This is a genomic window from Okeania hirsuta (assembly GCF_003838195.1).
Classification (GTDB): Bacteria; Cyanobacteriota; Cyanobacteriia; order Cyanobacteriales; family Microcoleaceae; genus Okeania; species Okeania hirsuta.
Map to the genome: position 1 here is coordinate 1 of NZ_RCBY01000031.1, position 49,772 is coordinate 49,772.

The window sequence follows — 49,772 nt, forward strand, 5'->3', positions numbered from 1 at the left end:
AATACCATTTTGATAAATGTTTGCTACAAATAACTAGGGGATTTTTTAGGAGTCAACCCACCCCTCGCCCCTCCCCCTCCCAGGAGGGGAAGTCAGGAGTCAGGAGTCGTATGGGAATGGCTTCAATACCACTTTTTAGGTTGGAAATCATCTTTTTTGTCAAAGGGATGTCTCCTGAAAATTATTTTTATCCCTCTTACTATTCGTAACATTCTTTTTTCAAAATGGTATAAAACCTTCTCCTGGTATGGCATAAACCCAGTTCAACGTTAGCGAAGCTTTGGATAATTAGTTGTAGTTGCCAGCAATAAGGAACTTTTTCAGCCAGGATTAATTGCAACTAGATTTATACTTGAGCCAGAATTAACTGCAACTGAGCCAGCAATAAATTTTTTGAGCCAGAATTAACTGCTTTAACTTTTAACTTTTGACTTCTGACTTGCGCGTAGCGCTATATTAGGCCCCTTTTTACGGTATTATAGAAAGAATGACCACAATTATTTACTCGAAATTATTAAGATATGACAGTATCTGCCCCTACTCGTACCGTTCGGATCGGTTCCCGCAAAAGTCAACTCGCTTTAGTTCAAACTTATTGGGTACAAGAAGAACTCCAGAAAAATTTCCCAGATATCACATTTGAAGTCCACACCATGTCTACTCAGGGGGACAAAATTCTGGATGTGGCCTTAGCAAAAATTGGGGACAAAGGACTTTTTACCAAGGAACTAGAGTTGGGAATGCTGCAAAACGAAACTGACTTAGCAGTTCATTCTCTCAAAGACTTACCTACAAATCTTCCAGAAGGTCTAGTTTTAGGTTGTGTTACCGAACGGGAAAACCCAGCAGATGCTCTAGTCGTCCATGAAAAGTTTAAAGATAAACAACTTGAAGCTTTGCCAGAAGGTGCTGTTATTGGTACATCTTCCTTGAGACGTTTGGCACAACTCCGCCACCATTACCCCTATTTTGAATTTAAGGATGTTCGTGGTAATCTCAATACTAGATTAGCAAAATTAGATGCTGGAGAGTATGATGCCCTAGTTTTAGCTTTTGCTGGTTTGCATAGATTGGGTATGGGCGATCGCATTCATCAGGTTATACCGCCAGAAGTTTCTCTTCATGCAGTTGGGCAAGGTGCTTTAGGAATAGAATGTCGTGACGGAGATAATGATATTCTTGATATATTGAAGAGTCTGGAACATACTTCCACGGCTCAAAGATGTTATGCCGAACGTGCTTTTTTGAGAGAGTTGGAAGGTGGGTGTCAAGTTCCGATTGGTGTCAATACTAAAATAGAAGAGGAACAACTGACTTTAACTGGCATTGTTGCTAGTTTAGATGGTCAGAAATTAGTTAAGGATATTGTTACTGGTGCTGCCTCTGATGCAGAACAAATAGGTATTGAATTAGCTCAAAAATTGAGAAAACAAGGTGCCCAAGAAATCTTAGATAAAATTTTGGCAGAAATTGACCGTAGTTAGTTTTGATATACTCCCGACGTTGCGCTTACGCGACAACGCGGGATTCTTCAGTCTTAAATGTTTTGTTGATGACGTGATCGTGTAGCCCAACAAAAGTTATCTGGCCACAGTATAACATAGTTTTACGGCACTGGTCAAATTTACTAACTAAATACAGACATATCATAGTTATTAAAAACTATATATAGCGTACTTGCGTAAGTTCTGATATATGAACCGTGGCAGCATAATATATTTAAAATTTGTCATGGCGGGTTTTATATCATGTCCATTGGTATTGTTTGTGTAAACCCAAGAGTGAATATCTACAGGAAATTTAGGTTTTTTTCTTGCTCAATAGTCTTCCTCCCTCTTTTCTCTTCCCTCTTCCTTCTTCCTTAGCTTCGCTATACAATACTGATGCTACCGGACATGATATTAAATATAAATAGCTAGGTATAACAATTTTTGCCCAACCTTGAAACCCGCCCCGACACTTTTTCATATTTGTAGAATTACTCGTGCCAAGTTGAAATAAATCAAAACACCGAGAACATCTACAGCAGTAGTAATAAACGGTGCTGACATTAAGGCGGGGTCTAACCCAAATGAACGAAACAGGAATGGCAAAGACGAACCAGCAACAGAAGCCAAAATTGAGATTGCCAGCAAACTTACACCCACTGTCACTGACACTTCTAAATTACCATTGACAATAAACAGGAAAGCCCAAACTGTTGCTAACAAACCGAGAACACTCCCAAGTATTGCGCCAGCAGCAGCTTCACGCAGAATCACTTTAAATGGCCCTATTTTCCAAATTTCATCGGTATTCATACCTCTAATCACAACAGTGGAAGATTGCGCTCCCACATTCCCTCCAGTACCAGTCAACAATGGAATAAATGCTGCTAAGGCAACTACTTTTTTCAGAATATCTTCTTGCGCTGTAATAATTCCACCCGTCACACTATTTGTCAGCAGTAACACAAATAACCAGACCACTCTTCTGCGAGCAGCAGTAAATAGATTTACCTGGAAATAGTTATCACCTTCAGACTGTACGCCACCTAGAGCATAAATATCTTCGGTAGTTTCCTGTTCCAAAATATCGAGAACATCATCAATGGTAATGATACCCACGAGTCGTTGTTCGCTATCTACTACTGGTATTGCCAAAAAGTCGTAACGCTGAATAATACGAGCAACTTCTTCTTGGTCAGTACCAGTTTGCACGCAGACAAAATCACGGCTCATAATTTCGCTGATGGTTTGGTTGAGTTGAGAAGTGACTAAATCTCGCAATGACAGAATACCTGTGAGATGACGGTTAGTGTCAGTCACATATAGAGAATAAACTGTTTCAGTAACGTGAGCTAATGAGCGAATACGTTCTAAACTTTGAGAAACTGTATATTCTTCTTTTAGGGAGATGTATTCCGGAGTCATTATCCGTCCTGCTGTTCCAGAGTTGTAACCCAGAAGCTGCGCTGTAGCTTGGCGTTCAGCAGGGCTAAGTTGACCTAATAAACGCCTGACAACGGTTGCGGGCAATTCTTCAAATAGTTTAGCACGGTCATCAGGTGACATTTTATCAACGATATCTATAACTTCTTGGCGTTTGAACTTTTCGCACAGAGACTGTTGTACGCTGGAGTCTAGTTGTTCATAAACTTCGATCGCTTCACGTTTAGAAAGCAAGCGAAATGCGATGACTTGCATTGTTTCTGGTAAACCTTCGATCGCTTCGGCAATATCAGCTGGTTGTACAGGAACTAACATCGCTTTAGCTCCAGATAAGTTATCTTGTTCTAACAGAGCTTGAAGTTGTGATCGAACTAACTCCCGTAATTCTTGACGAGAAATAGTAGCTATGGAAGGGGATGAATAGTTATTATCTTCAGTCAAAGCTAACCCTCCTAATATATAGATTGCTGAATCTAGTTTAGAGGCTAAATGAACTTTTTGCTCGTTACCAGGTAATCATATTATGTCCGGTAGCATCGGTATTGTATAGCAAAGGTAAGGAAGAAGCAAGAAGCAAGAGGCAAGATGGCTTAATTTCTTCTTCCTGTTTTTTTATAGAACCCATTTGGTATCTATGCACGCGGTATGTGATTTTAGCTACTGGAGTTAGGAAGACCGAGTCAGAAGTTAGGAGATTCAGTTAGAGAAGAGGGGAAAAAGGTAGAAAAATTGGTAGTCCTGGTCGCGTAATGGTATACAAGAACAAGGAATGCCTGGCATGGGGGCAAGATGCTCCCACTGTTCTGGTAACAAAAATAATGACAATGCACGACCCATGAAAATGCACAACTACCGAAAAATTCTCCCATCTCCCCTACTCCCCTACTCCCTATCTTTAACTATAACTATATAAATAGATAGCGATCAAATGGGTTCTATAACCCACTACATTTATCAGCAATGGAGATGTTGCTCCTGCTAATTTGGTTAAAATATCTGTAATTTGACTAATGGAAAGTTTAACGCGAATATATTCATTGACTGTTTTTTCCCACTCTGAATCATTGGCGGGTAAAATCATGCTGTATGAAATACAGGTAAGTGGTCGATTTGGTTCTATTGAATATTGAGTTTCCTTTAATCCTTTCCGGAAAGCTTCTCCTACTAATAAAATACCATCACTAGCAAAAGCATCAATAGTACCTGCAACAGCATCTTTCACAGCAGTTTCTCTTCCCGACGCTCCTTGATAAACCTTTTGGTCTGCTAGTTGGTATCGACTATCAATGAATTATTTTGTCAGAGAATCATTGAGAACTCCAATTAAAATTCCTTCCATAAATCCATCAGGATTAACTGTTAGTCTTCTGTCTGGCTTCATCATTAAATATTTACCAGTGGTGAAGAAACGTTTGGAATAAATGACTCCTGTTGGTGGATTTTTTCTAATAGTATTAGGACCACATTCTAGATGAACTCGCTTATTAGCTACGCTGCGGTGACGACCTTTTTCTGATTCTTCATCAAGAAGAATTTCTAATTTTTCTATACTAATATTTCTGTTTAATTTTTCTTCTAAAATTTTTTTAAACCCATTCATTAATTCTATGCAAATTCCTTCCCATTTACTACCATAAACATAACCAAAAGGAGCCGCATCTTTTCTCATTCCGACTTTCAGTACACCAGTTTGTTTAATTTCTTGTAATACTTCTTGCGACTGAGCAACCCCAGGATTAATTAAAGAAAATATAATACTAAATATGATAATAATTAGTTTGTTATTCATATTTTACCTCACATTAAAATCATTAATATCTTTATCGATCTAAATATTGTACAGTTTGATCACAGATTATGAGAAATTCAATAATTATACAAGGAAAGTAATAAATGTCAAGTTATTTATAAATAATCACGAATGTGGAAGAATAAACAAGTAATATCAAGGTTAATCGCTATTAATCAACAATTAATATTATTATCAATAGATCGAAAAAATCACAATGGATAAATAACAGTTATTTATCAGCTATAAAATTAATAATTATAATTGAAAACTTTAACAATCGCTCATCTATATACGTCAGAAATTAGCAGTTGGTAGTCCATGGCTTAGTTTCTCAATAAAAAACTAGATAATAAGAGTTTTTATCATCAGCTTTCAGACATTTTTTGAATAGTTATTGTTTGAAAAAAATCAGTACCAATACTCAGATAATAGGCTAGTTTATGTTCCTCGTAAAGGTTAATATTATGTAAATAGATAATCAGAAAAATAATATCTCTCACCTCAGAGATATTTTCTTACTCAAGACTTCAAATAATTTCCGATTGATGAGATTTGATCTTGCCGAATAATATCAAATCCGGTTGAATACTTATTATATAGTTGGCAGAGATAAAGAGTGTGGGGAGGTGGGGAGGTTGAAGTATGGATAGAACTATAAATATATACTGTATAACCGGATTCTATATAATGAAGGTTTAAAGTCGGTTTTTTAAAGAAGAAAAAAATACTAAATACTTGGTGATCGCCTGACAACAGAGGAGTCTGGTGCTGGTGTTGTCTTTCAGTTAAATCTTGGTATTCAGGGAGTACCAGAATTTATGTCTAATATCAAATCCGCTCGGGTTTGGTCTAAAAAAATGTTTCATAACAGCGCCATTGCCAAATCTTTTTTTATCTTCACATCTCTCCACACTATGAATCTAATTACACCAATGCTTCCGGATTTGATATAAGGTGCAGAAGGTGCAGGTTGAAAGATGAGTTTGGGGCGAGCACTCCCCACACTCTTACATCAGTCATATTTTAATAACCGGAGTCTTGCGGTAAATTCGGTTGTTGTGATGCTTGCACTGCTAACTTATCACATCGCTCATTTTCTATATTGCCAGAATGACCGCGCACCCAAAAAAATTCCACTTGATGTTGGTTACATAAATCTAATAATTTTTCCCATAGATCGGGATTCATTGCTTTATCTTTTTTATTCCGTTTCCAATCATTAGCTCGCCAGCGTTTTGCCCAACCTTTAGTAATGGCATCAACTATATATTTAGAGTCAGTATAAAGAGTAACATCACAGGCAGATTCTAGGGTTTGAAGTCCTAGTATTGCTGCCATTAATTCCATGCGGTTATTAGTAGTTAACTTATAACCACCAGATAGTTCTTGGCGCTGTTTATCAGTAATAATAACTATACCATACCCACCAGGACCAGGATTGCCACTACAAGCACCATCAGTATAGATAGTAACTTCTGGGATTTTTTCTGTCATTTTGATTCCTTTTTACCAAGTAATTTCTTATAGATAATCATAGAGTGGAATGGTAGTCATGCACAGTAATAAGTAATATAAGTGTGACTAAAATACAAGTACAGGAAATGTCTCTTTGACAAAGCGGTCGTTAGCGCAGCTTCCCGTAGGGTGGGATGGCTAGGAAACCTGCGCCATCTCCAATCGACCAAGAGAGCGGTGCGACCCCGCGACGACACCAGTAGTACCTGGTAGCGCACCAAGAGAAAAAGATAATTTATGACCTAAAAATTGGTATTGAAGCAATTCATTCTGACTCGGTCCTCCTGACTTCCCCTCCTGGGTCCCCTCCTGGGAGGGGTTAGGGGTGGGTTGACTCCTAAAAAATACCCTAGCTATTTGTAGCAAACATTTATCAATTTGCTATAATAGGTTTAAATTTTACTGGAAAAATTTGAGTAATTTCCCACCAACTTTTTTTAATTTTGTGAAAAAGTTGCCAAGGTTATTGAATATTGAAAATGATTGGGTTGAATGGAAAGGAAAATATAAAAAAATCTGGTGAAATTGATTTGGCTAAATCTTTAGGTGAAAATTTTCAGTTTGATTCTTGGTTCTTACCTGGATTCATTAACTTGAGAAACTCAGTCTAATTTATTAGATTCTTTATTATTATTAATCCTATTCCAGGTATTTTAAATACTATTATGTCACTTATCATTATAGGTATTATCAGAATAGTTTTTAAAATATTTATTATATTAAGGTTTTCGGTCATTTTAGTTTGTCTATTTTCTAAAGCTTCTAGGGATTTGTTGCATGAATAGGTGATAGAATAGAGTTCAGTTCACTTCCCCTATGGCCATCTTTAAGCCCAGCAGTCAATTCAGTTATCAGTTAGCCTCTTTATAGAGGAGCTACGGTATCAGTTATATCAAATCCGTTTAATTGGACATAAAAAAAATCTTCAATCGCCATAACTACGTTTATCTTTGTAATTCTTTCTCCTCCTGAGGAGGTCCGACTGACTCCTGAGGACTCCTAACTTAACCATTCTATGGCTGTTTAACCGGATTTGATATTAGCTTCCTCCGGAAGAACTGCAGACTTCAGTTATCAGTGACTATCCCGTGAAATCAGTAGCTTTAAATCAGGAATATTTTAATTTTCATCCCCTTAAAAAGAGAGAATTGTTAATTATTTTTCTTGATCATTAACTCTACTAAAACTTAATGAGAGTAACTTATATCATGTCCGTTCAATTAGTGATAAAAAACTTCCTTCTTCTTATTCTTCTCTCGTGACTCCTGATTCCTAACTCTTGATTCCTCCGTCGTTATTGATAAGTATTCAACTAGACATGATATAACTCCTGACTCTTCCCTGATTATTGATAAGTATTCAATCGGACATGATATTACTAAAAATTTACATCCACATGGGAAAAGGATTTAATTGTTCTTCCGTTAAAGACTCTTTCAAATATCCCATTTTTACAGGAACATCATACAATCTTCCTAACCCTAATCGCTTCCACATATGACGCATCCCTGGAACAATCACCTTAACTACCCTCAACCCAATATCACTACGAGTCTGGTCTAATACTAACAGTTCCATGTCATTTTTCTCAACAATTTGCTGACACAATTTAACATCTTTTAATAGATCGTCACTAGCTAATTGAAAATAATCGTTACTTTTTTTCGACATAATTTGATTATTAGGAACTAGATAAGGTTGATTGATTAAAGTTGCAGTTTGCCACCATTTAAGTGCTAATATATCAGCAGAAGGGGGATAATTCGTTGTTCCATCATCCCTAAAAGATAGTACATTAGGTAATATTTGATTCGCCTCAGTTAACGCCCGACTAATAGCTATTTCTGGGTCGAAATGTGCCCCATATCCTAATATAATATCTTCTACTTCTCTATCATTTCTAGAACTAATAGCAGCAAAACAAGGAATATTCAAATCGCTCGTAATATCTAACACCCATAAATCCCGATTCAGACTTTGATAATATTGTTTTAACTGCTGAAAATAAGGTTGTTTAAAACTGTCTAAATATACTTGAGGTTTTGATAAACGATTGTACCACCATAAAGCCACACAATCCCGTTCTACTAACTCCATAAACCCTTGTAAAATTGCTTCCTCTATCGTATTTCCTGCCGTACAACCATTAGAATCAGCCCAACAATCTAAGAAATCAGAAGAATCAGATTCAGGATATCCATAGTAACAGTAAGAAGTAGGTAAATATTTAAACTCTTGAGCAGTTAAAGACCATACAGGAGTCCAATCAATTACTCTAGTTTCATCAAAGGGTTCTGGTACTTTTTGAAACCACCCTTTACACTCAACATTCCACTCTTTTCGATTTTGGTATTGTTCCTCACTAAAAATCATGCATTGATTCGGATGAATAGCTTTTTCTACCAATTTTTCATAACTCCCTTGTTCTCTAATTTCATCTCCTTGAAACACCCCCGAATAACGTTCGATCGCCTCACAAAAACCGCTAGCTCTTGCTTGACTATCAGTTCTCCCTTTCCCGGCACTTCTGCCACCCATATTTTGACGTAAGCTATCTAAATTGTCGAAAATATTCCTAAAATGATGTTTGGCAACATAAGTATGAACTAATCCTTGACTGGTAATTTTTGCCAATTCTCGCACAACACCCGTAATCGGACTAATATGATGTTGATACTTTCTCAAAGTTTCTTCAGGAGAACAAAAACGATGCCCTCCATCAGAAGTGAAGGCTTTTTTTCGATGTCCTAAAACTACAGGTAAAGGTTGTTTATTAAATACTTTTCCGCAACTAAAACATTGAGGGCGTTTAACTAAAATGTGGTTTTGAGTTTGTAGAGTTAGATGGTCATAAGTAATCAGATTTCCTGCTAATCTAGGATTGCCTTTTTGGATAATCCATTTAAAAATTTCTGTTGCAGCTATGGTTAAAGTTGTTTGGATTGTTGCCTGAGAAAAACCCAGGGGGGAAGTTAAAAGTTTTGCTTCCTCTTTCTTTCTATTAATGAACTCTTCAATCGGTCGATTATCTCGCCAACGCTGTGCAAAACAATCCCAACATCCTGTTTGATCGGGTTGAAATAAAGGTCCGATCCAACCAATTGTTCCTAATGGTTTGATTAACATCCAAGGAGTTTGAGAAGCTAAAGCCTGTTTGTTAAATTCATCTAAGTTAGGATGGAGATAATCGTCAGTCAAAATAATCGTTAAATCTCCTGAATCAGCCACTTGAATCTGAAAAGATTTTAACAGGGAAATAAAATCTTTATCTGTTACCGAACCTAATGTTTTGACAGTAACTTTAATCGATTGTAATTGATTATAAGCTTGAGACTGAGAAATCTGAATATGATGACAAAAAATAGCTAAATTAGACGGTAATAATTCATTATTTTCTAATAGATACCCTTGTTTGTTTAATTGAAACAGAGCTTGTTGAATTTTAATACTGAAATTCAGAATATCTTGGAAAAAATTAGGATTTTCTGGTGTTAATTCTTGGTATTGTATAATTTCTAATTGCAGAATATCAATAATTTCATCAACATTACGTTTACCATCAATTAACTGAACTAAACGATAATAAAGTGGGTCTTGTAAACAGACAGATTCTCTTTCAGATATGAAAAATACCGTATCTGGTTCGAGAGTTTCAATTAAGTAAGCAGGATTAAAACTAGGTTGATTGAGCATATTTTTCAAATTTTCTTGCCAAAATAATTTGATTCTACAAAGGGAATGATGGAGGGTTGATTGAATAATTTTTGATTAATTACTCAAGAATGGGAGGACGATATACAAGTTCATGGATGTTTAGTTCATATAGAAATTATTGGGGATAAACTATGGATACATCGGGGTGGTTTGGAAGATGGTATTGCTAAGGATATAATAAATCGTCGATCTATAACACTGATTTAATAGAGGGTTAGATATATTCGTGCAACAAAGCTATTTCATAAATTTCTTGTTAAATAATATAGTAGAGAAAATCCCCCGAAAAATATTACAGGAATTGCTATCATCACAATCACTAAACCTAAAGGTACTCCAAAAGATATGACATAGACGACAATTGCAGTATAAGGGATTAATAAACCTATTCCGGCAAGAGTTAATTTTTTTGGAGTCCATTTAATATCTTTTTTTAGAGGCTTTTCGAGCATTTTTGCATCTTTACCTTTTAAGATTTTTCTTGCCATAAACTACTCCTTATATTAAAAATGACGATACTGTTCAATGTAATTTATTTTGATTTTAACTATTGTACAAAACTGAAGCAAGTTAAATTTTATTCCCAATCAAAATTCATTCCTAAATATTCCTCTAACCTCTGATTATGAGGTTGAAAATATTCACTCAACCTCTGGCGCATCTCATTACTTATTGATGAATAAGACCCAGGGTTTAACTTTCTATATTCTGAAAGTTGATGTTCTGGCAGTCCTAAAAATTCAAAAACTTGTTTCATTGTTTCTACAGGTTTTTCATAAAGGTCTTCTCCTTTTAAAATAAGTAGTTGTTCTCTGGGAAATATTGCTAACCATTTATTGATAAATTCTATATAAATACCACGCCCTATATAGTTACCTGGTTGCTGCCAATAATTTTTGCCTCCCTCTGGTTTTTCGGGATTTTTTCTGAGTATTTCTAACTCGGAATTTATGGCTGTTTCAAAGGTGCGGTCTTCCCAATTTAGTCTAATCCAATGATGGTATTGAGAGAAGGCTCTATCTATAGGATTTCTCAATATTACTAATAGTTTTACTTCTGGAAATACATTGTATATTCGCTCGGCAGCTTGATGATTTTCTAAATAGTTAGGGGTTGCTTCTCCGGTGATAAAATTTTCTGATTTAGGAATTGGAGGAAAGTGGGCAAGATACCAATTAATTCCTTTGTTGAAGTCTCGATACCAGAAATGAGTCTCTTTTTTTATTGCTGGTATAACATGGGGGTTTTGAGCTATGTAATTTTCTAGTGAAGTTGTACCACTTTTTTGAGCACCAATAATAATAAAGTTAGGACCTCTGGCATTTTGTAAATTCCAATGATTTTTAACAAAGGAAGGATTAAGTTGACGGGTTTTGTTGTAGGAGGCGGTTTGATAATTTTTGATTGCTGCATCTAAGTTTCCTGTTGCTGTGAGAATTTCTCCGAGGTTAATGTAAGACCAAATACTGTCTTGATTTTCTTGAGTAATTTTTTGAAATAATTCTAATACTTGCTGGAGCTTTCGTTGTTTAATAATAAAATTTAATAAGTTTGAATAGAAGAAAAACCAGGGATATTCAGGTTTGAGTTGAATGGCATTTATGTAAGTTGTTATGGCTTTGTCGAATCTCTGAAGTTTGAAGAATATGTTGCCTAGTTGATAGTGATGACGGAAATTTTTGGGATTTTTGTTGACGGTATTTTGGCAGTTAGTAAGTTCCTGGTCTAGTTGATTTTTTTTGTTTTCTAGTTGAGCCAGTTTGTTAGTAATTTCTGGATGATTTTGCTGGACTTGCAAACCCAGGTTATAAATTATTATTGCTGCATTAAATAAATTTTTCTGTCCTAGTAAGTTTCCTAATTTTAAGTAAAATTCTGGTGCTTCTGGCTGAATTGATAATTCTTTAATGGGGCTAGATTTTTGTGGTTGAGGGTTTTGAATAATCTGGGAATAATAGTTAATAGTTTCTGGTAAATTTGATTGAGATTGTTGTTCGAGGGCATATCCTAATTTTTCATGGATATTTGATAAATCTTGATTAATTTTAAAGGCATAAAGAAAAGCTACTACTGCTTCATTCCACCTTTGTAACTTGATTAATGTTTCTCCTAAACTGTAGTAAGACCAGAGAAAATCTGGATTTAATTGAATAGCTTGATGGTAAGCAAGGATGGCTGGCTCTAATTCTTCTTTTTCTTGAAAAATATTTGCTAATTTATGATGAACCACCCAAATTTCAGGCTGTAATTCTATGGCTTTTTGATAAGCAGTAATTGCTGCATCTAAATTTTTTTGATTGACTAAAGCATCTCCAAGACAATGATAAGTAACAGCAGTTTCAGGGTTTAGTTGAAGTGCTTGTTCATAAGAGGAAATTGCTTTTTCCCACTGCTGAATATTGGCGAAAGCTTTGCCTAAGCTGTGATGAGACCAGGAAAATTTGGGATTAACTTGAATAGCTTTTTGGTAGTTTAATATAGCTTCTTGCCAATTTTCTTCACCACTATAAATTTCTCCTAAATTATGATGTGCTTGGGATAGATTTGGATTTAATTTAAGTGCTTGTTCATAACAAGCGATCGCTTCTTTCTTTAGCTGGTATTTTAATAGAGTTTTTGCCAATTTCAGATATTCTAAATCTGTTGCCCATTCTGGTTTTAAATTCAGTGCTTTATACCAACAAGAGGCAGCTAATTCTGGCTTATCTATTTGATGCCATATTTGTGCTAGGGCACGATAAGCATCGGCAAAATTTGGTTGTAGTTTAGTGGCTATTTCGTAGCAAGTAATAGCTTTATGCAACTGTTGTTGTTTGACATAAATTTTACCTAAATTTGCATGAAGTTCAGCTAGGTTTGGTTGTTTTTCCAAAGCTTTGTTATACCAATCAATAGCTGAATCTAAGGCATCTATTTTTTCCATTATTTGCCCTATTGTATTACTAGCAGGTGCAAAATATGGAACTAATTCTAAAGCTTTTAAGCAAGTAGCATAAGCTTTTTCAAAATTTCCTTGAGTTAGATAATGTTCTGCTTCTTCGTTAAATTTTAATGCTGCTGCTTCTGGGTTTTCCATTCAGTTAATGTTAGCCATACTTACTTCATTAATGATTATATCATTAGACATCTTCAGAAAAGAAAGAGTAGGGAGTAGGGAGTAGGGGTAAATAATTGATAAATAAGAGTGCGATAATTGATTTTATTTTTTATTATTGGAAATCTCTATTAGTATTATTAACCTTAGAGCGCAGTGAGTTAAATAATTTTTGCAAGTTTCATTAAGTCTAATAGTTTCTGCAAATTAACAAGAATATCTTTATGGAATGGTTGACCAGAAAAGTATTTATCAAATTCATCACCTAATAAGTAGTAATATTCCAAGCCACATACATTGCTAACTATCCAATAGTATTTAACTATATATTCAGGAGCAAAAAATTCTATAACTTTAGTGCCAGAACTACAAAATACAAGGTTAGTTAATCCTGCACCATGAGGTGCTACTACAACTTTAACACTAGCCAACAGTGCTGCCTGCTCTGCAACAGACATTGATTCTAAAGTAATACTTTCAAAACCAAATTTATCTAAAAAACTGATTACTTCTTCCTCATTAACTACTCGTCGTCGTGATGATTCTTTCCGACTAATATATATCCTTTCTGTTTGATAATATCTTGTTTTTTTAGCTTCCTCTGACAAAAATGAATTTCTTAAAAAATCACATCCCCACTTAGGGATTCTCAGATATTTTCCATCGGAATAAGAGAAAGAAGGAACTAATAATCTTTCAGCTTGTATATAGGGATAAATTTCGCTTTCTATAATTTTGTCTTGGGATATACCCAAAGATTCTATAGTTTCTCTTTGAAATTTTTTCTGGCATTGATTAACTACGAATTTATCTATTTTCAAGCTACTAAGAAGTAGTAAATGAATTCGAGTTACTATATCAAACATCCAATGAAAATAATTATTTTTACCCCATTTTATTGATAATAAAGCAACTGTTCCTTCTATATTATAGATAGATGGTAGTTCTGATGAATAGATAATTAATTCAGCATTTCTTGTAGAAACTTCTGATACTAGCTTATTTTCAGAGGTTATTACTGCGGTAACTCCCGTGTTAATATAACCTTTTCCTCCAGGTACTACTGTGACAAATGCTGATTGTGAATATACTTTTCTACTTCTAAAAATGTGATGAGTTTGTTTTTCAATTGTTTGAGAAGCTAGCATATTTACTTCAGTAGCTGAAAATATTTCTATCTTACTTATCTTCTGCTCATATTTAGCTTCTAAATCAAGTGCTTTATGAGTGCATTCTTTTGTTAATTCATGCTTACCTAAGCTTTGCCATATTTTAGCTAAATTTCGATAAAATCCGGCAAAATGTGGTTGAAGACTAATAGCTTTATCATAATATTTTATCGCTTTTTCCCATTGCTGTTGCCTAGCAAAGATACTACCCATATTTGCATGAGCTTCTGCTAAATTTGGATTATATTTAATCGCTTTTCTGTAAAAATTTTTAGCTAATTCCAACTTCCCCATTCTTTGCAATATATTGCCCTGAGTTTTATAAACTTCCCCACAATTTGGCAAAATTTCTAAAGCTTGGGAACAAGTATCATAAGCTAGATCTAACTTTCCTTGAGATAAATATATTTCAGCTTTTTGCTTTAAATTAAATACGGATATTTTTTGATTATTTACATTCGACATATCTTCAGTAACTCCTAAAAACAAATAGTTAATGACTAACGACAAACCAGCAATTATCTTTTGATTTTGGGTTTAATACCCCGCCTTCTATCAGATATTTACAATTACTTGAGGTGTGAGTTCCCATCCACTTTTGACTTTTTCCGAGCTTCAGTCCTTACTTGTTCAACATTTACATCCGACATATTTTCAGTAACTCCTAAAAACAAATAGTTAATGACTAACGACAAACCAACAATTATCTTTTTGTTTTGAGTTGAATATCTCGCCTCCTATAGAATATTTACAATTACTTGGGGTGTGAGTTCTCATCCACTTTTGACTTTTTCAGTCCTTCAGTCCTTACTTGTTCAATATTTACATCCGACATATTTTTAATAACTCCTAAAAACAAATAGTTAATGACTAACAACAAACCAGCAATTATCTTTTGATTTTGAGTTGAATATCTCGCCTCCTATAGAATATTTACAATTACTTGGGGTGTGAGTTCTCATCCACTTTTGACTTTTTCAGTCCTTCAGTCCTTACTTGTTCAATATTTACATCCGACATATTTTTAATAACTCCTAAAAACAAATAGTTAATGACTAACAACAAACCAGCAATTATCTTTTGATTTTGAGTTGAATATCTCGCCTCCTATAGAATATTTACAATTACTTGGGGTGTGAGTTCCCATCCACAGTATTTTGGCATTACAAGTAGTGGCGAGAATCAAAGATAAATGGGTTCTATAGAAAATATACTTCCTGTTTTCTCTTCTGAAAAGCTTTATCTGTAAGCTTTTTAAGGTTTAATAATTGGTTAAAAAAAACTTTTATATAAGTTAAATTTATAAAATTTTGTCAAATATATTTGGAATTTAAACTAATTTTTCCCAAAAAAGTTTAAATGAGCTATTTAGGGGGAAAAATGGGGATAATTTGAGTGCGATCGCGCTTTCCTTGGCCATTGATTAAAAGTTTTGATATGTAAGAAATATAGGGTGGTTGCTTGTGAAAAAATTTTCGTGTATTTTTGAGGTAAGTAATTCGCTCTGCGTAGGTGCTTATTAAGATGAAAAAGAGAATTAGTGAGTGGAAGTGCGTTCGCGTAGCGGAACGGAGTTCTATCGCATAGCGGAACGTAGTTTTATCAACTTTGGATATATTTTTTGACTACATCAATTTTTACCCAGGCAAAGATACCAAATGGGTTCTATAGGATATTTACCAATGGATAATTGATAATTAATAATTGATAATTAATCCCCAAAGGTTTAAAACCTCTCATGAGCAAGGAGACAAAAGCGGTCGAGGGATGGCGAGGTCTCCTCGCCATATCCAATTGACCAAGAGAAGAAATCAGATTTTCTGATATTCAATTCCGTAACAGTTTTAACCATAGGTAATTATCCATTATTCATTATCCATTATCAATTAATGAAAATTGGTTGGGGTGTGAGTCCTCATCCACTTTTTCCTTTTTCCAACTTCGGTCTTTCCTCATTCCTTATTCAATAATTACCAATTAAACTTCATTCCTAAATATTCCTCTAATCTCTGATTATGAGGTTGGAAATATTCAGATAATTGTTGACGGAGCAAATCGGAAATTGGTGCATAAGAACCAGAATTCAACTTTTTATATTTTGGCAGTTTATGTTCTGGCAAACCTAAAAAATCAAAAACTTGCTTCATGGTATCATTTGCCCCTTGATAAAGGTCTTCTCCTCTCAAAATTAAAAATTGTTCTCTGGGAAATACTTCTATCCATTTCTGCATAAATTCTATATAAACACCTCTCCCTATATAATTTCCCGGAAGTTGCCAATATTTTTTATCTCCTTGAGGTTGTTTCGGAGTAGTTTTGAGTATTTCTAATTCTTGATTAATAGCTACTTCAAAGGAGCGGTCTTCCCAGTTTAATCTTTGCCAATGATGGTATTGAGAAAAGGCTCTATCTACAGGATTTCTTAAAATGACTAATAGTTTAAGACCGGGTAGTAAACTATAGATTCTTTCTGCCACTTTATAATTGACTAAATAGTTAGGAGTAGCTTCTCCAGTAATAAAATTTTGTGACTTAGGAATGGAAGGAAAATGAGCCAAATACCAATCAATTCCTCGATGAAATTCTCCTGACCAAAAATGTGTTTCTTTCTTAATAGCTGGTAAAACTTGAGGATGTTGATTAATGTAATTTGCTAAAGAGGTTGTACCACTTTTTTGAGAACCGATAATAATGAAATTAGGACTTGATACGTTATGAAAATTCCAATGTTTTTCTACAAAAGTAGGATGGATTTTTTTTGTTTGGTTGTAACAGGCTTTTTTATAACTTCTAATGGCTGCTTCAATATTTCCGATTTTTGTGAAAATTTCCCCTAAATTGAGATGACAAAAAAAACTATTTTGCTCAATTTTGGTGGCATTTTGATATAAATTTAATACTTCCTCAAGCCTATTTTCTAATAAATTATTCCATAAGACTGAATGATGAGAAAACCAAGAATGTTCTGGTCTAAGTCTCACAGCTTCTAAGTGAGCGTTAATAGCTTCTTTTTTTTGATAATTGTGCAGAAAAGCATCAGCTAAGTTATAGTATGCACCAGAAAATTTTGGGTTGATAATAGTTGATTTACGGTAAGCAAAAATTGCTTCATCCCATCGTTGTTGCTTAATATATATATTACCTAAACTGTAGTAAGCAAAAAAAAATTAGGGTTGATTTCTAGAGATTTTTGGTAACAGGCGATCGCTTGCTCTAGCTCTCCTTTTTCTTGAAAGACATCTCCTAATTTTTTGTGGAATAAATGATTTTCTGGTTTGAGTTTGATCGCACTAAGATAGGCGGAGTGAGCTAAATCATATTCTTTTTTTTCTTGGAAAACTTTCCCTAGTAAGTAGTAAAGTCTAGGATTTTTAGGAGCTAATTTTATTCCTTGGTTTAAAGTTATTAAGGCATCTTCTAACTCGCCCTTTTGACTCAGAATTTCTCCTAAATGTTGATATGCTGCGGATAAATTTGGGTTGATTTTAATAGCATGACGGTAACAGTTAATTGCTGCCTCTATTTTATCTAACTCTAAAAGTTTATTTCCTAAATTTAGATGTTCTGTGGCTGTCAATGATTCTGGTTCTAGAATAACTGCTTGATAATTACATTCTGTGACTAATTTTTCTTGACCAATGCTATGCCAGACTTTAGCTAAATTTCGATAAACTCCTGCTAAATTTGGTTGAATTTTGAGGGCTTTTTCGTAAGCTGAAATTGCTGGTTCCCATTGCTGTTGTTTGGCATACATACTACCCAGGTTTGCATGAGCTTCAGCAAAATTAGGTAGTATTTGAATAGCCTTATTGTAGTAATTTTTGGCTGCTTCTATGTCACCTTGTGCTTGAAAAATATCTCCCATAGTTTTACAAGCTGGTGCAAATTCTGGTTGGCTATTTAATGCTTTAACACAAGCTGCATAAGCCTCATTTAACTTTCCTTCGGCCAAATGAGATGCTGCTATTTGATTAAAATTAATTGTTAGTTTTTTTGTCTTTTCATTATTAGACATACAGCAGTTTTCCAGTTGATAAGGTATAAAGTTTTATGCTTTAGGGAATAGGTAATAGGGAATAGGGAATAGGGAATAGGGAATAGGGAATAGGGAATAGGGAATAGAGAATAGGGAATAGGGAATAGGCAACAGGCAACAGGCAACAGGCAACAGGCAACAGGGAATGAATAAAAATTATAGATTAGTCTCAAACTGTACCTCACACTTCCTAAAATTTGCTGTATTTCAATAAGTTATATCAGGTCTCATTAAATTAGACATAATAAAAATACTTTTCTTGATTGTTTTGAGAATGTCTGAAATTTCCCACCATTCCCTACCGCTTACCCCCTACTCCCTTTTCAATAATACCAATTACTATGTATTAATGCTTCACTTAGATACCACTTCAATTATTAAATAATTAACGTGAACCAAATCACTTTTTTAATTATTAGCACGCTGGTTAGCATTAATTAGGGCTTGCTGATTAACTATCAAAGCATTGACATATAAAAGTTTCAGCCTTCTTAGGTTGAAAAAAGTGCCAGCTTTTCGGCCAAGAAAGCTCAAAAAGTTAGCATTTTGTGCAGACAAGGACAGAAAAATTAAGGGACAATTCTTCCAACTACATCCTCTGTAATTCCTATTTCTCCTGACTCGGTCCTCCTGACTCAGTCCTCCTGACTCGGTCCCTCACCCATAAGACTTTTTCAGCAAACCCTAATTATTATTATATTTACCGAATAATTAAGGTTTAAAGCCTCTCCTTTAAAGGAGAAACAAGCGGTCGTTAGCGCAGCTTTCCGAAGGGTGGGATGGTGAGGAGACCTCGCCATATCCAATCGACCAAGAGAAGCAAAAATTTTTCTTTAAGTCAATCCTCTTCTTTTCAAGGAAAGGAGAGGTAATTGTTAATAATTAATAATTAATTATTAATTATTAATTGTTGAATACTCCCCTACTACCCTACTTCAGATGGTAATTGATATTGATATCTACATTTTTCTGCTGCAGAGCGATCGCCTAACTGTTCAAAAATATAGGCTATTTTTTCGTAAGCTTTATGGTAGTCTGGTTTAATTTGTATTGCTTTTTTCAAACATTCAATAGCATCAGACCAATTTTCTTGTTGGATATATGTTTTTCCTAATGATGTATATAACCAGCAAGAATTAGGATTAAGTTCAATAGCTGTTTGATAATTAATGATTGCCTCATCTAGTTGTCCTAGTTGTTGTAAAGCATCTGCTAATTTACGATAAAATAAATAGTTATCTACTTTTAATTCTATAGCTCGACGATAAGCTGGAATTGCTAACTGCAATTTTTTTTGTTTACTTAGCGCTTCGCCCATTTTATAGTGAAGTCTAGCTAAATTAGGATTAAGCTTGAGACCATTTTGATAAATGACAAGTGCTTGATTTATTTTTCCTTGCTTGAGCAATATTTCCCCTACTTTACAGTAAGCATCCCAATTTTTCGGGTTAATTTTAATTACTTGATGATAACAAGTAATAGCTTGATTTAATTTACCCTGTTCATACAAAATATCTGCTAAATGTTTGTGATACAAAGGAAAATTTGGATTAAGTTCTATAGCTCGTTGAAATGCCTCAACTGCATCATTTAACTTGCCTATATCTTGAAAAATTGTGCCTAGTTTGTAAGAGAATATCCAGTTTTCAGGTAAAAGTTTAATCAAATGTTGATAACAATTGATAGCTGCATCTAATTCTCCTCGCTCTACAAAAATTTCTCCTAATTTAGAGTAAGCTTCCGATAAATTAGGATTTAATTCTATCGCTTCACGATAATCAGTTATTGCCTCTTCCGTTTTACCTTCATTTAATAAAATATCCCCATGATTCACTTTTTCTAAAGTCGTCTTTTCTAATTCTATTTTTTGAGCTTTATCCCAATATTTTTCTGCCAAACTTAAGTTACCTAATTTTTGGCAAACCCTAGATAAATTTCGATAAGCACCAGGCAAATTTGGTTGTATTTCAATAGCTGTTTCATAGCAAGCTATAGCTGGCTGCCATTCATTTTGTTTAGCATATAAACTCCCAATATTTATGTAAATTTCCGCCCAATTTGGCTGCTGCATTATAGCTTTTGTATACCAAATTATCGCTTCTTCTAAGTTTCCCATTGCCTGTAATACATTTCCTAATGTTTTACAAGTCAAAGGATAAACTGGTAATATTTCTAGAGATTTTTCACAGTATAAATAAGCCTCATCTAGTTTTCCAGCTTCTAAATAAGATTCTGCTTCTTGATATAAACTAAAAGCTGACATTTCTGGAGTTAAATTTGAATACATATTGATCTTTTAAACTTTTGAAAATAATATCATAACTTGATTGTAGGTTACCCAGATTTCAATCTTTCTTTTTTTGACAAAAATATCGGGTCTCAAGCCTTCATTTTTCAAGATATAAAAAATAAAATTCAGTATTTTTTTGCCTGCCTATTCCAGGAAGTACTGATAGGGTAACTCTTTTGTAAAGAGGCTAACTGAAGTCTGCAGTTTATCCGGTAGGAGGCTAACTGAATTGACTCCTAATTCCAGTTAAACTTCATTCCTAAATACTCTTCTAGTCTTTGGTTATGAATTTGGAAATAATCATTGAAACTCCTACAGATTTATGAATAAATAAATGTTTGAAATAATCTCATAACCTGATTGTAGCTCACCCAAATTTCAATCTCTCTTTTTTTGACAAAAATATCGGGTCTCAATCCTTCCTTTTTCAGGGTATAATAAATCAAGTTATGAATCTTCTCGTATCCCTATTGCAGGAAGTACCGATCAAGGGTATTCCAGGTTGATGAGGTACAGTAGGATTAGTTTTTTAAATAGTTGTTGAAGTATGGAATTAAGTTTTCATTCTTTTTGAGACAATCTACTAGAATTACTGTACCACACTTACATGGAATAGGTTGTAACTGATAACTGAATTGACTCCTAATTCCAGTTAAACTTCATTCTTAAATACTCTTCTAGTCTTTGGTTATGAATTTGAAAATAATCATTGAAACTCCTACAGATTTATGAATAAATAAATGTTTGAAATAATCTCATAACCTGATTGTAGCTCACCCAAATTTCAATCTCTCTTTTTTTGACAAAAATTTCGTGTCTTAAGGCTTCCTTTTTCAGGGTATAACAAAGAATTTTCAGTATTTTCTTGCCTGCCTATTCCAGGAAGTACTAATAACTGTTAACTGATCACTGAATTTACTCCTAATCCCAGTGAAATTTAATTCCTAAATACTCTTCATAATCTTTGGTTATGAATTTGGAAATAATCATTAAACTCCTAAGGATTAATTAATCCGTGGTGGTGCATTGTAATGGTCGTGCATTGCATTATTTTTGTTACGAAGTACGGCAGTGGAAGCATCTTGCTTCTGTGCCAAACATCTCTTGTTCCTTGTATACAATTACTATGCAGGACTACCAATTAATCAATAAATATTTGAAATAATCTCATAACCTGATTGTCACCCACTCAAATTTCAATCTCTCTTTTTTTGACAAAAATATCGGGTCTCAAGCCTTCCTTTTTCAGGGTATAACAAAGAATTTTCAGTATTTTCTTGCCTGCCTATTCCAGGAAGTACTAATAACTGTTAACTGATCACTGAATTTACCCCTAATCCCAGTGAAATTTCATTCCTAAATACTCTTCTAATCTTTGGTTATGAATTTGGAAATAATCATTTAAACTTCTACGAATTGATGAATCAATAGGAGAATAATTTCCTATATTATAATTTTTGTACTCTGAGAGTTGATATTCTGGCAAATCTAAAAATTTCAAAACCTTCCCCATAGTAACTTCTGGATGAGCATAAAAATCTTCACTTTTCAAAATTAGAAATTGTTCCCGTGGAAATAAACTCATCCATTCCTGAAAAAATTCAACATATACTCCTCGTGCTAAATAATTTAATTCCTTCATCCAGTAATTAACTTTTTCAGGAGCTTTTGTTAACTGCTCTAAATCTAATTGAATTGCCTCCTCAAAAGATCGATTTTCCCAGTTTAATCGTAGCCATTGATAATATTGAGATATGGCTCTATCCACAGGATTTCTTAATAGTATAATTAGCTTAACTTTAGGAAACACTTGAAAAATTCTTCTCGCAGCATTCGGATAATCAAAATAACTAGGACTAGCTTCCCCTGTGAGAAAATTTTTCTTTTCTGAAATTGCTGGAAAATGAGCTAAATACCAATTTATAGACTCATTAAATTTCCAAGACCAAAAATCCATTTCTTTTTTAATCGGAGGAACAATTTGTGGATGTTGAGTCAGATAACTATAAAGGGAAGTAGTACCTCCTTTGTGAACTCCAATAATGATAAAATTCGGTCCTTGTACTTCTTCTAAATTCCATGGTTGAGATACTAATTCAGGGTATAACTTCTGAGTTTGCTGATAACAAGTAGTTTGATAATAAGGTATAGCTTCTTCAATTTTATTCAAACGAGTTAAAGCCTCTCCTATATTTAAGTAAGACCAATAAGAATCAGGATTAGACTTGTGAAATTTCTGGAAAAAAGTTAGTATTTCTGATAGTTGATCCTCTCTCGCAAAAGCTTCCCATATATTGTAATAAAACCACCAAGATAGGTCTGGATTAATTTCAATAGCTTGACGATAAGCTACAACTGCTTCATCCCATTTTTGTTGTCGAGTTAGGGCAATACCCAAATTATAATAAGACTTACTATTTGGATTTAATTCTATTTTTTTGCGGAGTTCTAAAATTTCTTGGGATAACTGGTATTTTTTATCTAAAACTTGCTGTAGTTTGTGGCAAATTTCTAAGTCATCTTGATTAACCTCTAAAGCTATTTTATAAAAAATAATCGCCCCATTATTCTTATCTGCTTTAGCTAAATTATTTGCTATTTCTACAAATAAATTTGGATTATCTTGTAAAAATTCCAGTAATTTATCGTAAATAAGATGTTGCCCTTGATGCTGAATAGCTTGATGATAATCCTGAATTGCTGCATCTATATCTGAATTATATTTTTGTTCTAGAGCATCTCCTAATTTACTGTAAATTCCTGGCGCTCCTGGCTGTAACTTAACCACATAAATATAGTTATATATCGCTTCATCCCATTTTTGTAACTCTACTAAAGCATTGCCTAAATTATAGTAAGACCAAGGAAAAATTCGTTCTATTTTAATTGCATTTTTGTAAGCATTAACAGCATCTTCCCATCTTTGTAATTTGCTTAAAGCATCTCCTAAATTATAATGAGACCAAGAAAAATTATGGTTTAACTCTATAGCGCGATAGTAATATTTTATAGCTTCATTCCAGCTTTCTTGTTGATGTAAAACTTGTGCTAAGTGATAGTAATACCAAGAAAAATTAGGTTTTAATATAATAGCTTGACGGTAGTTTTCAATTGCTAACTCCCATTTTTTCTGTTTAGCATATATAGTCGCAAGTTTGGCATACTCTTCAGGTGTATTCGGATTGAAGTTAGTGCTTGATGACATAAAAATTGGTAATAGGTAATTGGTACATTTATATAGCAGTACCTTCTTTGGTTAGGACAATAAATTTGAGTGAAAAGGGAGTAGGGAGTAGGCAGTAAAGAATAGGAAATAGAGGAATGTCCTAACCTATTTGCGTAGTGCTATAGCAGTCGAAGGAAAGGTTAATACCAATTTGGAAAAATAATGTTACTAATAATAAGGGCAATTATAAAGACTTTATAGGAGATGTCCATTGGATGAAAAAGATAAATTATGACCTAATAAATGATATTAAAGCTATTCATTCTGTACGTCGCCAATCCGATAGCTCCCCTACCTGTACGGGCAAACGGCGGTTTGCCTCTACCACTTACTGCCTAAGAAATAACCTAGTTACTTGTAGCAAATATTTATCAAAATAATATGGGTCTAAAACCCCGCCTTTTAAGGCGAAATATTTTTGGAGGGTTGCTCAAAATCCCCGTTACAAAAATAACTTCTGACTTCCCCTCCTGGGAGGGGTTTGGGGTGGGTTGACTTCTGACTTCTGACTTCGTTAACACCCTTGGTATAAGACATATCAAAAGCTTAAAACTCAGACAACGCAATATTTTTCCTTCTCTCCTAGATAACTAAACGCCTTCTTCCTTCTGCTATATCAAACAAGGTTTGTAGATTATAGGTAATATTCTAGATGAGAAAAGTTTACCGCCTTACCTAATACCTACAGCAGATTTCATCTAATATCAAGTCCGGATAATTTAGTGATGAAAAAAACCTATCTTTTTACACAGGGCAAATATCCCTATTATCCCTACTCCCTACTCTCTTAATTTATAAGTATTCAAGCGCAGATGATATATGTGAGGTACATAAGTCGTGGACAAAATGCCCACACCACAAAAATTCAAACTCCGTCCTTAAGGGCGAGGTCTTACAATATTTGTACTTCATATACTTGCAATTTACAGTAATTTAAGAAATGGTAACTTTCTACATATATTCCAACAAAACTCTGACTAAAGCAATCTTAATCATAACTGATTATACGAATATGATATTTTTTAAAGGAGAGAACAGGAAATAGGGAAAAATCATCAATCTGTTTGATAAACCAGACTTTGTATAATCTCTCTTTCTCATAACTATAAACAAGATTTTTTTTATTGATAACGCACTTATTCAAACTTGATACAAATTCTAGGGTAGCAAGGTTAAAATAATTGAAAATTTTAACCTTATATGAAATACAAAAAATAATACTACAATTATTTCACAAAACCTCAATAAATAAGTTGAGCGAGAGAATAAAAGATAAATTTTATCTGAAATACAAGTAATTATGCTATTTTAGCATTCCCCCATTTCCACATCTCTCTATCTCCCGATCAATTGCCTGTAGCAAACATTCACCTATTTCATATTATATAGTCAAAAATTTGCTCAATTCCGACATAATGACATAATAGTTAATAACACAAAATATTCTAGGAATTCAATGGGTATATCTATAGAAGTTGACAACACAACCTTTGCCACCGAAGTATTAAAAAATTCCCACAAAAAACCTATTTTAGTAGACTTTTACGCTACTTGGTGTGGTCCGTGTAAAATGCTTAAACCAATCTTAGAAAAGTTGGTTCAAGAATATGACTTTATCTTAGCTAAAGTGGATGTCGATCATAATCCCGAATTAGCTCAAACTTATGGTGTAGAGGGAGTACCAGATGTTAAAATTGTAACTCAAGGAGAAGTTAAACCAGGTTTTGTAGGAGTTCTATCAGAGCCAAAACTACGAAATTTTCTAGGTGAACTTAACCTAAAATCAGAACTAGAAACAGAATTAGAAACACTGCGAAATTTGACAAAATCTGGTGAATTAAAACAAGCAAAAAATCTTTTAGACCAGCTTTTTCAAAAATATCCTCGTAACATTAGCTTAATCATAGAAGCTGCAAAATTTTTAGTCAGCTTAAATCGATTAGAAGAAGCTCAAAAACTAATAGAAACTATTGGAGAAAATAACCGAGAGTTTTATCCCCAAATACAAGCAGTAAAAGGACTAATTCACTTTAAACAAGAAGTAGAAAATCCTGGTGATAGTGAACTAGATAAAATGTATGCTCAAGCTTGTAGCTTAACACTATCAGCTAACTATGAAGAAGCACTAAAATTATTTTTAGATATAGTCACCAGAAATCGTAAATATAAAAATGACGGCGCACGCAAAGCAATGCTGGCAATATTTAATATCTTAGGAGATGATAACTCTACCAGTAAAGAATATCGAAAGCAGCTATTATTAAACCTGTACTAAAAGTAGTTATTTTAACTAGCTATCAGCTATTAGCGCTTCAGCTATTAGCCTAAAAATTTGTGCATATAATTAGGGTTTGCTGATTAAATCTAAAAACACTGACATATAAAAGTAAGTGCCTTTTTGGAGCGAAAAAAAGTGCCAACTTTTCAGCTTGAGTGACCAAAAAGTCAGGATAAAAGGCAGATAAGCACAGAAAGATACAGGTACAATTATTCCTCCTACTTTCTCAGCTCTCCCCACCCTCCCCACATTCCCCTCCTGGGAGGGGTTAGGGGTGGGTCCCCACACTCTGCTTTTTTCAGCAAACCCTAATTATTGCTCTGCTGATTAATTCTCAAAGTATTGATAAATAAAGGTATTAGCCTTTTTGGGGTTCAAAAAAGTGCCAGCTTTTCGGTGCCAACAGCTGCAAAAAGCTAGTATTTTGGGCTGACTATGGTAGAAAAATCACTCTTACAATTCTTACTCCTACCTCCTCGCTCATTCCCTGTTCTTCCTGTCTCCTGTTTCCTGTCTCCTGTCTCCTGTCTCCTACTAAAAGACTTTTTCAGCAAACCCTAATTAGGTATCTGTTTGCAGAGCTGACCGCTGAACTGCTGAATTGCTGTTTGCGCAGCATTCCGCCAGAAAACGCTTTTTAAACTCCCATTGGCAGGACTAAACCTTCGCGGGCCATAACTGCCTGGGGAAAAGCTGTTTTGACTTTTTTTGCTATTTCATCGAGAAAATCATCACTGTGAGTAGGTTCATGGTGAAAAATTACCACCCGCTTCACTTCAGCCGCTTTAGCTACTTTGATTGCTTCCTGCCAAGTCGAATGTCCCCAACCTACCTTAGAAGACTTGGGATTATGATACTCATCATCAGTGTACATAGCATCATAGATTAATAGGTCAGCATTGCGGGCTAAATTTACCACACTTTCATCCAAGCGATCGGGAAAATGTTCTGTATCAGAACAATAAACTACCGTCCGTCCATTCCATGTCACTCTATATCCCATTGCTGTATTAGGATGATTCAGAGAACCAGTCTCAATCTCAATATCATCCAGCATCATTTTTTCCCCATGCTGAAGCTCATAAAAACGTAAGTCAGCCTGGATACCATTTAAAGGAATAGGAGAGTTATAATGTAGAACCCTTTGTATAAAATGCTTTCTCATTGACTCCCCTTCTGGAGGTATAGCTCCGTAGATATGAAAACTATTTCCTTGGGTAAAAGCAGGAGTAAATAAAGGGAAACCTTGAATATGATCCCAGTGATAATGAGTAAAAAACATATAAGCTTCTACTGGCATTTCCTGCATCATTTCCTCGCCTAATTCTCGTAGACCAGTGCCACCATCAAATATCAGCCGCTTACCAGCTATTTGCATTTCTATGCAGGAAGTATTTCCACCATATCTAATAGTATCTTTTCCTGGAGTAGGAACACTACCTCGTACACCCCAGAACTTCACTAAAAAATCTCCCATTTGTTCAGACATCTTCGAGAAATCAACATTATCTTTAGTTAGCACTTCAGAAGAAAGTTTAGTTTCCATATGAATTTTCTTTTAGCAGTTTCCACTTTATGAATTTAAAGATTTCTGGATTTTTAGGAAATTGAACTAGAGACAGAAAATATAGCAGCTTGCTTTTCTATAAGTTGTTAATTATTGCCAATTCAAAAAATTAAATTGTCCAACTTTAATAATTAACCAATCTGCAAAGCACTATTTATAGGATTACAAGAATTGCTGGCGTTGCTGAATAAATGTATGATTTCACAGGAGTTAGGAGCTAGGAGTCAGGAGTCAGTAGGTAGAAAAGAGTTGTTCGGTGACTAAATAGGTATAATTTGCAATATTGTTTTTGCTTAAAATTTACCCAAAGTTGAATTTCATACCTCAAATCAGCAACACCGAATTGGTTAAGACATTTTTCAATCCTGTTTCCTGATGGATTCCACAGGGAAAAACCCTTTTACAGTTAGCTATTCCCTATTCCCTATTCCCTAGCGCGTAGCGCCATATATTTCAAACTCTCACATTGTCCATGATGGCGCAATAAATGATCGCATAGCACAATGGCTACCATTGCTTCTACCATAGGTACAGCTCTAGGTAAAACGCAAGGGTCATGTCTTCCTTTCGCTGCTAACAATGTCTCTTCACCTACACGACTAACAGTACGCTGCTCTTTACGAATTGTAGCAGTTGGTTTAAATGCTGCCCGCAACACAATATTTTCTCCATTAGAAATTCCTCCCTGTACCCCTCCAGAACGATTAGTCACAGTCCGAATTTCCCCTTGCTCATCTGTATAAAATTCATCATTATGCTCGCTACCTGTGAGAGTAGTACCTGCAAAACCAGAACCAATTTCAAATCCTTTGCTCGCTGGCAAGGACATTACACCCTTAGCTAAATCTGCTTCTAATTTATCAAATACAGGAGAACCAAGACCTTTCGGGACATTCCTGGCCACACATTCAACCACACCTCCCAGAGAATCTCCCACATCCCGTATTTGTTCTACTAATTCAATCATTCTGTCTGCACATTCAGTATCTGGACAACGGACAATATTACTTTCCACTTGTTCTATAGTCACTGTTTCTAGATCGACAATGGCCTCTAAATTTTTGATGCGCTTCACATAGCCAACAATTTCCACACCAGAATATTGTTTGAGAATTTTTTTAGCGATCGCCCCAGCAGCAACGCGTCCAATAGTTTCTCTAGCTGAAGACCGTCCCCCACCTTGCCAGTTCCTAATACCATACTTAGCATCATAAGTTGCATCAGCATGAGATGGACGGTATTTACTAGCCATCTCCTGATAATCTTGTGGACGAGCATCCTTATTTCTCACCAAAATCATCATTGGCGTACCCAAAGTTTGACCTTCAAATACTCCAGACAGTATTTCACAAATATCTGTTTCTTTGCGAGGTGTAGTAATTTTGCTTTGCCCTGGACGCCTACGGTCTAACTCATATTGAATTTCTGCAACATCTATTTCTAGTTGAGGAGGGCAACCATCAATTATAACTCCTACTCCTCCTCCGTGGGATTCACCAAATGTTGTTACCCGAAATAGATGTCCAAATGTGTTGCCCATGAAACTCAAACTACAATAAAGAATTAAGACCTCTATTTTAACCTGTTTTCTTTAAATAAAGCACTCAGCGATCGGCAAATACTTTGCTCTGTCAAGAGTTTTTGAGGTGTAGGACTATGGAGAAAAAGTTTAAAGAATCACATCAGGGGTCAGCAACGAGAGCGAAACGATATTGTGGCGATTGAAAATCTCAATATTAAGGGTTTAGTTCGGACAGATTGGCTAAGTCAATTAATGACGTAAGTTGGTCTATGTTTCTAGAATTTCTAGAATGTTTCTGTCAAAAAAATGACAGAAAATTAATAGCTGTTAACTGCTCAACTAAACCTACTCAAAGGTCTGAAAGCCTAGTCATTCTTAGTGGGTCAAGCACTACAAGGCTAAACGGCAAACCCTTTATTCCCTGGTCAAAAACATCAGGAATTACTTTACCCTAGTATTAAGAGGCCAGTTAAAATTGGCAGTAATCTCCCGTTAAATTTTGATAATGATAACGAGAGAGTATTAATCACCTTCTAAAAATCTAGACAATCCTAGACATCCTCTTCATCACTGAGTAAGAGTAATTTTCCGCCTCACCTGTCCATAAGCCTACTGGCGCGCGAAGGTTGGTTAATGTTCCGATCAAACACATTGAGTTTAGGATTCCCTCTGGGGTTTTCGTCCTTATGAAAAGTCGAGTGTCAAACAGTCCATAATTGTTGCTAGAATACTCTGTTTTTAGCATACATATGTAATAATAACACAGATTAATGGCGTAAAAACATAGACATTTTGTAGATATTTGTCTTGGATAGTCCATGTTTTTAAGCTTTAGCAAACAAAAGTATAACTATATCAATCTATAATAACATAAGTTTATATATATTAATAAATCAATAATAGTTAATTAACCTTAATCTTCGTGTTCATCAAAAGGGTCTCTCAACTCCTTAGCGGGAGGTCCAAAAGCCGTATAAATTGAAAAGCTAGTAATGGCCACAACCATTACACCTATAGAGATACTAAGAACTGTTGCAGGTTCCATATAATTCATTAAAATTATGAGTGTTATACATATACAATATTACAAAAGATTAAAAAATTCTGCTGAATTATAGATTACATAGAAACTTATGGCACAAAGAACTGGATTAGGAGACCTGCTCAAACCTTTAAACTCTGAATATGGTAAAGTATCTCCCGGTTGGGGAACTACACTATTAATGGCCGTTTTTATAGGCTTATTCTTTGTCTTCTTGTTGATTATTCTCCAAATCTACAACTCTTCGTTGTTGTTAGAGAATGTTGATGTGGACTGGGCTAGCCTAACCAAATAAGATGAATTAAAGAGTAGGGCTAAGAAATTCAATTAATTAAAATTTCTCCAGCCCTAGCTATATCCTTAGTAATAATCTCAGATAAGTTTTAGGAGTAAAAAACAAGATGAATATTTTTGGTATTGGTCTGCCTGAAATGATTGTAATTTTAGTCGTAGCTCTTTTGATATTCGGTCCAAAGAAACTACCAGAAATTGGTCGTAGTTTAGGGCAAGCGATAAATAGTTTTAAAGCAGGAGCTAAAGAGTTTGAAAATGAGTTTAAACGAGAGGCAAAACAGTTAGAAGAAGGGTCTCAAGTTAGTCAGTATGCACCTGAATCAGAGTCAGAAAAAGTAGTAACTGTTTCTTCTCCTACAGAGACAAGTCAGAAAAGCTAGTTGATAAAAGTAGAGAAAAATTTCACCTGAGCCAATCCAAAAAAAGATAATATTTTTGACGATTTAATTTTAATTCTTAACGTAATGAAAGAGGTGGCATCAGGGCAAAATTTAGTGATTCCTCAATTAATTGTAGGTTTGGGAAATCCAGAGCAAAAATACGAAAGAACTAGACACAATATAGGATTTGCGGCAGTTGATAGTATAGCCAATATGTGGCATACTTCTCTATCGGAAAACCGAAAATTTAAAGCAGAATTTGGAGAAGGCAGAGGTATAAAATCCGATAAAATTTATTTGCTCAAACCCTTGACTTATATGAATAAGTCGGGACAAGCAATTCGTACCGTGTTAGATTGGTATAAATTGCCACAAAATTCGGTGCTAATTATATATGATGATATGGATTTGCCAATGGGACGACTGCGACTACGGTTATCTGGGTCTGCTGGTGGCCATAATGGGATGAAGTCAGCGATCGCTCATTTAGGGACTCAAAAATTTCCTCGTTTGCGAATAGGTATAGGTAAGCCAAAGAATGCTGCTGCTGAAAGTAGAGATCCAAATACTATTGGTCATGTTTTAGGAAAGTTTAGCCCAGAGGAAAGTCAATTAATGACTCAAGTGCTGAAATTAGTTGTAGAAGCTGTAGAGCTTTCTTTGAGACAAGGAATAGAAAAAGCAATGAGTCTCTATAATAGTCGTAGTGTTAGCTTACCAGAAGATTAATTTACTATTTAAGCAAGTATTTAAAAGTGCCTTGATTTATATAGATGAGTGTATTATCTGAATTTAACTAGCTATAAGCTTTTAGCATTTGCGTACCGGAATGCGGAGCTAACAGCTATCCTCTTGCTGAGGAACTACGTTAACAGCTTTTAGCAGCTCGGGTTAAAATCCCCGAGAACTCACCATTGCGCCAGATGGTTTAGGAAGGGTTGAAATCCTATTATCGCACGTTCAAAAAAATAATCTTGCTGACTGCTGACCGCTTCTTGAAAATTTTGACTTTAATAAAATATAAAGTGTGACTTTTCACTATTAATGAGTTATAAAGGTTTACCAGAAACTACTGCTTATGTCAGAGTAACTCGTCAGTCTTGGCAAAAAGGCATTATCGAAGGAGAAGTAAGTGCTGGGTCTTTTAATTGGCATTTTAAATGGGGTTTTCGCCATAAAAAAACTCTTTCCATTCGCCCTTCTCAAGGACGTGCTTTAATTCAAGAACCTTTAGGTAGGTTTCTAGAAAAATGGGATTATCAACTAGAAGCTGGTGGGGATTATTATTTTACAATTAAAGCCAAATTTTAGATATTAATTAGATTAGATGGGAGATTTTAGTTGAAAATGTAGATTAACTGTCGAAAAGCAACTAATAATTTAAAATCTAAGTATTTATAAGTATTGATAGCTTAAAATCCACACAAAAAAGCAAAAAATTATAACTATTGAAATGAAATTATTCCAGCCTTTGACCTACTACCTAAAACCTACCACATAATATCAAATCCGGTTAAATACTTAATTATATAGTAGGGAGAGATGGGGAGGTGGGGAGGTAGTCCGATTTAATATTGGAGTGTGGATAGAATTATAAATATATACTGTATAACCGGATTCTATATAAAACCTTCTTTCTTCAGAAATGAAATTATTCCAGTCTTTAAACTACCACCTAAAACCTTCTTCAAACCTAAAACCTTCTTCAAAAAAAACTTATGAGTAAATTTGTATTTATAACTGGTGGAGTAGTTTCCAGTATTGGTAAAGGAATTGTAGCAGCAAGCTTAGGCCGTTTGCTCAAATCACGGGATTATTCCGTATCTATTCTGAAATTAGACCCCTATATCAATGTAGACCCAGGTACCATGAGTCCCTTCCAACATGGAGAAGTATTTGTCACAGAAGATGGGGCAGAAACAGACCTAGACTTGGGTCACTACGAACGATTTACAGATACCTCCATGTCTCGCCTAAATAGTGTTACCCAGGGTTCAATCTACCAAGCAGTCATCAATAAAGAAAGACGAGGCGATTACAAAGGAAGCACAGTTCAAGTTATTCCTCATATTACCAATGAAATAAAAGAGCGGGTACATAGAGTTGCCAAAAATGCTAATCCAGATGTAGTAATTACAGAAATTGGGGGGACTGTAGGAGATATTGAATCTCAGCCCTTTTTAGAAGCTATTCGGCAATTTCGTAAAGATGTGGGACGAAATCATGTGTTATATATTCATGTTACCCTAGTCCCTTGGATTGCAGCGGCAGGGGAGATGAAAACTAAGCCCACTCAACATTCAGTCAAAGAGTTGCGCTCTATTGGTATTCAGCCAGATATTCTAGTCTGTCGATGCGATCGCCAACTGAGCAACAACTTAAAAGAAAAAATGTCTGAATTCTGTGATGTACCTGTAGCATCCGTAATTACATCAAAAGATGCCGAAAGTATTTATGAAGTACCTCTAATGTTAGAAACAGAAGGACTAGCGGTGCAAGCTCTAGAATTATTAAATATGGAGCAACGTCAACCAAATCTTGATAGGTGGCAAACTTTGGTCAATCGTCTTTATCATCGGAACAATCCTGAAATAGAGACAAAAAATGTCCAATCATCTACTACTACAAGTATCGAAATTGCGATAGTAGGTAAATATATTCAACTGAGCGATGCTTATTTATCAGTGGTAGAGGCATTACGCCATGCTGCAATAGCTATTGGTGTGGACTTAAATCTGCGTTGGGTCAGTTCTGAAGATGTGGAGGTCAAAGGAGCAAAGACCTACCTGGAAAAGGTGAATGGGATTATTGTTCCGGGAGGGTTTGGCGTGAGAGGTATTGATGGAAAAATAGCTGCTATTGAATATTCTCGGTTGCAAAAAATTCCTTTTTTGGGGTTATGTCTGGGAATGCAATGTGCGGTAATTGAGTGGGCACGGAATATAGCAAAATTGGAATGTGCCCATAGTGCGGAGTTTGACCCTGAAACACCAAACCCAGTGATTAATTTGTTACCCGAACAACAAGATGTAGTGGACTTGGGCGGTACTATGCGACTGGGACTTTATCCTTGCCGTCTTCAAACTGATACATTAGCATTTCAGACTTATCAGCAAGAGGTGATTTATGAACGTCATCGTCATAGATATGAATTTAATAATGCTTACCGGAACTTGTTGTTAGAAACAGGATATGTTATTAGTGGAGCTTCTCCGGATGGTAGGTTAGTAGAAATTATTGAACTTCCCACTCATCCTTTCTTTATTGCTACACAATTTCATCCAGAGTTTCAATCTCGACCTAGCACTCCTCACCCTCTATTTCATAGCTTTTTTAAAGCTGCTAGTTCACAAGAAAAATGTTATGATTTGTCTGTAAATAATGTTGAAGTCACCCAAGATAATGTAGTTAGTACAGGTTCTATCCTAAGTGCTGACTAGATTATTAGTTACTAAAATTTTTTTATTATTGTTTGTTATCTAGTTTAATTTCCCTATCTTAGGCGATTACTAATAATCTTAAATACAGCATTAAACATTGTTATATTTTCTAATATTAATCGCTGATAGTTATCTTAGATATTTGAAACTTTTAGTAGTGGTAAACTTCTTGATTTAAAAAATAAATCTTTTTCATTGAGTGAACCTATCCCAGTAATAATATTTTTGCTAAAAACCCTAAATATTTTGAGAGTTAAAAACAAAAAATTAAACTTTTAAAACACATTTTACTTAAACAAATAAGCCTGTTAAAAATAGTGGGATAGGTTTATTGAGTAGTAATTTACCAGATCGAGGATAACTCAATAGTGTCCATCGGACTTTTAGAGTAACTTGCACTAATTTGGAGAAATGCAAGAAATCAAAGCTTTGAGGGGGTCATGTGGCCTACTGGATTAAAATAGATTATGAAAGAAGTAAATACTTGATCGACCTCGATCATATTACTGCTTTTTCTTGTCAGCCAAATAAACGACTAACTTTTTGGTTGCCAAATAGCAGTCAGCCAATTATATTAAATAAGCAAAGTTGCGAACATGACTATCAGCTAGTCATAAAATATATTACAGAAAAGATTGAGATAAACTGTCTCACTAATGATGAATGTTGGGTACATATTATTTACGATCGCCATGAATGGTTTATAAATTTGAATTGTATTACTACATTTGCTTCTGAACCTAATGGTCGTATAACTTTTTGGCTACCAGATAGTACAAAAGATATTATTATTAGTCCCAATATCGATCCGGAAGCTTATGAAAAGGTTGTGGAATTTATCACAAAAGTAACAGGGTATTCTTTACCTTGAAGAAGGAAGAGGGAAGAAGGAAGAAGGAAGACGGTCTAATACCAATTACCAAAAGTTATGGTATACTTAGGTAGCACTTCAATTATTAAGCAATTAACACTAGCGTTATACCTTTTTGATAGTTGTCACGGTATTTAGCATTAATTAGGGTTTGCTGAATAAAGTTTTTTGCTATGGGTAGGAGTCAGAAGTCAGGAGTCAGGAGAAACGGGGAATTTAGAGGAGGTAGAAGTAAGAATTTCCCTCAATTTTTTTGTCCTTGATTTGCCCAAAATGCTAACTTTTTTGTAATCTCAGAAGGCTAAAGTCTTGGGGTTGCACATTATGGAATGATATTGCCAAAAATTGGTTTAGATTTTGACTAAAAATAACCATTAATTAATCATTCTAGCAATTGATTAATCCACAATCCAATTCAATCAAAAATATCAAATCATTCGTCACTGTGCAACGCCGAAAAATTAACAGACAAATATATCCGACTACTTTCTAATTAAATTCTATTCTCCGCTCCTCCTAGCAACTCTCTACTCCACTCCTGGGAGGAGTTAGGGTTGGGTGTCCCACACTTCTTTGACATCAAAGGTAAAAACCCTTAGTAAGCACTTCCCCACTCCCTCTTTTGTAGGAGATGTCTAATTATTATGCAAACTTGCCCAAGCTAATTTAGCAGCTCCTACAATACCAGCATGATTACCTAATTTAGCCGTTAATAATTTTAAGCCTAAACGAGAACTCAACAAAACTCGTCTCTCAATTTCTGCTTTAGCTACAGGCAAAAAAAGTTCTGCACCAGCACTCACTCCCCCTCCAATAATTACAGCTTCTGGTGTCAAGATATAAATCAAACTTGCCAAACCTGCACCCAAAAGTCTGCCATAATATTCCCAGAATTCTAGGGCAAATTTGTCTCCAGTTTGAGCCAAATTTGCTAACTCCAATGGTTCTTTACCAGTAGCTCGACGAATTGCCTGAACAGAAACATATTGTTCTAGAGACCCACTATTACCACTGTTACACTCTGGCCCGTCCGGGTTCACAGTAATTAACCCTAACTCTCCCGCAGCACCTAAATGACCTACAAACAATTGACCATCTAAAATAATTGCTCCCCCAACACCAGTACCCAGAGTAAGCATAATCATATTTTTAAACGAACGACCTGCCCCTAGCCAAGATTCTCCTAAACCAGCACAATTAGCATCATTAGCCAAAACTACTGCTAAACCTGTCTTTTCCTCCAAACACTCAGCCAAGGGAACATTTTGCCAATCTGTCAAATTAATTGCTACTTTAGATATTCTACCTTGGACATCAGTAGGGCCAGGTACTCCAATACCTATTGCTTGAATAACTGCTGAGTTATCTGGTTGAGATTTAGCTACAGATAAATCAAGTGGATTAACACTATAATTGTTGAGTGAAGAATTAGATCTTAAACCAGAGTTCGCAGAGCGTTGCAATAACAAAATTGCTTCTACCATCACATCAACTACTGCTTTTGGGGTTGCAGGTTGAGGAGTTGGCACATTTAAAAATTGATGACAAACTCCATCTTTGTCAAAACGCCCCAGTTTAATTGCCGTTCCCCCTATATCAATACCTATTACCTGAATATTCATGTTAGTTAGTCTGTGTTTAGCTGTCACACAACGCACGTTAACGCTTTCCTAGGTTATGAAGGGCGCAAACGGGATATGTAAAGCGTAGCATTGCCTCAACAAAACAAGAAACTTCATCAGGAAATTGGGTACAGTTATCCTTGTTTTGAAGTTCCCGTTATCATCCCATATAATTTGTCCCCTTCGGGGGAGCTACCCTTACGGTAGAACAGTTATAATAGAGCTGCGTAGTTTTACTTTAGCAATAATATTAAGTATTGCAAGGGCTAGAGCAAAACTACAAACAAAAACTTTATTATTGCTAATTAAGCGGACATGATATCAGATTCAACGGCAGAGAACTTCACTTAAAATCTTTCAACACTAGAATTAAATATAGGTTCAACCCGGATAGCAATTATAGCAGAGGGACGAACAACCATATATTCTCCTTGAATAGTCTTAATTGGCACATTTACAAACTCTGGAGAATCATGCTTTGGAACTATAACGCCACTGTACCAAGTTTGAAATTCTTTAAGAGTCAGAAAACGTACTTCTTCGCGAGCGCCACCTTGTAAAATCAGGTGTATGGCAAATTCATCAGGGTTTCTAGGCATATCTTTATCAGTTATCAGTTACCAATTATCAGTTATTAGTTATCAGTACCTACTACTAAAGCAGAGGGACTATATCTAATAGGGATTAACTGCCATTAACCCCTACAGGTGGTTTATATTTTCATATTTTGCGTAACTCCCGATCCTTTTAAAAGGAAGGAAAGGTCTGAGACCTTATTTCTTGGACAAAAGTTAAAAATATTAATTCCGACTTCTATTAAGTCAGATTAATTAATCATCATATAGGAGGATTATATAATTAATTAAATTAACAATTAATCATTCCCTATTCTTTTTTTCAGAGTATTTAAAACTCATCATTTAAATGCCCAAATATAAAATTGGTCTGTATATCATAACACTACAACTATACTCACCCTTAAAATACTGTGAATTAACCCTTAATTGTCAAACAAATAAATATAAATCTATGCCGCGTCGCCAAGATATACGCAAAATTCTACTTGTTGGTTCTGGTCCGATTGTAATTGGCCAAGCTTGTGAATTTGATTATAGTGGTACACAAGCTTGTAAAGCTCTTAGAGAAGAAGGATTTGAGGTTGTGCTGGTCAACTCCAATCCAGCTACAATTATGACAGACCCAGAAATTGCCGAATGTACTTACATCGAACCCCTGACTCCTGAACTTGTAGAAAAAGTCATTGCCAAAGAACGACCAGATGCTCTCCTACCCACAATGGGCGGTCAGACAGCTTTAAATATATCAGTATCTTTGGCCAAAAATGGTACTTTAGCTAAGTATGGTGTTGAGTTAATCGGGGCTAAACTACCAGCAATTGAAATGGCCGAAGACCGACTGCTATTCAAGGAAGCAATGGCTCGAATTGGTATTCCGGTTTGTCCATCGGGTATTGCTAGCAACTGGGAAGAGGCAAAAGCGATCGCTAATGAAATTGGTACTTATCCCCTAATTATTCGCCCTGCTTTCACACTGGGAGGGACAGGAGGAGGTATTGCTTACAATCAGGAAGAATACGAAGTAATGGCACAAGCAGGGATAGATGCTAGTCCAGTATCTCAAATCCTAGTGGAAAAATCGTTGATTGGTTGGAAAGAATATGAATTGGAGGTAATGCGAGACTTAGCAGATAATGTAGTAATTATCTGTTCGATCGAAAATATTGACCCGATGGGTGTACATACTGGAGACTCAATCACTGTTGCTCCAGCTCAAACGTTAACGGATAAGGAATATCAACGACTGCGAGATGCTTCGATTAAAATTATCCGGGAAATAGGGGTGGAAACTGGGGGTTCCAATATTCAATTTGCAGTCAACCCAGTAAATGGAGATGTGATTGTGATTGAAATGAACCCACGGGTGAGTCGCTCTTCAGCTTTGGCGTCAAAAGCTACTGGTTTTCCTATTGCTAAAATGGCAGCAAAATTAGCAGTGGGTTACACCTTAGATGAAATTCCTAATGATATTACTAAAAAGACACCAGCTAGTTTTGAACCAACTATAGATTATGTTGTCACGAAAATTCCTAGGTTTGCTTTTGAGAAATTTCCCGGTTCCCAAGCAGTGCTGACTACTCAAATGAAGTCGGTGGGAGAAGCAATGGCAATAGGTAGGACATTCCAGGAGTCGTTTCAGAAAGCATTGCGGTCTTTGGAAACAGGTAGGGCAGGTTTTGGTAGCGATCGCTGGGAAAAGTTACCCAGTTTAGAACAAGTACGCTCCGGGTTACGCACACCTAACCCAGAGAGAATGTTTACAGTACGTCATGCTTTGTTACTGGGAATGACTGTAGAAGAAATATATGAGTTGACGGGAATTGATATTTGGTTTCTGGATAAGATGCGGGAGTTGACCGATACAGAAAAATTGATTAAGCGCACTCCGCTCAACGAATTAACAAAAGAGCAGATGTGGGATATTAAACGGCAAGGTTTTAGCGATAGCCAAATTGCATATTGTAGTAAGACTGATGAGGATGAGGTCAGAAGTTATCGGTTGAGTTTGGGTATTAAACCTGCTTATAAAACGGTGGATACTTGTGCAGCAGAATTTGAAGCACTGACACCTTACTATTATTCTACTTATGAAGAAGAGTCAGAAGTTTTGCCTTCTGAAAAACGGAAAGTAATGATTCTGGGAGGGGGACCTAACCGCATTGGTCAGGGAATAGAATTTGATTATTGTTGTTGTCATGCTAGTTATGCTCTGGGAGAAGATGGGTTTGAAACAATTATGGTTAACTCTAATCCCGAAACTGTTTCGACTGACTATGATACGAGCGATCGCCTTTATTTTGAACCTTTAACTAAAGAAGATGTACTAAATATTATTGAGGCGGAAAACCCGGAAGGAATTATCGTTCAGTTTGGCGGACAAACACCTCTGAAGTTAGCGGTTCCTCTGCAAAAATATTTAGAGCAAACAGAAACTAAAACAAAAATTTGGGGAACTTCCCCAGACTCTATCGATACCGCAGAAGACCGAGAAAGGTTTGAGCAGATTTTGCGAGATTTAGATATTCGTCAAGCTGCTAACGGTCTCGCCCGCAGTTTTGAGGATGCGTTGGAGGTGGCGCAGAAAATAGGTTATCCGGTAGTAGTGCGACCATCCTATGTTTTGGGAGGCAGGGCAATGGAAATTGTTTATTCTGACCAAGAGTTAGAGCGTTATATGAAGTTTGCGGTACAGGTGGAACCGGAACATCCGATTTTGATTGACAAGTTCCTAGAAAATGCGATTGAAGTGGATGTGGATGCCATTGCAGATAGTACTGGTCAGGTGGTTATTGGTGGAATAATGGAACATATTGAAGAGGCAGGTATTCACTCTGGTGACTCTGCTTGTTCTATTCCTTATCAAACTTTAGCTCCTGCTGCAGTGGAAACAATTCGTAAATGGACTGTTGCTCTGGCAAAAGCGTTGAATGTTATCGGGTTGATGAATATTCAGTTTGCGGTGCAAGGGGAAACAGTATATATTTTGGAGGCAAACCCCCGTGCGTCGCGAACAGTACCTTTTGTGTCTAAGGCAATAGGAACACCCTTGGCAAAAATGGCATCGCGAGTCATGTCTGGAAAAAAGTTAGAGGAATTGGGTTTTGTGGAGGAACAGATACCCGAACACGTTTCTGTGAAAGAGGCGGTGTTACCGTTTGCGAAATTCCCCGGTACAGACACAATATTAGGACCGGAAATGCGCTCTACTGGAGAAGCGATGGGTATTGATGTTGACTTTGGTAAAGCTTTTGCCAAAGCACAGTTATCCGCAGGGCAAAAATTACCTTTAGAGGGTACAGTGTTTGTGTCGATGAGCGATCGCCATAAAGAAGCAGTTGTGCCAGTGGTTAAGGACTTGATTGAGTTGGGTTTGAAAGTGATAGCTACTGAGGGAACTCGGAAGGTATTGTGTTTGCATGGTTTGGATGTGGGGTTGATGTTGAAGTTGCATGAAGGGCGACCAAATGTTTTGGATGGGATTAAAAATGGAGAAATTCAGTTGATTATTACGACTCCTTCTGGGGAGGAAGCGCGTGCTGATGGGATTAAAATTCGGCGGAGTTCGTTAGATTATAAGGTGCCATTAATTACGACTATTGCTGGTGCGAAAGCAACGGCGGCGGCGATTCGAGCGTTGAAGTCTGAAGTGTTGGAAGTGAAGGCGATGCAGGATTATTATTGAAGAAGGAGTCAGCATACAGGAGTCAGGAGTCAGAATGAAAGAAGGAGTCAGCATACAGGAGTTAGGAGACAGTAGTATAACCTAACCCCCCAACCCCCTTCCCTTGTAGGGAAGGGGGAGAATATTCCAAAAGCAGGAGAGGGGTTGGGGGAGAGGTCTTAATTTTACAACCAACAGTCAACCCCGTAGGGATGTTTCATGGAACGTCCCTACATTTTTCAAAAAGATTCTTATAAAAAAGTAGTGGTACTTAGACATTTTATGGTCTAAAAATGGCTTATAGTCAGTCTAGATCAGGGAATTTTGAGCCTATTTTCTACTTCTGTTTTGTGTAAGTCTCACTAATTATAGCAATGTGCGCTGGCATATTTACAAATTACAAGAGGTTTCCAATAGCTAAAAGTCTTGTATTATCGGTCTTTTATTCCCCCTGTTGCCTGTTGCCTGTTGCCTGCGCACAGCGCTATATTTGTGCCTACCTATTTCATTAACTTTAGCTAACAGTTAACTAATAAAGAGGGAGCAAAGTTTAATTTATCACCCCCTCAACTTTTTACTTCCCTTTGCGATCGCTACTTTCATGCCACAAAGTTGCTATAAATTGAAAATTTCCGTAGTAACGCACCTAGCGATCGCTCTGTTAATCTACAACTCCAAATAAAATTCCACTATCTTGAGAATATTTTTTATACAAAGTTTTATTATATCACTTCCAGCCTTTTTAGATGTACTAACCAATAAAAATTTCTATAATTTATCTGAAGCCGTAATAAGACTATTATTTAAGCATAATATCCGGAAAACTTAGTCTAGCTTAATCAAAACTTTATAAGTACTGTTGCCATAGCTATACACCTCAAGCCTTTATCTAGTAGTTAATTCCACTAATTTTAACTACTAAAAACACCGTAGATGAAATTAAAGATTCTGTAAAATTAGACAAAAAGGGTTGCGAAAATTTCGGGGGGGGGTAGATTAATGTTGTAGGCAATAAATCTTAACTCAGGAAATTTAATCATGTTGAAAAAGCTTTCAAATGTTAAACAACTATCAGTAGCCACAGCAACAGTAGGCTTAATGACTTTAGGTGCCACTGTCGCTCATACCCAAGCGGCTAATGCTGCTGCCATTATTAGTAATGGAGTTATTCAAATTGGAGTTAACGATGAGGGACATTTGAATATACCTGGAGGTACTCCTTCTAGTGGAGTAGGAACAACAACTGTCGGTTTACGATTTCTTCCTACCGGTGCAGAATTTACTGCCCCTGGTTTGATAGCTGAGGGGTGGGGTGTTGCTGATGCTGCATCTGGTCTCACTGGTTATGCTAACGTTGATATTGATGGTGTTCAAAACCTGGATTTAGTAAGTTTTACTGCTACTTCAACTACAGCTACTTCAGTAGTATCAATTGATGATGTTTTTCTAGTCACTCATGATTACAAACCTTCTAGCGAAACTCCTTTCTTATATGATGTAGAGGTAACTATCGAGAACATTAGTAGTTCTTCAGTGGATGATGTTCGCTATCGGCGCGTTATGGATTGGGACATTGAACCTACTGCTTTTCGTGAATTTGTAACTATTCAAGGAACAGAGGAAGCAACTAATGTACTATTTGCTAGTGATGATGGGTTTGCTAGTGCTAATCCCTTATCTAGCCGATCTTCGAGATTATTCACAGGAGATGCAGTTGATAGTGGTCCTAGCGATCATGGTGCTTTGTTTGATTTTGGATTTGGCTCACTAGGTAGTGGAGATTCCAAGAGCTTTAATATCTTTTATGGAGGTGCATTCACAGAAGTTGAGGCATTGGCAGCATTAGGTGCTGTAGGTGCGGAAGTTTATTCTCTGGGTCAAGCAGATGTGCCAGGAGGAGCTGACATAGGAAGTCCTAATACAGGTATCTTTGCTTTCTCTGGAGTTGGTGGTGTCTCTATGACTGAAACTCCTACTGAAACTCCAGAACCTGTTTCTATACTAGCCTTACTAACTTTAGGTGCTTTAGGTACAACTTCCCTGAAACGCAGACAAAAAGAAGAAAAGTAGGTTCACAGGTCTAATTTCTGGCAAACCTACCTCAATTTTAAAAGCTAACTATAAGTATAATCGAAATATTCGATTCTGAGAAGATGCAACCAAAAAATATGAGGTTGTGTCTCTCAACTTTTTCATGTAATATTTTGTCCAGCAAAACAATTGTCATTGCCAGCGACAGCATTTGCAGAGCATTCCGTCAGGAAAGCAATCTCCAGAACTCAGGGATGACTATGCTAAAAACTGCTCCGCTAAATCTTCATAAATCACTATCTGATCGAAATTCATACCAAATCCAATTACTATAGACTACAATATTTTATTGATAAAACCTTAATATATATGAATTTTAGCTTACTTATTTATGGTCTAGTTGACTACTCCCCGGACTTAAGTCACGGGGATTCTAAGCAGATACTACGCAACAGGATAAATCCGTGTTGCTCCGTTTCTTCTTAGCTGACCAAAGATATATTCTTTGGGGACAAGTCAAAATGCCCCTACACAGTCGGCTTAAGTTTAACCCTAGCTTTCTGCTTACTTTTGTGATTATATTTGCAGCCCCATTACAGTCTGCATTAATACACCAATTATTGCCTGTTCTATACAAACCACGCTGTCTTGATGCAGTCGCTCATGGGGGAAACCCCCAAGACCGCGCTGCATCGCTTTATTCTCTTTCCTGACGGTTTCCAATTATTGGGTTTCTCACCATAATTAGGTAGATTGTCACCATCTAAAAATGAAGCAATACTTGTATAACTTTCCTCAGTTTCTATAAATCTAATCCCATACTCTTCACATAATTGAGCTATTCTTTCCTTGAGTCTAGCTGTCGGAATTGGTACAAATTCTGAATTACTTTTCTTTCCTAATTCTATTTGATTTTTCTGACCTTTATTCCAGCCAAATACAATTGTACCAATATGATTTTTTAAACAATGATTAATCACTATCCTGGCTGCTTTATTAATTCCATCACGGATTTGGCGGTTACGCTTTTCTGTAATGGCAGCTAGTTTATTTGACCAAAATCCAGTCGGTTGATTTTCTTTAATAGTTGATACTTGTTTGTTGTACCAACGATTCATTGATTTAATCTGTTTCCCATCTACAATTAAGCTAGTATTTACATTGGATACACAGGTCAACCAATTATTTAAACCATGGTCAATTCCTAATACATTTTCTTGATTTAATTGAGGTTTAACTATTACTTCTCTTTCATAAACAAATTCCCAATAAAAACATCTGTTTCTCGGTAATATTCTCAGTTCTTTGAGAGTAGAGAATGCTAGATTACTAGGCATTGGAATTAAAAAGCTATCTACTCCAAACCAGCGTTTACAGGTATTCTAAGCGTGGTATTCTAATTTGATTATCTTTAAGTTTTAATGCTTGCTTAGGGTAACTTACTGTAGCCATTCCCCCTTTTTTTCTATAGTTAGGAATCCTTGGTCTGTCTGAGATTTTACCTTCATTATAGGCAATAATAAGACCATAATAAGACCTAAATGATTCAGCTACAGTTCTCAATGTTTGTTGTGCTGCTTGAGAATATAAAACTTTGTAATGATAGTTCCTTTTATAGACCTTTTCCAAGTCAAACTTGCCAATACCAATCCTGGCTTTAAAATATAATTGCCGACCATAGTATATGCCCATGTTAGTTAGTTTGTGAGACTGTTCGCACAAGAATGTTAAAATGGGAATTAATTCAGGATTTTTACCTACTAAAACTTGCTGACAACAGTACATTTGAAACGGGCAGACCGAACAGTTATTGTAGGTAATAATAACACAGGACAACTAAAGTTGTCTAGTCTAAGCGACTCGCTTGTTTTCATCCCCCGGTTAAAACACGGGGGCCTTCAACGTCGCTTTTCGGTAAACTGGATTTGGTATCAATCCGTTTTTTTGATTGGTTAACTGAAAACAGGGACATATTTGCCAGTCATAAAGAGAGTTTAGGCTATATTAAAGATCTAAAAATTGTGTAAGTCCCCTCTGAGGGTGACAAGCACTTCAAAACTATTGTTTGATCAGGGTTTCAAGGATATCCATATATCGCCATTAGGACCGCGATTGCCTTCATTTATCGCAAATACATTACCCTGTGCTAACTACTAATAATCATAATATTCACTGGATTGAGTGGAGTAAAGCGAGTTAAATTAGCTATAGGTATAGATCGAGATAACTGTACTTGCAAAAGACGATAATTCCAACTCCGATCGCTCTTTTTTCTTTCCTCTGCCCAACTTAAAGCAGTATGCAAATTTTCCAAACTGGTAAATGCTAATACTATCATTCCTCCAGGTAACATCCTCATCCCACAAACTCCCAGAATCTTCCTAAGTTTACCACTACTACCCCCAATAAAAATTCTATGGGGAGGGCGCAGGTGATGCAAAATATCTGGAGCATTACCATGAATAGAAACTACATTGTTAACCTGAAAGCGACGGCAGTTTTCTTCAATTAAACTTGTTCCAGCAGCAGTTTTTTCAATTGCATATATTGTAGAATCACTAAAAAGGCGAGCAATTTCAACTGAAACAGAGCCACTACCAGCACCAATATCCCAAATAATTTGTCCTGGTTGCAAACCCAACTCAGCCAAAATTAAAACCCGTACTTCCCGTTTCGTCATTAACCCTGGGCGGTCATCGTAAGTAAAAAAATAATTATCTGGTATCCCCAACCAAGGCAAATTAGCTAAATTTACAGATTGATTAGCTAATTTAGATTGACGTAATAATACCACTACATTTAACGGAGCAAATATTTCTTGTTTTGCTTCATCTATAGACCATTGTTGAACTCGTTCATCCTCACTACCTATATTTTCACAGACCCAAAAATGATAGTCAATTGGTAAATCTAAACTTAATAACAAACTAGCGATCGCCTTTGGTGTATGAGTATGGTCTGTTAACACTGCTATTTTCTCAATTCCCTGCTGCAGTGCTTGAATCAACTCATCCATTGAGCGACCATGAACGCTAATTATTTTAGCATCTTGCCAAGGAATTTTAAGGCGACTAAAAGCTAATTGTACCGAACTCAGATGCGGATAAAACCTTAATTTTTCTGGCGGAAAATGAGTTACTAATAGTCGCCCTAAGCCAAAAAATAAAGGGTCTCCTGAAGTTAAAACTACGATACAACTGTTGGGGATATCTAAATGCTGTCGTATTTCTACAATTGTCTCAAGTATATCTTCCAGTACAATAATTTCGGCAGAATGATTAGGGAAATAACGGAGATGGCGATCGCTTCCTACTAACACAGTCGCCCTTTCAACAATTTTCCGCACTGACTCATTTAGTCCAACAACTCCATCTAAACCTATGCCAATAACATTTATACTCACGATAATTTATAGCTATATCAGTAGTCAGTAGTCCGTAGGAATTATATAAAAGGCGCTGCTGAACTCAGGGGTGAATCTTTGCAAAAAAGGTAACACATCTTTGTATACTTCCTTCTTTTTCTAAAACTATAATTCCAATGCGCAAATATGTAACGCCCTCCACACTCCCCACACTAATTCATCCCGCAAATATGCAACGCCATATAAAATACTCCAAATACAATTTTTCAACTCTGCCCTTAAGGACAAGTTACGATCAAAATTCTAACTTATCAAGTCAAAAAATGGCGTTGGTGAATCAACATCAGAATTAAGATATTTGGACTAACCGTAATCAACATCAGAATTATGAATACCCCTTTCATTACTTGCTCCCAAACAACCCGTAAACGAAATAATCTGTAGGGACTTTGAATACAAAGTCCCTACCTATTCCCTATTCCCTATATTATTTCTGGCCTAATTTAATTAGGGCTTGCTGATTAAATCTAAAAGTCTTTATAGATAAAGGTTTTAGCCTTGTTAAGTATCAAAAAGTGCGAGGTTTTAAGTGGTAATAGTTCAAAAATGAGCGAATTTTGGTCAAGATTTGGGCAGAACAATCTTGGGACAATTCTTACTCCTAGCTCCTCACTCATTCCCATTTTTCCTGTCTCCTGTCTCCTGTCTCCTGTCTCCTATCTCCTACACCTAGGAGAAAGACTTTTGAGGGCAAACCCTAATTACAAATCTACAACAGGCCAATCTGGTTGTCGATAATACCGTACCATATTATCAAACTTTCGGAGTTCTCCCCGATGCAATAACATTTCTGAATTGCTTTCCAACCATTGATTATTTAATTCTAAAATCCCATCTCCCACAGCAGCAGTATCTAAATCTGATGGAATTTCCCCAAAATATCCCAAGGTAATATGAGCAGTAAAGTGATATTGCTGTTCAATACCTAAAGCAATGAAATTAGGATTTTGATAAATTGACCGACGTAGTTGTAGAATCCGATCATAAGAACTTTCATCTTTTGGGACGAGACAAACACCAATAGCTCTAGTCATTACTACAATTCCTAAAACTTGCCAGCGGGCTTGATGGCCATTTTTGGCAATAGATAACTCTTGAAAACTTTCAGCAATACAAGAGCGTAGTTTTTCTTCAAATTGAGGATTACTTTGACTAGCATTTAGAAAGGCACTTTCCCAAATTAAATCAGCTAAGGTTAAATGAAAACTATTGCCAGGCACGGGAATCATTAAATTAGTTCCCAATAGTTCTACCAATAGTTGTTGAGATTGTTGCAAATACTGATAAAAGTTGCCGTTTTGCGAGTCTTCTTCCCCCGGTGGAGTAATCACAGAATAGCCAGGAAAATTATTAGCCTCAATTTGGCCATCCAGTTTAGTGAATTTCGGAGACTGTTGGATATATTCCAACTGAGATTTGTAACTTGATAGCAAGGTTGTCTGTGCTACTCGGTTAATGTAGTCCTGATATGTATCGTCCAATCTTAATCGCCCCTTATCAAAAAATAGCTTCTTATGCCAATTTACCTATACTTTGGCGAGGATGAATATTCAATGATGCTAGCAGCTAATGCTTTGCGTGAATCTGTCCTCGATCCTAACTGGGCTAGCTTTAACTATGACAAAATTTTGCCAGCAATAGATGCTGTTCAAACTGGATTGAATCAGGCCATGACTCCTCCTTTTGGTTCTGGTAGTCGTTTTGTCTGGCTAGTCGATACTAATATAACTCAGCATTGTTCACAAAATCTATTGGAAAATTTGGAAAGTACTCTACCTCTGATTCCTGAAACTACTCTGCTATTGTTGACTACGCCCAATAAACCTGATCAAAGACTTAAGTCCACAAAATTGATCCAAAAATGGGCTGAGGTTAGAGATTTCTCTCCTATTCCTCCTTGGAAAACAGAGTTATTGGAGCAGCAAGTCAAAGAAATGGCTCAGGAAGTAGGAGTCAAGCTTAATTCTAGTGGGGTTACTTTTTTAGCAGAAGCTTTAGGTAACGATCGCCGACAACTTCATAGTGAGTTGACTAAATTACAGCTATATGTATCTGGAGATTCTGTAGTGGACTTAGAAGTAATTACTACTCTAGTCGGTTCTCAGACTCAAAGTAGTTTAAAGTTAGCTACAGCAATTCGTTTAGGTGATACGGTTAAAGCTTTGGAGTTAGTCGCAGATTTAATTGCCCACAATGAACATCCATTACGAATAGTGGCTACTCTAGTAGGCCAATTTAGAATATGGTTTTGGGTAAAACTAATGATAGAGACAGGGGAGCGAGATGAAAAAGCGATCGCTCAAGCTGCGGAAATAGGCAACCCTAAAAGGATATATTTTTTACGACAAGAGGTCAATTCTTTGTCCTTAAATCAATTACAGAAAACCTTACCTTTATTACTAGAGCTAGAAGTAAGTCTCAAGCAAGGAAAAGAGCAAATATCTACACTACAAACTAAAGTAATAGAACTTTGTCAGGTGTTTTCTCAGAAAAATATCTTCAGTAAAAAATCGTAGAACTATTATCGGCTGGGAGTCAAAATTTAGGACATCGGAATTATTATGGCCTTGAAGAAGGAAGAGGTGGATGGGGACTCAAATCCCAACCAATTGTAAACACCGCTCATGAGGTGCGGGGTATTAAACCCAAAATAAAAAGATAATTCAAACACCCCCCATTGGTCTGAGTAAATTCATATAGTTTATTTTCAGGTTTTCCCTCCCCATCATCATTGTTGGAGATATTTATTCAGGACATATTAAAGCTATTAAATTACCAACAGGAAAAAACCTAGAAAATATTTAACAATTAACGCTAGCATAATTTTTAATCTTTAATGCCCCCTCAAATCACTATTCTTAAAAATTTATAAAATTAATAGGATTCGCATCCCATAATCAGCTAAACTATTCATAAGTTTTCTAATTTATTGACACTAAGTAAAAAAATTAGAGCTTCTATTAAGCATCATAATATGATTTAGACAAATATAACTACAGGTATAGACAGATAAGAAGCAATTTTTAATTATTAGATATTGTTAACAATTGATAATTTCTGCTAATATACAATCCAAGTAGTAGGTTTTCTGATTCTGAAATCATCGGCGATTGGTCAGCCTATAGAAATTAATTTAATTTGTTGTGGAGGAAAATCTGGACGAGCTAAAAATTAGTGGTAATAAGATTGCAGTTAATAGAGTAAAGTCGATGAATTTATAAACTAAGGTTTGAAGAAGGAGACAGGAGACAGGAGACAGGAGACAGGAGGAAAATTACATGGGGATTCGCTCCCCC

The 49,772-nt window shown here is 35.8% G+C and carries 37 protein-coding genes and 1 pseudogene; 13 read left to right on the forward strand and 25 right to left on the reverse strand.

Annotation, left to right across the window (positions count from 1 at the left end; genetic code table 11):
• On the forward strand, positions 1-209 hold a 209-nt coding region (locus D5R40_RS37565; protein ID WP_205127619.1), incomplete at its 5' end, for a hypothetical protein.
• A 312-nt stretch (positions 210-521) separates the two neighbouring features.
• The gene (gene hemC, locus D5R40_RS07825) at positions 522-1,484 is read left to right on the forward strand and encodes a hydroxymethylbilane synthase (RefSeq protein ID WP_124146316.1); all 963 of its coding nucleotides are present in this window, start codon (positions 522-524) and stop codon (positions 1,482-1,484) included.
• A 316-nt stretch (positions 1,485-1,800) separates the two neighbouring features.
• On the opposite strand, the gene D5R40_RS34830 is transcribed toward hemC, so the two are convergent.
• From D5R40_RS34830 to D5R40_RS07855, 7 genes are all read right to left on the reverse strand, one after another.
• A complete protein-coding gene (locus D5R40_RS34830; protein WP_161564953.1) occupies positions 1,801-1,968 on the reverse strand; it encodes a hypothetical protein in 168 nt (55 codons plus the stop codon).
• Positions 1,965-3,371, reverse strand: a complete 1,407-nt coding sequence (gene mgtE, locus D5R40_RS07830; RefSeq protein ID WP_124146315.1) for a magnesium transporter — start codon at positions 3,369-3,371, stop codon at positions 1,965-1,967. Before mgtE ends, D5R40_RS34830 begins: the two co-directional genes overlap by 4 nt.
• Positions 3,372-3,825: 454 nt before the next feature.
• Positions 3,826-4,152 (reverse strand): type 2 periplasmic-binding domain-containing protein, encoded by a 327-nt coding sequence (locus tag D5R40_RS07835; RefSeq protein WP_124146314.1) that lies wholly within the window; start codon positions 4,150-4,152, stop codon positions 3,826-3,828.
• 69 nt (positions 4,153-4,221) lie between these two features.
• Entirely contained in the window at positions 4,222-4,719 is a 498-nt protein-coding gene (locus D5R40_RS07840) for a type 2 periplasmic-binding domain-containing protein (RefSeq protein ID WP_124146313.1), read from the reverse strand.
• A gap of 1,026 nt (positions 4,720-5,745) precedes the next feature.
• Positions 5,746-6,216: a ribonuclease HI gene (gene rnhA / locus D5R40_RS07845; RefSeq protein WP_192901167.1), complete on the reverse strand. Its 471-nt coding sequence runs from the start codon at positions 6,214-6,216 to the stop codon at positions 5,746-5,748.
• 159 nt (positions 6,217-6,375) lie between these two features.
• Complete coding sequence (locus D5R40_RS37570; protein ID WP_124146312.1) at positions 6,376-6,603, reverse strand: hypothetical protein; 228 nt, start codon at positions 6,601-6,603, stop codon at positions 6,376-6,378.
• Positions 6,604-7,623: 1,020 nt separating this feature from the next.
• Entirely contained in the window at positions 7,624-9,930 is a 2,307-nt protein-coding gene (locus D5R40_RS07855; protein WP_124154461.1) for a TOMM precursor leader peptide-binding protein, read from the reverse strand.
• A gap of 78 nt (positions 9,931-10,008) precedes the next feature.
• Here D5R40_RS07855 and D5R40_RS40865 point away from each other — a divergent pair, with 78 nt between their 5' ends.
• Positions 10,009-10,158 carry an element excision factor XisI family protein gene (locus D5R40_RS40865; protein WP_124146317.1) on the forward strand — a complete coding sequence of 50 codons (150 nt, stop codon included), beginning with the start codon at positions 10,009-10,011 and terminating at the stop codon, positions 10,156-10,158.
• A gap of 35 nt (positions 10,159-10,193) precedes the next feature.
• Here D5R40_RS40865 and D5R40_RS07865 read toward each other — a convergent pair whose 3' ends face one another.
• The 8 genes and pseudogenes from D5R40_RS07865 to D5R40_RS07905 form a co-directional block, all read right to left on the reverse strand.
• Positions 10,194-10,439 carry a hypothetical protein gene (locus D5R40_RS07865; protein ID WP_124146310.1) on the reverse strand — a complete coding sequence of 82 codons (246 nt, stop codon included), beginning with the start codon at positions 10,437-10,439 and terminating at the stop codon, positions 10,194-10,196.
• A gap of 89 nt (positions 10,440-10,528) precedes the next feature.
• Positions 10,529-13,027, reverse strand: a complete 2,499-nt coding sequence (locus tag D5R40_RS07870; protein ID WP_124146309.1) for a tetratricopeptide repeat-containing sulfotransferase family protein — start codon at positions 13,025-13,027, stop codon at positions 10,529-10,531.
• Between the two features lie 179 nt (positions 13,028-13,206).
• Positions 13,207-14,724 carry a glycosyltransferase 61 family protein gene (locus D5R40_RS07875; protein ID WP_124154462.1) on the reverse strand — a complete coding sequence of 506 codons (1,518 nt, stop codon included), beginning with the start codon at positions 14,722-14,724 and terminating at the stop codon, positions 13,207-13,209.
• 1,460 nt (positions 14,725-16,184) lie between these two features.
• Positions 16,185-17,195, reverse strand: a complete 1,011-nt coding sequence (locus D5R40_RS07880) for a tetratricopeptide repeat-containing sulfotransferase family protein (protein ID WP_124146307.1) — start codon at positions 17,193-17,195, stop codon at positions 16,185-16,187.
• Positions 17,196-17,240: 45 nt separating this feature from the next.
• Positions 17,241-17,351 (reverse strand): annotated as a pseudogene (locus D5R40_RS42485) (tetratricopeptide repeat protein); the annotation flags it as partial.
• Positions 17,352-17,356: 5 nt separating this feature from the next.
• Positions 17,357-18,229 carry a tetratricopeptide repeat protein gene (locus D5R40_RS07890; protein ID WP_124146306.1) on the reverse strand — a complete coding sequence of 291 codons (873 nt, stop codon included), beginning with the start codon at positions 18,227-18,229 and terminating at the stop codon, positions 17,357-17,359.
• 946 nt (positions 18,230-19,175) lie between these two features.
• Complete coding sequence (locus D5R40_RS07900; RefSeq protein WP_124154463.1) at positions 19,176-20,537, reverse strand: tetratricopeptide repeat protein; 1,362 nt, start codon at positions 20,535-20,537, stop codon at positions 19,176-19,178.
• 1,336 nt (positions 20,538-21,873) lie between these two features.
• Positions 21,874-23,745 carry a tetratricopeptide repeat-containing sulfotransferase family protein gene (locus D5R40_RS07905; protein WP_124146303.1) on the reverse strand — a complete coding sequence of 624 codons (1,872 nt, stop codon included), beginning with the start codon at positions 23,743-23,745 and terminating at the stop codon, positions 21,874-21,876.
• Positions 23,746-25,189: 1,444 nt separating this feature from the next.
• On the opposite strand from D5R40_RS07905, the gene D5R40_RS07910 reads away from it, so the two are divergent.
• Positions 25,190-26,041 carry a tetratricopeptide repeat protein gene (locus D5R40_RS07910; protein WP_282433613.1) on the forward strand — a complete coding sequence of 284 codons (852 nt, stop codon included), beginning with the start codon at positions 25,190-25,192 and terminating at the stop codon, positions 26,039-26,041.
• Between the two features lie 419 nt (positions 26,042-26,460).
• Here D5R40_RS07910 and D5R40_RS34835 read toward each other — a convergent pair whose 3' ends face one another.
• The 4 genes from D5R40_RS34835 to psbN all read right to left on the reverse strand — a co-directional run bounded on the left by D5R40_RS34835 (position 26,461) and on the right by psbN (position 30,178).
• The gene (locus D5R40_RS34835) at positions 26,461-26,598 is read right to left on the reverse strand and encodes a hypothetical protein (RefSeq protein WP_161564954.1); all 138 of its coding nucleotides are present in this window, start codon (positions 26,596-26,598) and stop codon (positions 26,461-26,463) included.
• Positions 26,599-26,681: 83 nt separating this feature from the next.
• Positions 26,682-27,590: an MBL fold metallo-hydrolase gene (locus D5R40_RS07915; protein ID WP_124154465.1), complete on the reverse strand. Its 909-nt coding sequence runs from the start codon at positions 27,588-27,590 to the stop codon at positions 26,682-26,684.
• Positions 27,591-28,035: 445 nt separating this feature from the next.
• A complete protein-coding gene (gene aroC, locus D5R40_RS07920) occupies positions 28,036-29,151 on the reverse strand; it encodes a chorismate synthase (RefSeq protein WP_124146300.1) in 1,116 nt (371 codons plus the stop codon).
• An 895-nt stretch (positions 29,152-30,046) separates the two neighbouring features.
• Positions 30,047-30,178: a photosystem II reaction center protein PsbN gene (psbN, locus tag D5R40_RS07930; RefSeq protein WP_124146299.1), complete on the reverse strand. Its 132-nt coding sequence runs from the start codon at positions 30,176-30,178 to the stop codon at positions 30,047-30,049.
• Positions 30,179-30,266: 88 nt separating this feature from the next.
• Between psbN and psbH the strand changes: the two genes are divergently transcribed.
• The 6 genes from psbH (at position 30,267) to D5R40_RS07960 (ending at position 35,160) form a co-directional block, all read left to right on the forward strand.
• Positions 30,267-30,470, forward strand: a complete 204-nt coding sequence (gene psbH, locus D5R40_RS07935) for a photosystem II reaction center phosphoprotein PsbH (protein WP_124146298.1) — start codon at positions 30,267-30,269, stop codon at positions 30,468-30,470.
• Positions 30,471-30,576: 106 nt separating this feature from the next.
• Positions 30,577-30,849, forward strand: a complete 273-nt coding sequence (locus tag D5R40_RS07940; protein ID WP_124154466.1) for a TatA/E family twin arginine-targeting protein translocase — start codon at positions 30,577-30,579, stop codon at positions 30,847-30,849.
• 84 nt (positions 30,850-30,933) lie between these two features.
• The gene (gene pth, locus D5R40_RS07945) at positions 30,934-31,578 is read left to right on the forward strand and encodes an aminoacyl-tRNA hydrolase (protein WP_124146296.1); all 645 of its coding nucleotides are present in this window, start codon (positions 30,934-30,936) and stop codon (positions 31,576-31,578) included.
• Between the two features lie 315 nt (positions 31,579-31,893).
• Positions 31,894-32,160: a DUF3146 family protein gene (locus D5R40_RS07950; RefSeq protein WP_124146295.1), complete on the forward strand. Its 267-nt coding sequence runs from the start codon at positions 31,894-31,896 to the stop codon at positions 32,158-32,160.
• 407 nt (positions 32,161-32,567) lie between these two features.
• Positions 32,568-34,289 (forward strand): CTP synthase, encoded by a 1,722-nt coding sequence (gene pyrG / locus D5R40_RS07955; RefSeq protein WP_124154467.1) that lies wholly within the window; start codon positions 32,568-32,570, stop codon positions 34,287-34,289.
• Between the two features lie 442 nt (positions 34,290-34,731).
• Positions 34,732-35,160 (forward strand): hypothetical protein, encoded by a 429-nt coding sequence (locus D5R40_RS07960; RefSeq protein ID WP_124146293.1) that lies wholly within the window; start codon positions 34,732-34,734, stop codon positions 35,158-35,160.
• A 635-nt stretch (positions 35,161-35,795) separates the two neighbouring features.
• Here the strand turns inward: D5R40_RS07960 and D5R40_RS07965 are convergent.
• Entirely contained in the window at positions 35,796-36,782 is a 987-nt protein-coding gene (locus D5R40_RS07965) for an ROK family protein (protein ID WP_124146292.1), read from the reverse strand.
• A gap of 347 nt (positions 36,783-37,129) precedes the next feature.
• The gene (locus tag D5R40_RS07970; RefSeq protein ID WP_124146291.1) at positions 37,130-37,381 is read right to left on the reverse strand and encodes a hypothetical protein; all 252 of its coding nucleotides are present in this window, start codon (positions 37,379-37,381) and stop codon (positions 37,130-37,132) included.
• A 430-nt stretch (positions 37,382-37,811) separates the two neighbouring features.
• Here D5R40_RS07970 and carB point away from each other — a divergent pair, with 430 nt between their 5' ends.
• Positions 37,812-41,042, forward strand: a complete 3,231-nt coding sequence (gene carB, locus D5R40_RS07975; protein WP_124146290.1) for a carbamoyl-phosphate synthase large subunit — start codon at positions 37,812-37,814, stop codon at positions 41,040-41,042.
• A 1,017-nt stretch (positions 41,043-42,059) separates the two neighbouring features.
• Positions 42,060-43,091, forward strand: a complete 1,032-nt coding sequence (locus D5R40_RS07980) for a PEP-CTERM sorting domain-containing protein (protein ID WP_124154468.1) — start codon at positions 42,060-42,062, stop codon at positions 43,089-43,091.
• A gap of 590 nt (positions 43,092-43,681) precedes the next feature.
• Here the strand turns inward: D5R40_RS07980 and D5R40_RS39280 are convergent.
• From D5R40_RS39280 to D5R40_RS07995, 4 genes are all read right to left on the reverse strand, one after another.
• Entirely contained in the window at positions 43,682-44,389 is a 708-nt protein-coding gene (locus D5R40_RS39280) for an RNA-guided endonuclease InsQ/TnpB family protein (protein ID WP_205127342.1), read from the reverse strand.
• A gap of 34 nt (positions 44,390-44,423) precedes the next feature.
• Complete coding sequence (locus D5R40_RS39285; protein WP_240041549.1) at positions 44,424-44,837, reverse strand: hypothetical protein; 414 nt, start codon at positions 44,835-44,837, stop codon at positions 44,424-44,426.
• 361 nt (positions 44,838-45,198) lie between these two features.
• Positions 45,199-46,455 carry a precorrin-6y C5,15-methyltransferase (decarboxylating) subunit CbiE gene (cbiE, locus tag D5R40_RS07990; RefSeq protein ID WP_124146289.1) on the reverse strand — a complete coding sequence of 419 codons (1,257 nt, stop codon included), beginning with the start codon at positions 46,453-46,455 and terminating at the stop codon, positions 45,199-45,201.
• A gap of 722 nt (positions 46,456-47,177) precedes the next feature.
• Complete coding sequence (locus D5R40_RS07995; RefSeq protein ID WP_124146288.1) at positions 47,178-47,957, reverse strand: DUF1868 domain-containing protein; 780 nt, start codon at positions 47,955-47,957, stop codon at positions 47,178-47,180.
• 33 nt (positions 47,958-47,990) lie between these two features.
• Here D5R40_RS07995 and holA point away from each other — a divergent pair, with 33 nt between their 5' ends.
• On the forward strand, positions 47,991-48,992 hold the full coding sequence (gene holA / locus D5R40_RS08000; RefSeq protein ID WP_124146287.1) for a DNA polymerase III subunit delta: 1,002 nt from the start codon (positions 47,991-47,993) through the stop codon (positions 48,990-48,992).
• Positions 48,993-49,772 lie beyond the last annotated feature (780 nt).

What these genes read in the sequence shown, in the direction of transcription:
- hemC (WP_124146316.1), top strand. Translation starts at nt 522, where the DNA reads ATGACAGTATCTGCCCCTACTCGTACCGTTCGGATCGGTTCCCGCAAA.
- D5R40_RS34830 (WP_161564953.1), bottom strand. Translation starts at nt 1,968, where the DNA reads ATGAAAAAGTGTCGGGGCGGGTTTCAAGGTTGGGCAAAAATTGTTATA.
- D5R40_RS07840 (WP_124146313.1), bottom strand. Translation starts at nt 4,719, where the DNA reads ATGAATAACAAACTAATTATTATCATATTTAGTATTATATTTTCTTTA.
- rnhA (WP_192901167.1), bottom strand. Translation starts at nt 6,216, where the DNA reads ATGACAGAAAAAATCCCAGAAGTTACTATCTATACTGATGGTGCTTGT.
- D5R40_RS07855 (WP_124154461.1), bottom strand. Translation starts at nt 9,930, where the DNA reads ATGCTCAATCAACCTAGTTTTAATCCTGCTTACTTAATTGAAACTCTC.
- D5R40_RS07865 (WP_124146310.1), bottom strand. Translation starts at nt 10,439, where the DNA reads ATGGCAAGAAAAATCTTAAAAGGTAAAGATGCAAAAATGCTCGAAAAG.
- D5R40_RS07870 (WP_124146309.1), bottom strand. Translation starts at nt 13,027, where the DNA reads ATGGAAAACCCAGAAGCAGCAGCATTAAAATTTAACGAAGAAGCAGAA.
- D5R40_RS07890 (WP_124146306.1), bottom strand. Translation starts at nt 18,229, where the DNA reads ATGTCTAATAATGAAAAGACAAAAAAACTAACAATTAATTTTAATCAA.
- D5R40_RS07900 (WP_124154463.1), bottom strand. Translation starts at nt 20,537, where the DNA reads ATGTATTCAAATTTAACTCCAGAAATGTCAGCTTTTAGTTTATATCAA.
- D5R40_RS07905 (WP_124146303.1), bottom strand. Translation starts at nt 23,745, where the DNA reads ATGTCATCAAGCACTAACTTCAATCCGAATACACCTGAAGAGTATGCC.
- D5R40_RS07915 (WP_124154465.1), bottom strand. Translation starts at nt 27,590, where the DNA reads ATGGAAACTAAACTTTCTTCTGAAGTGCTAACTAAAGATAATGTTGAT.
- aroC (WP_124146300.1), bottom strand. Translation starts at nt 29,151, where the DNA reads ATGGGCAACACATTTGGACATCTATTTCGGGTAACAACATTTGGTGAA.
- psbN (WP_124146299.1), bottom strand. Translation starts at nt 30,178, where the DNA reads ATGGAACCTGCAACAGTTCTTAGTATCTCTATAGGTGTAATGGTTGTG.
- psbH (WP_124146298.1), top strand. Translation starts at nt 30,267, where the DNA reads ATGGCACAAAGAACTGGATTAGGAGACCTGCTCAAACCTTTAAACTCT.
- D5R40_RS07940 (WP_124154466.1), top strand. Translation starts at nt 30,577, where the DNA reads ATGAATATTTTTGGTATTGGTCTGCCTGAAATGATTGTAATTTTAGTC.
- pth (WP_124146296.1), top strand. Translation starts at nt 30,934, where the DNA reads ATGAAAGAGGTGGCATCAGGGCAAAATTTAGTGATTCCTCAATTAATT.
- D5R40_RS07950 (WP_124146295.1), top strand. Translation starts at nt 31,894, where the DNA reads ATGAGTTATAAAGGTTTACCAGAAACTACTGCTTATGTCAGAGTAACT.
- pyrG (WP_124154467.1), top strand. Translation starts at nt 32,568, where the DNA reads ATGAGTAAATTTGTATTTATAACTGGTGGAGTAGTTTCCAGTATTGGT.
- D5R40_RS07965 (WP_124146292.1), bottom strand. Translation starts at nt 36,782, where the DNA reads ATGAATATTCAGGTAATAGGTATTGATATAGGGGGAACGGCAATTAAA.
- D5R40_RS07970 (WP_124146291.1), bottom strand. Translation starts at nt 37,381, where the DNA reads ATGCCTAGAAACCCTGATGAATTTGCCATACACCTGATTTTACAAGGT.
- carB (WP_124146290.1), top strand. Translation starts at nt 37,812, where the DNA reads ATGCCGCGTCGCCAAGATATACGCAAAATTCTACTTGTTGGTTCTGGT.
- D5R40_RS07980 (WP_124154468.1), top strand. Translation starts at nt 42,060, where the DNA reads ATGTTGAAAAAGCTTTCAAATGTTAAACAACTATCAGTAGCCACAGCA.
- D5R40_RS39280 (WP_205127342.1), bottom strand. Translation starts at nt 44,389, where the DNA reads ATGCCTAGTAATCTAGCATTCTCTACTCTCAAAGAACTGAGAATATTA.
- D5R40_RS39285 (WP_240041549.1), bottom strand. Translation starts at nt 44,837, where the DNA reads ATGTACTGTTGTCAGCAAGTTTTAGTAGGTAAAAATCCTGAATTAATT.
- holA (WP_124146287.1), top strand. Translation starts at nt 47,991, where the DNA reads ATGCCAATTTACCTATACTTTGGCGAGGATGAATATTCAATGATGCTA.